The organism is Pseudomonas sp. 3A(2025), assembly GCF_054589175.1.
Genome location: NZ_BAAILM010000117.1, coordinates 1 through 56286 on the forward strand (window position 1 = coordinate 1; position 56286 = coordinate 56286).

The 56286-nt window shown below is 61.9% G+C and carries 54 protein-coding genes (1 of these 54 only partly in view); 19 read left to right on the plus strand and 35 right to left on the minus strand.

Features of this window, described 5'->3' with window-relative positions; all coding sequences use genetic code 11:
• Position 1 precedes the first annotated feature (1 nt).
• Entirely contained in the window at positions 2–964 is a 963-nt protein-coding gene (locus ACYP2A_RS31725) for an IS30 family transposase (RefSeq protein WP_459749892.1), read from the plus strand.
• A 65-nt stretch (positions 965–1029) separates the two neighbouring features.
• On the opposite strand, the gene ACYP2A_RS31730 is transcribed toward ACYP2A_RS31725, so the two are convergent.
• Positions 1030–2049 (minus strand): AraC family transcriptional regulator, encoded by a 1020-nt coding sequence (locus tag ACYP2A_RS31730; RefSeq protein ID WP_459749893.1) that lies wholly within the window; start codon positions 2047–2049, stop codon positions 1030–1032.
• Positions 2050–2383: 334 nt separating this feature from the next.
• Between ACYP2A_RS31730 and ACYP2A_RS31735 the strand changes: the two genes are divergently transcribed.
• Positions 2384–2617 (plus strand): hypothetical protein, encoded by a 234-nt coding sequence (locus tag ACYP2A_RS31735; protein ID WP_459749894.1) that lies wholly within the window; start codon positions 2384–2386, stop codon positions 2615–2617.
• 112 nt (positions 2618–2729) lie between these two features.
• Here ACYP2A_RS31735 and ACYP2A_RS31740 read toward each other — a convergent pair whose 3' ends face one another.
• The 11 genes from ACYP2A_RS31740 to ACYP2A_RS31790 all read right to left on the minus strand — a co-directional run bounded on the left by ACYP2A_RS31740 (position 2730) and on the right by ACYP2A_RS31790 (position 16019).
• The gene (locus tag ACYP2A_RS31740; RefSeq protein WP_459749895.1) at positions 2730–3425 is read right to left on the minus strand and encodes a DUF6933 domain-containing protein; all 696 of its coding nucleotides are present in this window, start codon (positions 3423–3425) and stop codon (positions 2730–2732) included.
• Between the two features lie 76 nt (positions 3426–3501).
• Positions 3502–4701 (minus strand): VWA domain-containing protein, encoded by a 1200-nt coding sequence (locus tag ACYP2A_RS31745; RefSeq protein WP_459749896.1) that lies wholly within the window; start codon positions 4699–4701, stop codon positions 3502–3504.
• Positions 4698–7004 (minus strand): DUF5682 family protein, encoded by a 2307-nt coding sequence (locus ACYP2A_RS31750; protein WP_459749897.1) that lies wholly within the window; start codon positions 7002–7004, stop codon positions 4698–4700. The genes ACYP2A_RS31745 and ACYP2A_RS31750 overlap by 4 nt, the downstream gene beginning before the upstream one ends.
• Positions 7005–7011: 7 nt before the next feature.
• On the minus strand, positions 7012–8094 hold the full coding sequence (locus ACYP2A_RS31755) for an ATP-binding protein (RefSeq protein ID WP_459749898.1): 1083 nt from the start codon (positions 8092–8094) through the stop codon (positions 7012–7014).
• A 13-nt stretch (positions 8095–8107) separates the two neighbouring features.
• Positions 8108–9715, minus strand: coding sequence for a DUF5691 domain-containing protein (locus ACYP2A_RS31760; protein ID WP_459749899.1), 1608 nt, complete (start codon positions 9713–9715; stop codon positions 8108–8110).
• Positions 9715–11076 (minus strand): SWIM zinc finger family protein, encoded by a 1362-nt coding sequence (locus tag ACYP2A_RS31765; protein ID WP_459749900.1) that lies wholly within the window; start codon positions 11074–11076, stop codon positions 9715–9717. Before ACYP2A_RS31765 ends, ACYP2A_RS31760 begins: the two co-directional genes overlap by 1 nt.
• 151 nt (positions 11077–11227) lie before the next feature.
• Complete coding sequence (locus tag ACYP2A_RS31770) at positions 11228–12508, minus strand: MFS transporter (RefSeq protein WP_459749901.1); 1281 nt, start codon at positions 12506–12508, stop codon at positions 11228–11230.
• Positions 12509–12729: 221 nt separating this feature from the next.
• Positions 12730–13359, minus strand: a complete 630-nt coding sequence (locus ACYP2A_RS31775) for a DUF3841 domain-containing protein (protein WP_459749902.1) — start codon at positions 13357–13359, stop codon at positions 12730–12732.
• 150 nt (positions 13360–13509) lie between these two features.
• The gene (locus ACYP2A_RS31780) at positions 13510–15183 is read right to left on the minus strand and encodes a phosphoethanolamine transferase (RefSeq protein WP_459749903.1); all 1674 of its coding nucleotides are present in this window, start codon (positions 15181–15183) and stop codon (positions 13510–13512) included.
• 21 nt (positions 15184–15204) lie between these two features.
• Positions 15205–15741: a cytochrome b/b6 domain-containing protein gene (locus tag ACYP2A_RS31785; RefSeq protein ID WP_459749904.1), complete on the minus strand. Its 537-nt coding sequence runs from the start codon at positions 15739–15741 to the stop codon at positions 15205–15207.
• Positions 15741–16019, minus strand: coding sequence for a PepSY domain-containing protein (locus ACYP2A_RS31790; RefSeq protein ID WP_459749905.1), 279 nt, complete (start codon positions 16017–16019; stop codon positions 15741–15743). The genes ACYP2A_RS31785 and ACYP2A_RS31790 overlap by 1 nt, the downstream gene beginning before the upstream one ends.
• A 145-nt stretch (positions 16020–16164) precedes the next feature.
• On the opposite strand from ACYP2A_RS31790, the gene ACYP2A_RS31795 reads away from it, so the two are divergent.
• Entirely contained in the window at positions 16165–16830 is a 666-nt protein-coding gene (locus ACYP2A_RS31795; protein ID WP_459749906.1) for a response regulator, read from the plus strand.
• On the plus strand, positions 16827–18188 hold the full coding sequence (locus ACYP2A_RS31800) for an ATP-binding protein (protein WP_459749907.1): 1362 nt from the start codon (positions 16827–16829) through the stop codon (positions 18186–18188). The genes ACYP2A_RS31795 and ACYP2A_RS31800 overlap by 4 nt, the downstream gene beginning before the upstream one ends.
• Before the next feature lie 9 nt (positions 18189–18197).
• On the opposite strand, the gene ACYP2A_RS31805 is transcribed toward ACYP2A_RS31800, so the two are convergent.
• Positions 18198–18557 (minus strand): gamma-glutamylcyclotransferase family protein, encoded by a 360-nt coding sequence (locus ACYP2A_RS31805; protein ID WP_459749908.1) that lies wholly within the window; start codon positions 18555–18557, stop codon positions 18198–18200.
• A gap of 45 nt (positions 18558–18602) precedes the next feature.
• Entirely contained in the window at positions 18603–18854 is a 252-nt protein-coding gene (locus ACYP2A_RS31810; RefSeq protein WP_459749909.1) for a helix-turn-helix transcriptional regulator, read from the minus strand.
• Positions 18855–19067: 213 nt separating this feature from the next.
• On the opposite strand from ACYP2A_RS31810, the gene ACYP2A_RS31815 reads away from it, so the two are divergent.
• Entirely contained in the window at positions 19068–20171 is a 1104-nt protein-coding gene (locus ACYP2A_RS31815; protein WP_459749910.1) for a hypothetical protein, read from the plus strand.
• Positions 20172–20197: 26 nt separating this feature from the next.
• Here the strand turns inward: ACYP2A_RS31815 and ACYP2A_RS31820 are convergent, their stop codons facing one another.
• Positions 20198–21391: an MFS transporter gene (locus ACYP2A_RS31820; protein WP_459749911.1), complete on the minus strand. Its 1194-nt coding sequence runs from the start codon at positions 21389–21391 to the stop codon at positions 20198–20200.
• A 138-nt stretch (positions 21392–21529) separates the two neighbouring features.
• Here ACYP2A_RS31820 and ACYP2A_RS31825 point away from each other — a divergent pair, with 138 nt between their 5' ends.
• Complete coding sequence (locus tag ACYP2A_RS31825) at positions 21530–22870, plus strand: aminotransferase-like domain-containing protein (protein ID WP_459749912.1); 1341 nt, start codon at positions 21530–21532, stop codon at positions 22868–22870.
• Positions 22871–22882: 12 nt separating this feature from the next.
• Here ACYP2A_RS31825 and ACYP2A_RS31830 read toward each other — a convergent pair whose 3' ends face one another.
• The 6 genes from ACYP2A_RS31830 to ACYP2A_RS31855 form a co-directional block, all read right to left on the minus strand.
• On the minus strand, positions 22883–23224 hold the full coding sequence (locus ACYP2A_RS31830; RefSeq protein WP_459749913.1) for a DUF5713 family protein: 342 nt from the start codon (positions 23222–23224) through the stop codon (positions 22883–22885).
• Between the two features lie 20 nt (positions 23225–23244).
• Entirely contained in the window at positions 23245–24180 is a 936-nt protein-coding gene (locus tag ACYP2A_RS31835; protein WP_459749914.1) for an ankyrin repeat domain-containing protein, read from the minus strand.
• Positions 24181–24197: 17 nt separating this feature from the next.
• Positions 24198–24560, minus strand: a complete 363-nt coding sequence (locus ACYP2A_RS31840; protein ID WP_459749915.1) for an SMI1/KNR4 family protein — start codon at positions 24558–24560, stop codon at positions 24198–24200.
• A 117-nt stretch (positions 24561–24677) separates the two neighbouring features.
• Positions 24678–27032, minus strand: a complete 2355-nt coding sequence (locus ACYP2A_RS31845) for a TonB-dependent siderophore receptor (RefSeq protein ID WP_459749916.1) — start codon at positions 27030–27032, stop codon at positions 24678–24680.
• Between the two features lie 103 nt (positions 27033–27135).
• Positions 27136–28104, minus strand: a complete 969-nt coding sequence (locus ACYP2A_RS31850; protein ID WP_459749917.1) for a FecR domain-containing protein — start codon at positions 28102–28104, stop codon at positions 27136–27138.
• Positions 28101–28631 carry a sigma-70 family RNA polymerase sigma factor gene (locus tag ACYP2A_RS31855; protein ID WP_459749918.1) on the minus strand — a complete coding sequence of 177 codons (531 nt, stop codon included), beginning with the start codon at positions 28629–28631 and terminating at the stop codon, positions 28101–28103. Before ACYP2A_RS31855 ends, ACYP2A_RS31850 begins: the two co-directional genes overlap by 4 nt.
• A 149-nt stretch (positions 28632–28780) precedes the next feature.
• Between ACYP2A_RS31855 and ACYP2A_RS31860 the strand changes: the two genes are divergently transcribed.
• Complete coding sequence (locus ACYP2A_RS31860; RefSeq protein WP_459749919.1) at positions 28781–29317, plus strand: hypothetical protein; 537 nt, start codon at positions 28781–28783, stop codon at positions 29315–29317.
• 2 nt (positions 29318–29319) lie between these two features.
• Here ACYP2A_RS31860 and ACYP2A_RS31865 read toward each other — a convergent pair whose 3' ends face one another.
• The 3 genes from ACYP2A_RS31865 to ACYP2A_RS31875 form a co-directional block, all read right to left on the minus strand.
• Positions 29320–30279, minus strand: a complete 960-nt coding sequence (locus ACYP2A_RS31865) for a quinone oxidoreductase family protein (RefSeq protein ID WP_459749920.1) — start codon at positions 30277–30279, stop codon at positions 29320–29322.
• 30 nt (positions 30280–30309) lie between these two features.
• Positions 30310–30483 carry a DUF1427 family protein gene (locus ACYP2A_RS31870; RefSeq protein ID WP_459749921.1) on the minus strand — a complete coding sequence of 58 codons (174 nt, stop codon included), beginning with the start codon at positions 30481–30483 and terminating at the stop codon, positions 30310–30312.
• 231 nt (positions 30484–30714) lie between these two features.
• A complete protein-coding gene (locus tag ACYP2A_RS31875; protein WP_459749922.1) occupies positions 30715–31494 on the minus strand; it encodes an AraC family transcriptional regulator in 780 nt (259 codons plus the stop codon).
• A gap of 196 nt (positions 31495–31690) precedes the next feature.
• Between ACYP2A_RS31875 and ycaC the strand changes: the two genes are divergently transcribed.
• Entirely contained in the window at positions 31691–32317 is a 627-nt protein-coding gene (gene ycaC, locus ACYP2A_RS31880; protein ID WP_459749923.1) for an isochorismate family cysteine hydrolase YcaC, read from the plus strand.
• Between the two features lie 146 nt (positions 32318–32463).
• Here the strand turns inward: ycaC and ACYP2A_RS31885 are convergent, their stop codons facing one another.
• The 4 genes from ACYP2A_RS31885 to ACYP2A_RS31900 all read right to left on the minus strand — a co-directional run bounded on the left by ACYP2A_RS31885 (position 32464) and on the right by ACYP2A_RS31900 (position 38545).
• Entirely contained in the window at positions 32464–33744 is a 1281-nt protein-coding gene (locus ACYP2A_RS31885; protein WP_459749924.1) for an OprD family porin, read from the minus strand.
• A gap of 227 nt (positions 33745–33971) precedes the next feature.
• The gene (locus tag ACYP2A_RS31890) at positions 33972–34172 is read right to left on the minus strand and encodes a hypothetical protein (RefSeq protein WP_459749925.1); all 201 of its coding nucleotides are present in this window, start codon (positions 34170–34172) and stop codon (positions 33972–33974) included.
• A gap of 183 nt (positions 34173–34355) precedes the next feature.
• Complete coding sequence (aguA, locus tag ACYP2A_RS31895) at positions 34356–35468, minus strand: agmatine deiminase (protein ID WP_459749926.1); 1113 nt, start codon at positions 35466–35468, stop codon at positions 34356–34358.
• A 164-nt stretch (positions 35469–35632) separates the two neighbouring features.
• The gene (locus ACYP2A_RS31900) at positions 35633–38545 is read right to left on the minus strand and encodes an aminotransferase (protein WP_459749927.1); all 2913 of its coding nucleotides are present in this window, start codon (positions 38543–38545) and stop codon (positions 35633–35635) included.
• Between the two features lie 255 nt (positions 38546–38800).
• Here ACYP2A_RS31900 and rfbB point away from each other — a divergent pair, with 255 nt between their 5' ends.
• Genes rfbB through ACYP2A_RS31925 form a run of 5 tightly spaced genes read left to right on the plus strand, consistent with a single transcriptional unit; the run spans position 38801 to position 44504 of the window.
• Positions 38801–39883 carry a dTDP-glucose 4,6-dehydratase gene (gene rfbB, locus ACYP2A_RS31905; RefSeq protein ID WP_459749928.1) on the plus strand — a complete coding sequence of 361 codons (1083 nt, stop codon included), beginning with the start codon at positions 38801–38803 and terminating at the stop codon, positions 39881–39883.
• Positions 39884–39919: 36 nt separating this feature from the next.
• Positions 39920–40795: a dTDP-4-dehydrorhamnose reductase gene (gene rfbD / locus ACYP2A_RS31910; RefSeq protein ID WP_459749929.1), complete on the plus strand. Its 876-nt coding sequence runs from the start codon at positions 39920–39922 to the stop codon at positions 40793–40795.
• A 57-nt stretch (positions 40796–40852) separates the two neighbouring features.
• Positions 40853–42667 carry a sensor histidine kinase gene (locus ACYP2A_RS31915; RefSeq protein WP_459749930.1) on the plus strand — a complete coding sequence of 605 codons (1815 nt, stop codon included), beginning with the start codon at positions 40853–40855 and terminating at the stop codon, positions 42665–42667.
• Entirely contained in the window at positions 42664–44049 is a 1386-nt protein-coding gene (locus ACYP2A_RS31920; protein WP_459749931.1) for a sigma-54-dependent transcriptional regulator, read from the plus strand. The genes ACYP2A_RS31915 and ACYP2A_RS31920 overlap by 4 nt, the downstream gene beginning before the upstream one ends.
• A complete protein-coding gene (locus tag ACYP2A_RS31925) occupies positions 44046–44504 on the plus strand; it encodes a thioesterase domain-containing protein (RefSeq protein ID WP_459749932.1) in 459 nt (152 codons plus the stop codon). The genes ACYP2A_RS31920 and ACYP2A_RS31925 overlap by 4 nt, the downstream gene beginning before the upstream one ends.
• A 455-nt stretch (positions 44505–44959) precedes the next feature.
• Here the strand turns inward: ACYP2A_RS31925 and cysQ are convergent, their stop codons facing one another.
• Complete coding sequence (cysQ, locus tag ACYP2A_RS31930) at positions 44960–45796, minus strand: 3'(2'),5'-bisphosphate nucleotidase CysQ (RefSeq protein WP_459749933.1); 837 nt, start codon at positions 45794–45796, stop codon at positions 44960–44962.
• The gene (gene nudE, locus ACYP2A_RS31935) at positions 45793–46359 is read right to left on the minus strand and encodes an ADP compounds hydrolase NudE (RefSeq protein WP_459749934.1); all 567 of its coding nucleotides are present in this window, start codon (positions 46357–46359) and stop codon (positions 45793–45795) included. Before nudE ends, cysQ begins: the two co-directional genes overlap by 4 nt.
• A gap of 91 nt (positions 46360–46450) precedes the next feature.
• Between nudE and yrfG the strand changes: the two genes are divergently transcribed.
• Positions 46451–47113 (plus strand): GMP/IMP nucleotidase, encoded by a 663-nt coding sequence (gene yrfG / locus ACYP2A_RS31940; RefSeq protein WP_459749935.1) that lies wholly within the window; start codon positions 46451–46453, stop codon positions 47111–47113.
• 17 nt (positions 47114–47130) lie between these two features.
• Here the strand turns inward: yrfG and ACYP2A_RS31945 are convergent, their stop codons facing one another.
• From ACYP2A_RS31945 to lysM, 3 genes are all read right to left on the minus strand, one after another.
• A complete protein-coding gene (locus tag ACYP2A_RS31945; protein ID WP_459749936.1) occupies positions 47131–47418 on the minus strand; it encodes a type II toxin-antitoxin system RelE family toxin in 288 nt (95 codons plus the stop codon).
• Positions 47408–47647, minus strand: a complete 240-nt coding sequence (locus ACYP2A_RS31950; RefSeq protein ID WP_459749937.1) for a type II toxin-antitoxin system RelB/DinJ family antitoxin — start codon at positions 47645–47647, stop codon at positions 47408–47410. Before ACYP2A_RS31950 ends, ACYP2A_RS31945 begins: the two co-directional genes overlap by 11 nt.
• 111 nt (positions 47648–47758) lie before the next feature.
• Positions 47759–48202 carry a peptidoglycan-binding protein LysM gene (gene lysM / locus ACYP2A_RS31955; RefSeq protein ID WP_459749938.1) on the minus strand — a complete coding sequence of 148 codons (444 nt, stop codon included), beginning with the start codon at positions 48200–48202 and terminating at the stop codon, positions 47759–47761.
• A 130-nt stretch (positions 48203–48332) separates the two neighbouring features.
• Here lysM and ACYP2A_RS31960 point away from each other — a divergent pair, with 130 nt between their 5' ends.
• From ACYP2A_RS31960 to ACYP2A_RS31975, 4 genes are all read left to right on the plus strand, one after another.
• On the plus strand, positions 48333–49232 hold the full coding sequence (locus tag ACYP2A_RS31960) for a LysR family transcriptional regulator (protein WP_459749939.1): 900 nt from the start codon (positions 48333–48335) through the stop codon (positions 49230–49232).
• Positions 49233–49288: 56 nt separating this feature from the next.
• Positions 49289–50128 carry a formate dehydrogenase accessory sulfurtransferase FdhD gene (gene fdhD, locus ACYP2A_RS31965; RefSeq protein ID WP_459749940.1) on the plus strand — a complete coding sequence of 280 codons (840 nt, stop codon included), beginning with the start codon at positions 49289–49291 and terminating at the stop codon, positions 50126–50128.
• Positions 50125–52458, plus strand: coding sequence for an FdhF/YdeP family oxidoreductase (locus ACYP2A_RS31970; protein ID WP_459749941.1), 2334 nt, complete (start codon positions 50125–50127; stop codon positions 52456–52458). Before fdhD ends, ACYP2A_RS31970 begins: the two co-directional genes overlap by 4 nt.
• Before the next feature lie 205 nt (positions 52459–52663).
• Positions 52664–53152, plus strand: a complete 489-nt coding sequence (locus ACYP2A_RS31975) for a YMGG-like glycine zipper-containing protein (RefSeq protein WP_459749942.1) — start codon at positions 52664–52666, stop codon at positions 53150–53152.
• 45 nt (positions 53153–53197) lie between these two features.
• Here the strand turns inward: ACYP2A_RS31975 and ACYP2A_RS31980 are convergent, their stop codons facing one another.
• A complete protein-coding gene (locus ACYP2A_RS31980; protein ID WP_459749943.1) occupies positions 53198–53626 on the minus strand; it encodes an acyl-CoA thioesterase in 429 nt (142 codons plus the stop codon).
• 64 nt (positions 53627–53690) lie between these two features.
• Between ACYP2A_RS31980 and ACYP2A_RS31985 the strand changes: the two genes are divergently transcribed.
• Entirely contained in the window at positions 53691–53954 is a 264-nt protein-coding gene (locus ACYP2A_RS31985; protein WP_459749944.1) for a hypothetical protein, read from the plus strand.
• 458 nt (positions 53955–54412) lie between these two features.
• Here ACYP2A_RS31985 and ACYP2A_RS31990 read toward each other — a convergent pair whose 3' ends face one another.
• Positions 54413–56286 carry the 3' portion of a M48 family metallopeptidase gene (locus ACYP2A_RS31990; RefSeq protein WP_459749945.1) on the minus strand. The gene runs 271 nt beyond the window's last position, so the window shows 1874 of its 2145 coding nt (coding positions 272–2145); its start codon lies off the right edge, out of view; its stop codon occupies positions 54413–54415.

Here is a 56286-nt window from a genome sequence, read left to right on the forward strand (position 1 = left end):
GATAGACTTTTTCGACTTTGGCGTCGGGACGCATCATGAGCGGCTGGCTCCTGAGAGGTTTCGGGAGCTCAGCATCGGGGATCAGGTTGGGGCTTGGAATGTGGGGTTGGTGAGGCGGTTACAAGCTTTTACTCGTGAACGTCGAAAAGTCTGCTGTCCCGCTAGAAAGCTGGTGCCGGGCAATGAGCGATTCGAGCTGATTGTCTACTTGCTTCGAGAAGGCTTTTCTCCCGAGCAAATCGCGGGCAAGCTGCGTCGCATGAAAATCAATTTTGAAGAAGCTTACGTCTGCCGTGAAACCATCTACAACGCCATTTACGCACTGCCTGTGGGCGAGTTGCGTAAGGAGTTGATCATGTGTCTGCGCCAAGGCAAAAGCACCCGCAGACCGCGCAGTGGCGGTGTTGACCGACGCGGCCAGATTCCGGATATGGTGAGCATTCACGTGCGTCCGCCCGAGATCGAAGACCGGCAAATGCCCGGTCACTGGGAAGGCGATCTGATCAAGGGCAAGGACAACGCCTCGGCGGTGGGCACTCTTGTTGAGCGCACCAGTGGTTATTTGATCCTGGTCAAAATGCGCGACGCCACCGCGACCTCGGCGGTCGAAGGCTTCAGTGCGGCGTTGAACAGCATGCCGCTGGACGTGCGTAAAAGCATGACGTATGACCGGGGCCGTGAGATGGCCAAACACGCCGAACTGACCCAGAAAACGGGCGTGGCGATTTACTTTTGCGATCCGCACAGCCCGTGGCAGCGCGGCAGTAACGAGAACATCAACGGTTTGATTCGCCAGTACCTGCCCAAGGGTACGGACTTGTCGAAGCACAGCCAGGAACAGCTGGACGCCATTTCGTATCGACTGAACATTCGGCCTCGTAAACGCTTCGATTTCAGATGTCCGATTGAAGTGATTACCGAGGTGATGGGTATGTATCATGAGCCCCCCACTTCAATTCAATGACCGTGTTGCACTCGGTTCCTGCAACCGCCCGCTTTGAAATCATGAATTTTCAGCGGCGGTGCTGATTACTCCGAAATAAACCGGGTCTTCGCGGCATGCTGCCGGTAGCGCAACGGCGTGACCTGATGCCAACTCTTGAACGCTCTGGAGAATGCGCTTTGCTCGGCATAGCCCAACAGCTGTGCAATTTCACGCAGCTGTAAATTCGGATTGGCGAGGTAATCCAGCGCCAGGTTCAGACGAATCTGGTTAAGTATTGCCTTGAAGGTCATGCCCCGCTCTTGCAAGTGGCGATACACCGAACGTGAAGAGATGCCCATCTTCTGACAGATGCGTTCAAACTTCGGCTCCCCTTCCTGCAAGGCAAGCACGATTGCAGTTTTAAGCGAGGACAGTATCTCATCCGGCTGTGGCAGTACCCGCGCCATGCTTTCAGCGCGCTGTTCCATCAATCGCATCAAGTACGTGTCATGGGTATTGATCGGCAGTGCCAACACCGATAAAGGAATGACAATCGACACTGCCGATTGTTCAAAACTGACAGGACAGCCCAGCCACTTTTCGCACACACGCGCATAGTCATCCGATGCACTATTGGTAAATCTGACGCCATTAAATTGTACATCGGCACGCCCGGTCAAAGAACGCGCAAGTGCCAATAAGCTGGCGACAAGAACTTCATCGGATGCCTGGGTCGATAGACCATACGCCGAATCCCAACTTACATTAAGTCCGCCCGCTTCCTGCCTGACTATCATGGGGGTCTGGTTATGCAAGATGACCTGGTAACGCTGAAACAGCATCAGTGCTTGTAAAACAGTCTGGCACGACATGGCCAGATACCCCAGAACGCCGGCGTGATGAGGGCGAATCATAAAGCCGATTTCCAGCCCCAGCGCTTCACGGGGTTGCTCTTGATACACCTTGTCCAGCAGGCGCCACCAGACCTCCATGGGTAGACGTTCAAGCTTTAAAAGCCTGGACAGTTCGGCGCGTAGTTGAGGTGCTTGTAGCGCATGCTCGTCCAGATAACCGAGTAACAAACCTGACAGGGATCCCGCGACGTAGACATCTGTCTCACTCATGGACCGACCTCTGAAATGCGGAATATTGGCGGAATATGTCAAAAAAAAATGCAGCGCGTCAATACACTACTTTTCATGTAATCCATAATGGCCGGCGACACCCCGCGTCTCTAAGTACCCCCGGCTCCACCGTCGCCTGACGCCCATAATTTCAATAATGAGCCCGGCACTTCAGAACGTTAGCGTGCGCCATGAGACGCACGTACATAATTACGGTCCAGGTTTAAAAGAATCGTTACTCCAGGCCCCACTCTTTACCGCGTGAGGGTCACGGTTTTTTATTGCCTACGCATTGCCTGGACCCGGACCAGCTCAAAGCTTCACGAGGTATTTTATGGATGATGATGATGCCCTCTACTGCCTGCAAAAGTTTTGCGAGCCTGTCTTTCAGCACTTCATGAATGAACAGCGCGGTACTTTTCTTCTGGATTGTTCACACCAAAGCGATCACCGCAGAAGAATGATCGATGTGTATGTGCAGTACACTCTGCGCGATCTGCTGCACGGTTATAACAGTGTGCGCACTGATTGGCTGGCGGCAAAAACACTCGTTGTGAATGTCCACTGACGCCCTGAAAGAACAGCGATAACACTCACACCTATCAAGCTACCCTGTTCTCATGCGAGCGATGCCATGGCGGCATGCGCTCGCTTTTGCTTTTACCCAGGCCAGGGTCCTGTCACACCTCGCTGTCCGGCTGATCGCGCTTCAACAGCTTGAACCGCAACTGCGCCTCTTGCGACGAGGCGCGGTCCAGGTGCCCGACCCGCTCCCACCAGTACGCAAGCATGGCTTCGTCCGGGCAGAAATAACCGGTTTCCTTGGGCCCGATCTTGCGCAGCATGCGGTTGGCCTGTGCATCGAAACCGGCGGCCTCATGGGTGTTGGCGGGCAATGCACGCGCCTCTTCAAGCAGCAGGTCAAACTGAAACAGCACCTGATTGATATGCGACTGCACGCTGCGGTCGCTGCGGGCGAAGATCTGAAACTGGTCATGCGACTGAATGAAGCCTTCCGCTACTTCGGCTTGTTCGGCCTCGCTGAGCAGCCCGAGCATGATGCCCAGCGTCATCATCTGATTGAGCCAGCGCTCGACGAACGCCAGGAGAAAGCCGCCCAGGTCGCCGCGCTTGATATCGGTAAAGACCATGGCATAGCGCGTGGTCATGTGCATGGCCAGCAGCACCGGCTTGCGTTTGCGGGTAACGCAATGCACTTGCCATTGATCGAGCGACAAGGGGCGAGCGTCTGCATCGTTGAAGACGTCGGCCTGCCACTGTCTGGAGGGCGCAGGCTGCACAGGCGTGACGGTCGAGCCCTTGACCTTGCGGGTGAAAAAATCACAGGCAGCCTGTGTGCAGTTGAATACGAGCATAGCGTCCTGGCGCTCCACGGTGTAAGTAACCGGCTCAGGATGCCTGAAAACGCCATGCTCGGGTAGGCTCGTGCGCCTACCGGGCCGCCGCGCGCGCCGTGGCGATGCCCTGCTGCGATGCCCACAGCCCGATGTCTTCCTTGCGGATCGCCGCCGCCATCAGCGCCGGGAACTGGTCCGGGCTGCAGGCAAACGACGGCACGCCAAGGGCTGCCAGTTTGGCCGCCAGTTCGGCATCGTAGAACGGACGTCCTTCGTCGCTTAGCGCCAGCAAGGTAATCACCTGCACGCCGGAGGCCACCAGCTCGGCGGCGCGTTGCAGCAGGTTCTTTTCCACGCCGCCTTCATAGAGGTCGGAGATCAGCACCATGATGGTGTTGCGCGGCTCACGAATCAGGCTCTGGCAATAGCCGACGGCGCGGTTGATGTCGGTGCCGCCGCCCAGTTGCACACCGAACAGCAGGTCGACCGGGTCATCGAGCTGCTCGGTCATGTCGACTACCGCCGTGTCGAACACCACCAGGTGCGTGGTGACGGCCGGCAGCGAGGCCATGACTGCGCCGAAGATGCTGGAATAAACCACCGAGGCGGCCATCGAACCGCTCTGGTCGATGCACAGGATGATGTCGCGCTGGCTGCGCTGGGCCTTGCGGCCGTAGCCGATCAGGGTCTGCGGGACGATGGTTTTGTAGTCTTCCTGCCAGTGGCGCAGGTTGGCGCGAATGGTGCGGTTCCAGTCGATTTCCGAATGACGCGGGCGGGTGTTGCGCACCGCGCGGTTGAGCGCGCCGCTGACCGCGCTGCGCATCGGCTCTTCGAGGCGTTTGGTCAGTTCGTCGACGACCTTGCGCACCACCATGCGCGCGGTCTCTTTGGTTTCTGCCGGAATCACCCCGGACAGCGACACCAGCGAAGCGACCAGATGCACGTCGGGCTGCACCGATTCGAGCATCTCCGGTTGCAGCAACATGCTCTTGAGGTTCAGGCGCTCCAGGGCGTCCTTTTGCATCACCTGCACGACCTGAGTGGGGAAGTACTTACGAATATCCCCCAGCCAGCGCGCAACCTTGGGCGCGGATTTGCCGCTGCCGCCACGGCGCAGGCCACCGGCGCCGTCAGGGTCGTACAGCGCGGTCAACGCCGCATCGATGTTCATCTGCGTGCTGTCCAGGCCGCAGTCGCCCAGGCTCGGGGCGGCGGCTTCGCCGAGTACCAGGCGCCAGCGTTGCAGGCGAGCTTGCTCCTCGCTGGGCGAGAGTGAATGGTCGTCGTTCACGAAGGCGCTCCGTCGTTGGTCAGGCCCAGCAGCCGGCCGAGCAATGGCACCGGCCGCGCGGCGCGGGATGCATCGATGCGTGCGGCCACAGGCACAGGTGCCGCGTCCTGAACCGGCCGCCGGGCGCGCTCGCCCAGTTCGCGGCGTTCGGCTGAAGAGAAGGTGCTGAAGGTGCGGCGCAGCAGCGCCACGATGCGTTCGAAGTGATCAGGGCTGAGTGATGCCAGCCAGCCGTCGACCATGGTCCACAAGCGCGGGTCGTGCATCAGGATCAGTGCGCTCTGGTCGAGAAAGCCTTCCAGCCAGCCGGCCGCATCGGCCGGCTCGACGCTGCGCGACAAGGCCAGGGTCATGCGCGAGGCGCTGGCGTCGACGTCATCGACACCTGCATCGAACAGCAAGCGCGCCGCCTGGCCGCTGAGCAAACCATGGCTGGCACCGAACACCGCCAGGCGGCCGAGCGCCTGTTGCCATTCCTGGCTGCGCGCCGGGTCGTCGAGCAAACGAATGGCGGCATCGGTCTTGCCGATACGTTCGCGCATGGCGGCGGCAGCGTCATCGTCCAGCGAGGCGCACGCCGCCGACAAGCCGATGGCGGCGCGGGTGATCAGGCCGTCGAGCACATGGCGGACCATGCCGGTGTCGGTCTGGCGCACGTTGCCGTAGCGGGCAATGCGCGTCAGCGCCGGCACCGCATCGAGCAACTGGGCGACGTCGGTGGCCACCGAAGCGAGGTCTTCCAGCGCATGGGTGACCGGCTCGACCGCTTGCGGCAGGTTGGCCAGCAGCACGGTGTCGACCAGCGTCGACAACTCCGGCAGCGATCGGGCGTCTTTGGCCTTGGCAATCGCCCGGGCGCTGGCAGCGTCTTCAACGGTGCTGCCCCATTGGCTGGCCTCGATCATCGCCACGGCGAGTTCGGGCTGCCATTGCAGGCTCCAGATTTCGTGGAAGGTGCCTTTGGCCGACACACCGTTACGCGCCAGTTCGCCCCAGCCGATGTTCAGCACCGCCAGGCGATGCAGCAGATGACTGCGCGCCAAGTCGCCGGTTTCACGCAGGTCCAGGTCGAGGGTTTTCTGTGCGGCCTGCGGCTTCATGCGCAGGCTTTTTTGCAACTGTTCCAGGTCGCGCTGCAGCGGCACCGCCGGTACTTCGGGCGGCACGCTGCCGAGCCGGTCACCGACGATCAGCCGGTCCTGAATCAGCTTCATCGGTGCGGCGTCGCCCATGCATACCGTGGTTTGCAAGGCTTCGAAAAGCTCATCCAGGCCGGCAGCGGGACGTTCGCGCAATGCCGCCAGGCTCTCGGCCAGGCGCGTGGCTTCGATGATGTGTGCCGACGAACAATCCAGGCCGTCTTCACGAAACAGCCGGGCGGCGCGAGCCAGCCAGGTCACCGCCCGCTGGCTGCTGTCGCCTTCGCGCCACAGGTGCGCGTACCACGCCGGCGCATCGACACCGGCGCCATAACCGCTGGCGCTGCTCAGGTTGCGGTAGGTCCACGGCGCCCAGGTGGCGGCGACTTTGATTTTGGGCAGGCCTTTAAGCAGGTCATTGTCGAATTTGGCGGCCGGCATCGTCGCCAGCGCCGGCACGTGCCAGGCGCCACAGACCACGGCGATGCGCTCATAACCGTCCTTGACCGCCTGACGCAGGCACTTGCGCATGTGCGCTTCACGCAGCGCTTCGCGGCGCACGTAATACGCCGAGCGCTCGGCCGGCGCTTGTTCGCGCAGTGCGTGCATGGCCTCGGCGATGGCGGCGAACAGTTGCTCGCCGTCGCAGCGCTCTTCGACCATGTGGTTCCACCAGCTCTCGCCATCGGCGTAGCCGGCCGCGCGGCCCAGCCAGCCCAGCGGATCGTGGATCAGCTCGGCGTCGGCGGCATCGACCGCAGGCTCCTGTTGTGGCTCAGCAGGCTCTTCGCTGACAGCCGTCTCGGCCTCGGCCTGCGCCTCTTCGCGCCAGACTTTTTCCAGCGCAAATTGATGCGTGGCCGGCAGGTCGATAAAGCGTGTGGCAATGCCTTGGCCCAAGGCATAGCGCAGCGCCTGCCACTCCGGGGAGAACTCGGCGAACGGGTAGAACGCCGACTGGCGCGGGTCGCCTTCGGCGTGCACCAGCAAGGCCACGGGCGGCTGCATCGCCTCGCTGAGCACAAACGGCAGTACCGCCTCGGCGTCGGGCGGGCCTTCGATCAGCAGGCAGTCGGGTTGCAGGCTTTGCAGCGCCTGCAACAGGCTGCGCGCACAACCGGGACCGTGGTGGCGGATACCGAACAGATGGATCGCGTCGGACATGGCGCGATCACTCGATCTCGCGGCAAGCGCGGTACAGGTCTTTCCAGTCGCTACGCTCTTTGACCACGGTCTCCAGGTACTCGCGCCATACCACAGCGTCTTGTACCGGGTCCTTGATCACCGCACCCACCAGGCTGGCCGCCACGTCGTTGGCGTGCAAGGTGCCGTCGCCGAAATACGCTGACAGGGCCATGCCGTTGTTGATCACCGAAATCGCTTCGGCGGTCGACAGCGTGCCGCTGGGCGACTTGAGCTTGGCCTTGCCGTCTTCGGTCAGGCCGTTGCGCAGCTCGCGGAAGATCTGCACCACGCGACGCACCTCGGCCAGTGCCGGCGGCTGTGCGGGCAGTTCCAGCGAACGGCCCATTTCCGCCACACGCTTGGTAACAATGGAGACCTCTTCGGCCTCGCTGGACGGCACCGGCAGAATCACTGTGTTGAAGCGGCGCTTGAGCGCCGACGACAGCTCGTTGACGCCCTTGTCGCGGTTGTTGGCCGTGGCAATGACGTTGAAGCCGCGCACGGCCTGGACCTCGCTGTTCAGCTCCGGAATCGGCAGGCTTTTCTCCGACAAAAGCGTAATCAGCGTGTCCTGCACATCAGCCGGAATACGGGTCAATTCTTCGATGCGCGCAGTCTTGCCGCGCTCCATCGCGCGCACCAGCGGGCTTTCGACCAGCGCCTCGCGGGATGGCCCCTTGGCCAGCAATTGTGCGTAGTTCCAGCCGTAGCGCATCTGCTCTTCGCTGGTGCCGGCGGTGCCCTGCACGATCAGCGTCGAGTCGTTGCTGATCGCCGCTGCCAGGTGCTCGGAGACCCACGATTTGGCGGTGCCGGGTACGCCGTACAGCAACAGGGCGCGGTCGGTGGCCAGGGTGGCGACGGCAGTTTCCATCAGCCGGCGGCTACCGATGTACTTGGCGCTGACCTCGAAACCGTTGTCCAGTTTGCCGCCCAGCAGGTAGGTGATCACCGCCCAGGGCGACATTTCCCAATTGGTCGGGCGTTGGCGGGTGTCCTGTTTGCGCAGTTCGTGAAGTTCTTCGGCGAATTGCTGTTCGGCGTGCTGGCGCAGTACTGGGCTGTTCATGATCAGGTCCGTTTCAGTCAATAAGGGTCTGTAAGTGTTCGCGCAGGGTCAGGGTGTTTCGCCAGTCGTTGAGGGCCTCGGCCTGATGACGATGATTCAGGGTCTCTTCCTCAGGCCAGCCTTGGCGCGCTTGCGCAAAGGTTTCAGGCGGCAGCAACGTGGCGAAATCGCGCAGGGTCGTGCGCAGGTTGTAGTCGTAAACGCTGCGCGCATGAGCGATGCCGGTGCGCAGGTGTGGCAGCAATTGCTGACAGAACTCCACGCTGGGCCGGCCCTGCGCCGGGATCGCGGCCAGGATCTGGTCAAGCAGTTCGGACAGGCTCAGCGAGCTGCGGTCGTTGACGTTGGCGGCGATGTGCAGCCAGTACCGCTCGCGCTCGGCCACCGGCAGCAGCACGATCAACGGCTGACTGTCGAGGTAGCTGCGCGCCAGATGCGTGCCGTTGGCAGACACCCGCTCCAGTAGCGCGGCAGCCCATTCGGCGTTGCCTTCACGCAGCGTGGCTTGATACCAGCCACGCACCAGGGCTTCGTCCCAGTCGGTCTGTTTCGCGGCGGCGATCCATTCGGTCGGGGTCAGCTCGCGCCAGAACTGCAGCGGCGCGGCGGCAACCACCTGATACAGCCACCAGGCGCGCTGGCCGAGGCCTTCGCCGCTGGGCACGGCCTCTTCGATCTGGTCGTCTTTGGCGTTTTCAAAAAAACTCTGTGGCGGCTCGATCTGCACGCTGGGTGCATTGGAAGCTGAATGAGTCAGGCGCTTGAACAAGCCTTTCAGGCCGACGGGCTCGGCCGCGGCGGGCGTCACGGTGACGCATTGGGACAGGCGCTCGACCATGCGTTGCCGATACGCCGAGGTGGGCAACAGCACCAGCAGTTCGACTGCGGCACGGCGCACGTCCTTGCTGCGGTCGCGGCACAACTCGTCCAGCAGCGGTTCATCGTCGGCACTCAGGCCGGTGTCCAGGGCGCGTACAAAGGCGGCGCGCTCACGGGCATCGAAGCCTTTGCGCCCGGCGATCAGGCGCTCGCGCGCGCCGACAGGATCTCGCTCGCGCAACGCACGCAGGTACGCCTCGCGTTGTTCCAGGCTGCCGATGTCCCAGATTTCGTCGTTAAGTGCCACGCGGGTGTCGACCGCCTGCACCTGCCAGGCCGGGTTGCGCTCGGCCAGCCAGCGACCGCGCTCGCCCAGCACCGGCGCCAGCAGGCCGCGCAAGGTGTCGTCGCGGCGGGCTTTTTCCAGCAGGTCGGGCAACAGCGGCGGCGGCAGGCGCAGTTGGCGGTTAGCCAGATGCAGCAAGGTCACCTGGCCGAGGCGCTCATGGCCTTCGGTAAAGATCCGGGTCAGCAACGCCAGGCTCTGCTCCGGCGGCAGCGCCTGGGTGTCGTGCGGTGCGGGCGCGATGGCCGCCGTCGTCGCATCGGGGGCGACCCAACCGGCGTGCTGACACAGGTCGAGCACGGCGGCAGTGCGCAGTAATTTCGTTTCAGTGCTGGCGGTGTCGCGAACGATGGCATCGAGCAATACGCCAATCGGGCCTTCGACGGTCAACGGCGCAGGTGTCTGCTTGCGCGTGCCGAGCAAGGCGCTGACCGCCAGAGGATCAAGCAGGCTCATCAAATCGTCTCCCGTGAACACCAGACCAGTGCTTCACCTTGCCAGGCGCTCAGCGGCCGCAAATAACAACCGTCGACGCCCTGATGCCATTCACTGAACAGGCGCAGCGGATAGCCGCCGGCCACCGCGCACAGCTCCCAGCCATCGCGTTTGTCGAGGTACAGCGGCACGCGGCTGTCGACGTCGGCGCCGGCAATGCGCAGCACCCAGCCCGACTGCGCATCGAACTCGGGCATGCCGTCGTCGATGCACATCGGCTGTGGACTTTGCCAAGGGTTGGCAGCCACCGCAGAGGCCAGACCGTCGAAGGCGGCCTGCGCCGGCAAGCGTGGCGACTCGATGGTGCGCTCCAGCAAGGTCGGCGCAGCGTTGAGTACCGCGCGCAGCGGATGGGCGCCGGGGTAGAACGTCAGGTCGGCGCCGATCACCGAACCGCTCAAGAAAATCTGCTCGAACTGCCGCGAGCCGTGGGCATAGTCCTGCAACAGCGCCACCCTGCCGGTAGTCAAGCCACGCAGCCAGACACGGCGCGCCAGCAAGCGGTCCTCTTCCTCGACGCACTGCCCTTGCACGTGCCATTCGTCAGTGCACGCCTCGCCCAGCGCCTGCACGTCTTCCTTGCTCAACGGCAAGCCGAGCGCTTGCGACAGGTCAGCACGTTCGCTGGCCGGCAGGCTGTCGAGACGGCGGAAACCGTCGATCAACAATTGCAGACGGCCAAACGCACCGAGCAGCCGCAACGGCCAGTCGACACCCTCGACGACACCGCTGCCCGGCACACCGGCCAGCGGCCGCAAGCGATAGGCAACACCGGGCAATTGCGCATCGACCATGCGTGCGGCCAATTGCTCGAACGCACCTTCGTTGCCGATCAGCGTGGCCAGGCCTTGTGCGACCTGATCCTGCAACCAGCGCTCCAGCTCATCAAGGCCTGCGCCCATGCGTTGCAGACGCTTGGCAGACACCGCAGCATCGTCGCCGGGACGTTTGGCCGCAGGCGCTTCGGCCTTTTTCTGTTCCTGTTTTTCAGCGCGCTGCTGACGGCCTTGCAGCCACTCGCCGACCCAGGCCGGTAGCTCGGTGTCGGTGAATGCCGTGCTTTGTTCGGCGCGGATCAACGCCAGCGCCAGACCATGCTTGCAGGGGAATTTACGGCTGGGGCAACTGCACTTGAAGGCCAGCGCTTCGAGGTCGATCTGCACCTGGTACGGCTTGCTGCCGCTGCCTTTGCACTCGCCCCAGACGGCGCGCTCGTTGACGCCAAGGCTCTGCCATTTGCCGACATTGAGCAGTCCCTGCGCCGCCTTGGCGGACGCTGCATCGGGGGCCTGCTGAAGAATGAGTTCGCGGGAAAACTGCATGGAGGGCTTACTTGAGTCCGTTCGGGTAAGAGCGCCGATAGTGGCACAAACCTGTATTGAAGAACCCCTTGGATGTCAGGAATGCGGATTTGTTCGCAAACAGCGCGCACAAAAAAGGCACCTGCAGAAGGTGCCTTTTTCCAAACGATCTTTACCGTGCCGGTTCTGCCGCCATCTCTTCCAGATGCTCACGCTCCAGCGTGGCCTGCACCAGTTCATCGGTCACGCGGATCTGGGCACCCACTGGCGACATCTGCGTCGCCGCCTCAAACGGTGCAGTCGGGGTCGAGGCCGGGTGGACCTTGCGGCGCCAGAGGAAGAACACCGCCATGAAGACATTCAGCACCACAAACGACCAGAAAAAGCCGCTGTCGCCGACATGCTTCATGGTTGGCGAGATGATCAGCGGGCTGATCGCCGAGCCGACCGAGTTGATCAGCAGCATGCCCTGGATCACCCGCACCAGTTCACCGGCCGCGACGTTGTCGGTCGCGTGGCTGACCGCGACCGGATAAAGCGCAAAGACCCCGCCACCGAGCAGAAACAGCAGCACGGCCAACAGCATCATCGAGTCCGGCAACACCAGAATCAGCAACGACAACACAGCACAAAATACGCTCAGGCCGATCAACACCACCTGCCGGTCCTGACGGTCGGACCAGCGCCCCACCGGGTATTGCAGCAACATCGCGCCCAGGATCACGCAGGCCATCAGGTAACCCACCTGAGTGATGTCCATCCCCACCCGTTGCAAATAAATCGGCAGCAGCGCGTACATGCCGGCAATGGCGATACCCGAGCCAAAGGTGCCGAGTACGCCAGTGGGCGTGATACGCAGCAGGTCTTGCGGCAGCAGCGGTTCGATGTCGCCGACCTCCGGCGACACGCGCGGCAGGATCACCATCGGCAGCACCGACAGCGAGGCCAGCATGCCGGCAATCATGAACGGCGCCGTCTCGCCCCAGGCGTTGATCACGCCCAGTTGCAGTTGGCCGAGCATGCCCGCGCCGTACAGCGCGATCATGTAGATCGCCAGCAGCCGGCCGCGCATTTTCGGGTCGCCGGACAACAGCAACCAGCTTTCCACCACCAGGAAAATGCCGACAATGGCCAGGCCGTTGATTAACCGAAAAAAGAACCACGCCCACGGATCGAAGATCAACCCTTGCAGCAAAAAGGTCACCGCCGTCAGTGACGCAAAGCTGCTGTAGGCACGAATATGACCGATGCTTTTGATCAGCCGGTCACCAAACATCGCGCCCAGCGCCAGGCCGACAAAGTAGGACGAGGACACGAAACCAATCATCGTGTCCGACACCCCGGCGGTGTCGAGCCGCAACGAGGTCAAAGAAGAAATGAACCCATTCCCCAGGCTGACAATGAACAGCCCGATCAACGGCCCCAACACCAACGCCAACAGTTTTCGCGACACGACACCCTCGGTTTTCAAACAGCACAAATCGATGCATGCAATTGTTTGATAGAGGCAGTCGGAGGGAGGTCTTTCTGTCGACGATCTGGCAATTTCGCACCTGGAAATCGGGCGCGGATTCTACGGTGCAGACGGGTTAAAAGAAATCTGAAAACGACATTGAAAGCGGGCATTTTGTCGCGGGCAGATAAACGGTCGTGGCAATGGCCGTGGACTCGACTTTAGCTGCAATCCTCATCCTCAAAAAAATCGAGTGCCTCAGCCTCGATGACGTCGAGAACATCAAGCGCTTTCATTGACCAGAAGCAGCCCTGAACGGAGCGCTGCAAGGCAGGTGTTAGCTCACCCCATTGTCGATCAAGATCGAAAATCCGCACCCATGAGGCCTCCATCCATGCGGTGGCCGTGCGGCGCTGGTTGTCTGCCTTGAGACAGTCGAAGGCGTGTTCTTGCGCTTCGTTTTCATAGCAATACCAACGGTTCAGCACACAGTGCCACTGGTCATAACAGCTGAGGATGACCTGATCCGCTGGCAGCCTCAGTTTCAGCACCACCGGGTCTTTGCAGCTTTCGAGATCGTTTCGGTAAGGGGCCGGGTGATCGTCTTCTCGCTGGATCCAACACCACCACGGCGTCAGCCCGGCGGCAGGTGGTGCCATGCCCAATTGCTTCATGGTTCTGCGTAACCACCGATAGGCCGCCTTGAAATCTGGATCGGCTTTTTGCACCGGTACGGTCAACTCGTAGCGACGTAGCAAGGCTCGATAAACCGGACGCTCTACTATCATCCATGCAGTCAGCATGCCGTCTTCAGCAAAGAACTGTTGCCAGTGCCTGAGCGTGGTTTTCACAGCAGGTAGATTTACGCGGTGATCAATGACGAGAGGGTCGAGTGAAGTTTCGATCCGTGCCTCCTGGCAATACGTTTTCGATTCGGAAAAGGAGAATAACGAATCTGTCGATCATCTGATACGCAGGACTCGATCCCTCAGCCAACACTCTCACGAGCACGGCGACACCTCACCCTCCTTCAATAACATGCTCAGTTGCTGCGGCCGGTGATGCACCAGCCCCTTCGGCGATTCGCACACGCGCTGGATGAAGTTGTCGCTGAAAAGCAATTTGCCGTGCACGAAATGCTCGCCCGGCTTGCGGTTGGGGTTGTCGATGCGCGTGCCCAGCCGTTGCGCCAGCCAGGTGCCGGCTTCGTTGTGGCTGACCCAGCGCTCGCCCGCCATCTGTTGCAGCGCGCCTTTTGGTGCGTCGCCGGCGACGACGATGACCGGCACGTCGCTGACTTCAGGCACCAGGTCGTTGTGCCCCCACTTACCGTTTTCGCCCAGGCGCTGGCCGTGGTCACCGGTGATGATCAGGTAGCGCTCGCCCTCCAGCTGATCGAAGTCCTTGAGGATTTCGCCGAGCAGGCTGTCCAGGTAATGCACCGAGTTGTCGTAGGCGTTGGCCTGGCCTTGCGGGCCGCTGTCGGGCCAGGGTCGCGGGGCCGGGTCGTGGCGGTAATTCTGCGCGTAGGGCAAGTGCGCGGTGCGCAGGTTGAGCACGACGAAATTGCGCTCGGCCCAGCGCTGCTGGTCGAGGATGTCGAGCAGCGCCCGGTCCTGCTTCTGCAAGAAACGCAGCGGGTGGTCTTCGCGGGTGATCGACACATCCAGATAACGGCTGCCCAGATGTGCCAGCAATTTGGATTCCTGCGACGAGATCCAGTGGGTACGAAACCCCGCGCTCTGTGCAAAGCGAAACAGGTTGATCTGGCCGTTGCGCAGCAGGTTGTCCTGGCCCGGCTCGCGGATCGGATTAAGCAGATACGGCAGGCTCACATCGGTGGCCACGCCCGCCGACACGCCGGGGCGCACCAGCGCATTGGGATTGTTGTGCAGATAGGCTTGCAGGTTGGGCGTGGTGTTGCGGTCGTAACCGAACACACCCAGCCGGTCACTGCGCAGCGAGTCGGCCACCACCAGCCACACGTGACGCGCCGTACTCGGCACTTGCGTCAGGGTGTAGGGCGCGTAGGCCGTCTGCGGCAACGGCGGGTCCGCTCGAAATGCCAGGCGCACCGCCCAGGCTGAAAAAGCATTGAGGCTGTTGTGCAAGCCGCTGCGGCTGTCGCTGGCAACAAAGGCGTCGAGGTTGCGATAGGTCGCGCGATGCGGTTTGGACAGCAGCACCGCGGCGATCAGCACCAGTGCCCAGCGACTGGCCGGTAACGACAGGCGACCCGGCAGGCGCAGGTGCAAAAACAGCAGCAGGCCATAAGGCAGCAGCACACACAGCAGCGCCGGCCAGTGCCGGGCGAAACTGTGCAGCGCGGTCTGGCGGACCTCGGCGCCATCGGCCAGCATCGCCTGAATGTCGATGGCGTTCAGCGGCTCGCCGAAGAAGCTGATATTGGCCAGCTGCAGGACCTGCATGCCGGCGAACATCGTCAGGATCGCGGCAGCCAGCCAGCGCAGGTTGCACAGCCACAACGCCAGGCTGAACAGCCACAGGGCTGCCACATAAGACAGCTCCAGCTCGGCACGGTTATTGGTGGTGTACAGCTGTTGCAGAAAATCGTCGCTCAGCAGCAAGGCACAGCTCAGGGTGGCCAGCGCCAGCAGCGTCAGCCACGGGCGTGCGCCGCGCTGCACAGGGGCGCGCAACAGGGTCAACAGCATGATGAAATCCTGATGGTTCAATTATTCGTCTGGGCGGGCACGACGGCGTCCGGTGAGCATCGACAGCGGCAGGTTTTCGCGCAGGCGCAGGCTTTCTATCACTGCCGCACAGACATGCAGACCGACCAGCGCGGCCAGCCCGTTGGCAATCCAGCGGTGCAGGTCTTCGGGCCAGTCGGCGCCCCACAAGGCATCGACTTCCTGCATCAGAAAGCCGGTCAGCGCCAGCGCCGCCATGGCGGTCATCATCAACACCATGACCAGCGCGCCCAGCGGTGAATGGCCCAGGCGATGAAAGTCCCGGCCATGGCGCAAGGCGCTCAGGTGTGCATGCAGCCGCGCAGGCGTCGGCCAGAAGTCTGCCCAACGCGCGCTTTGCGGACCGATAAAGCCCCAGGCCAGACGCACGGTCAGCCAGCCGGCGGCGTAATAACCCAGCCAGGTGTGCCAGTCATCGCCGGCTTCGTTGAAAAAGTAATTGGCGACGAACACCCCCGCCACCGACAGGTGGAACAGGCGCACCAGCGGGTCCCAGAGGCGTATCGTCGCCGCCTTCATCAGCCTTTTATCTCGGTCTTCACCGCCTTGCCGCTGACCGGGTCGTGGTAGATCTCGACCTTGCGCTTGTCCTTGTCGAAGCCATAGATTTCGTAGCAGTTGCCGTCGGTGACCTTGAACTTGCTGATCTCGTAACCGGCTTCACGCAGCTTGGCCTGGAAGGCTTCAGGGTCTTGCCAGGTGGCACGCTCGGCGGTGGTGCATTGCGGGCCGGCATAAGCGCCGACACTGGCCAGCAACAGGGTCGGAAACAGGGCAAAGCGCAGCAGGCGGGACATGGTGGGGGCTCTCCTTTGTTTGGGAGCCCTAAAGTGCGGCGCCAAGCTTAATGAAGTCTTAATGAGTAACGCGCGGTAACATTTGCTTACTGGCGGACGGCAGCCGAATCGCCATGATTGCGGGCTGTAGACAGAGGTCACACGCATGCGCGTACTGCTGGTGGAAGATGATCGTGCTCTCGCGCAAGGCATTCGGGTTGCATTGCGCGGCGAAGGCTATGTGCTGGACTGGGTCGCCGATGGCCTGGAGGCCGAGCACGCCTTGCGCTGCGAGCATTTCGACCTGGTGCTGCTCGACCTGGGCCTGCCACGTCGCGACGGCATTACACTGTTACGCGGTATTCGCGGCCAGGCCGAAGGCAACGTGCCGGTATTGATCCTCACCGCCCGCGACGCCGTGGCCGACCGTATTCAGGGGCTGGATGCCGGCGCCGACGATTATCTGGTCAAGCCGGTCGACCTCGATGAACTCAAGGCGCGCATTCGCGCCCTGTTGCGCCGCAGCCAGGGCCGCGCCCAGCCGCGTCTGGAGCATGCCGGCGTCAGCCTCGACCCGGCCACGCAAGAGGTGTTCTATCAAGGCGTCAATGTGGTCATGACGCCAATGGAATATCAGTTGCTGCACCAGTTGCTGACCCGTCCCGGCGTGGTGGTCACCCGCGAGCGCCTGAGCAGCACGTTGTACGGCTGGCAGGAAAGCGGCCCCGGCAACACGCTGGAGGTGCTGATTCATAACCTGCGCAAAAAGCTGTTTTCCGGGCTGATCCGCACCGTGCGCGGCGTCGGTTATCTGGTGGAGCGCAGCCAGTGATTTCCATCCGTACGCGCATTCTGGCGCCGACCCTGGTGCTGATGATCATCGGCAGCCTGGCCCTGGTGTTGCTGGCCCTGCGCGACAGCCACCGGGAAATCGAAAACGTCTACGACGCACAACTGGTGCAAGCCGCCCGGCTGATGCAGGGCGTGCTGCAGCAATCGCCCGCCGGGCGCGATTGGCAGGCGCTGGAGGGCGAGTTGAACCACGCGCTCAACCGCTCTGTGCCGGGCATTGTTGCCCACCCGTATGAAATGAATGTCGCGTTCCAGATCTGGTCCGCCGACGGCCGCCTGCTGCTGCGCTCCGAAAACGCCCCGGCGCTGGCCGAGGTTCCCGCGCCCGGCCTGCATGACCTGATGTACGAAGGCCAGGACTGGTGCGGCGTGCTGCTCGAAGACCAGGCGCTGGGCATCCGCATCTGGGCCGGCGAGCGTGACGATTTGCGCCAGGACCTGATCCAGAAAATCGTCCATCACGCGCTGTTGCCGACACTGGTTGGCCTGCCGCTGTTGACCCTGCTGATCTGGCTGTTGCTCGGCTGGGGCCTGCGTCCGTTGCAGCGCCTGGCCAGGCAACTGCGCAATCGCCCGCACGACAGTCTGGAGCCGCTGCCGGCCCAGACCCTGCCACCGGAGCTGGAGCCGATGCGCTCGGCGCTGGATCATGTGCTTGACCAGTTGCGTACCCTGCTCGACCGCGAACGCCGCTTCATCGCCGATGCCGCCCACGAACTGCGCACGCCCCTGGCGGTGCTCGATATTCATGTACGCAACGCCCAGGCCGCCAGCGACCCGCACGAGCGGGCCGAAGCGCTGGCGTTTCTGCAACAGGGCGTGGGCCGCATGACCCGCATCGCCAGCCAGCTGCTGACCATGGCGCGGCTGGAACCGGCGGTTCTGCCCAGCCAACCGCTGAACCTGACCGAACTGATGCGCGAAGAACTGGCAGAGCTGACGCCACTGGCATTGCGCAAGGACGTCGAGCTGGTGCTGGACAGCGAAGAGGACTGCCTGCTGCTCAGCGAGCCGGCGGCACTGACGATCATGGCGCAGAACCTGATCAGCAATGCCCTGGCCTTCTCGCCTGCCGGCAGCGAAGTGCGCCTGCACCTGAGCCGCCATGCCGACAATAACCAGATGCGCCTGCAAGTGCTGGATGAAGGCCCGGGTGTCAGCGAGGCGGCACTGGCGCGTTTGTGCGACCGCTTTTACAGCGCCGGCAACCCCGAAGGCGCAGGCCTTGGTCTGGCCATCGTCGACATGATCTGCCGCCGGCTAGGCCTGACGCTGCGGTTTTCCAACCGGGCGCAGGGCGGGCTGTGCGTGGAGGTGTTGATTCCGTTGACGGCTTGATCGCAGGCGTCAATCCTGGCGTTTTACATACACCCAGGCTTCGGCGCCCGAGGCCAGCACCACGGCCACGCGCTGGTAATCCGAAACCTCATAGGCATCTGCGGCCGCCAGTTCCGCCGGGGTGATTTCAAACACGCTGCCGGGCACGCGATCGTCAGCCACGCCACTGTGGCTGACGATGGGGTGATGGGTCTTGCCGCTGGTGGCCAGCACCGCAGGGTCGGTGATTTCTACCCAGTCCTGACGAAAGCCCACCAGAGCATCGGCACGACCGCTGAGTTCACGGCCGAAACTGGCCAGTTGCACAGCCTTGTCTTGCAGGGTGCCGTAGGAGAACAGCAAGACTGTGGTTTCGACTTCTTTGCTCATTACAGCGTCCTTCTCAAGATTTTTTGGTAATGCAGATTGCACGCTTCAATCAAATAACCCCTGCACTTCTTCCAGCGTGGGATAGCGTGCGGGCACCACATTCAGTTCGCAATCCAGCGCGGCCAGTGCATGAGCATAAGCGCACAGGCTGACCGACAGGCTGCCTTGCTCGATGGCGATGATTTTCTGCCGGGTCAGGCGCGACAATGCCGCAAGGCTGGCCTGGGTATAGCCGCGATTAAGACGTTTTTCGCGTATCTGCCGGCCCAGACGGGTGGCGATGAGCTCGTGGTCCATGTCATGAATACGTGACAATTCAAGAGAGATGTAACGTATACGCAACCTCGATAAAAATCAAAGCGGGCTGGTGAAACAGTTGAACGGTCAGGTGTTTTCAGGCCTTTTCCGACATGCCTTTGAGAAGTGCCTTATTTACTCAGGGCTGCACTTGCGTCGAGACTCAGCCTGCGAATATCTGCACGCACTCTGAATGCTCAAGGAAGGTAAACCATGGGATCCACATTAACGTGGTGCATCCTGATGCTCCCCAGGCTGCTACAACTGTCAATAATGACAACGGCTGTTGTGATCAGCATTTTCATACTCGACGATCCCCTACCGGATGTGCTGAAGCCTTTACCTGCCTTTCTCTCAGCCTTGGGCCTGAATTTTCTTGCCATCTGCATTCACGAAGGCGGCCATTATCTGGGCGCCAAATGGGCCAGGATGACCGTCTTGTTCGTACGCCTCATGGCCATCGAGATCACACCACTAAAGCGAGGCTGGCGTTTGCGCTGGGCTCCTGCACCCAAAGGATGTTCTTTCGCCGGTTACGTGATGATGGCAGCCAACCCCCGCCACCCTTTTCGCGAGGCATACATGCTGTGCATCGCCATGGGCCCACTGATGAATCTAGCGGTTGGCGGGTTATCGCTGGCTTTAACGCTGTTACTGGATGGGCCCAGCGGCTCGGTTGCGCTGTGCTTTGCAATACTGAACATAGCGCATGGTCTGGCTAACCTGCTGCCGACCTATCTGGGCAGTGTCAGCGATGGCGCGCAGCTTCTGGCCTGGTGGTGCAGGCCTGATGAACAAGGCGAGCGACTTGCTGGCGCCCGTCTATTGTCGATGACGATTGCCGGTGCAACGTCTCTGCAATTGCCGGCCGCCGATATTGAACACCTCAATAATCAAGCTCTGCGCGAAAGGCTGCTCGCCTTGCGCTACCGGCTCGATGCTTTGCAGTTGCAAGGACACTGGGGGTGCGCAGTGTCCTTGAGTGAAACGCTTGATCAGATACTGCATGATCGCCCGCATGAACAGGCTCATAACGCCGGACTGGTTTCCATCTTGCGCAAGGAGCTGGAGTTTTGTCGTGCCTTGCGCTTCTCCAACGCACAAGAACTGCATGAAGGCTTGTACAACAAAGACATCGACTGGTATGCGCCAACGCTCATGCTTCGTTGTCAGGCATTGAGGGCTGCGCTGAAGGGGGAACGGGCCCGCTGTGATGATTACCTGCAACAGGTCGCCGGGATTGCTGACAACGCCATGGACCTGTCGCTCGCCAAAAGAGAGCAAGTGCTGGCTGGCTACATAACGGCACTGAGCTAATCCCCCTGCACGTCTTGCTGCGGAGTTCAGAGCGCTGAAACAGCTGAGCGAGTGGGCGCCTTCAACACTTTCACAGCCGCCACCAGCACCAACAGCGCCAGCCCCACACACAGCCAGTTACTGCCTTGCCAACCCATGCTGCTCAACAAAAGTGCCGGAGCAAAGGCGCCAAGGGTCGCGCAGATGGCGATGGCCAGGTCGTTCTGGCCTTGCACCTTGAAGGCCTGTACCTGGCCGTCGAGTTGCTGCGCGAGCAAGGCGCCGCTGCCGACGTAGGTCAGGTTCCAGCCCAGGCCCAGCAGAATCAGCGCGGCGCTGACGGCCACATAATTGCTGGAGGCGATATTGACCGCCGCGCTGGCGATCAGCAGCCACAGCCCCAGGCACAAGGTGGTTTTCAGCCCGAGCCGCTCGATGATCCAGCCGGTGAAGAACGACGGAGCGAACATGGCAATCACATGCCATTGAATCGCCAGGCGCATGGCGCTGAAGTCCTCGTGCATGTGCTGCATGTGCATCGAGGCCTGGATCATCAGCAAATGCATGATGAAGTAACCCAGCGCCGCGACCGCCATGGCCAGCAGGATCGGCGGCGTCAGGGGCGAGCGCTCGCTGCCGGGTTGCGCTGCGCTGTGCGGCCGGACAGCCACAGCGCCGTCGTTTGGCAGGCAAAGGGTCACCAGTGTCGCCAGCGCAGCCAGGCCGATGAACGTGACATAGCACAGGGCAAAGGCCTCATACGCGCCCACATCGCGCAGCCATTCGGTCAGCGTCGGCCCGACCACGGCGGCGATCACGCCACCGGCGACCACCAGCGAAATGGCCTTGGGCTTGAGGTGCGCCGCCAGATTGTCAGTGGCGGCAAAGCGGTTGAAGTTGGCAAACGCGACATACACACCCAGCGCCGAATGGCACACCACCAGCAGCAAAAAGCTGTGCTGAACGACGGCCTGATAGCCGCTGATGCCAGCCATGGCCAAGGCGCAATTGCCGAGCAGAAAGGTGCGTTTACGGCCCCAGCGGCCCATCAACCAGGCCACCGGGTATGTCGCCAGCATCAGCCACAAAAACTGAAAACCATACGGCACCGTCGACAGCACAGGCGTGGGTGCCAGGGCTGCGCCCACGGTGGCGGCCATGGTCACCGACATGACCGCGCAGGTCAGATTGATCGATTGGGCCGCGAAATACAGCCAGGTTCGGTGCGGAAGTGTACGCATGGGGAGTGCTCATCCAGTGGTCTGGTGTAGAACCGAAAACCCGATAGTGCCGTGTCCGCAGGTACAGCAGGCTCACAGTCGACATCGTTTGCAATGAACTGTTAGGCTGTTTTTCCTAACAATAATCCGGGGTCAGCCATGCCCAGCCAGCCTTTCCATGCCCAGCTCAAGGCACGACTACAAGCCGGCGAATGGACCGTAGGCCAGCGCCTGCCGTCGATTCGCCGCTTCGTGGCCGACACCGATGCGACCTACCATCAGGTGGTCTCTGCCTGCGCCCGGCTGGTCAGTGAAGGCATGCTGGAAGCCCACGCAGGCAGTGGTTATTTCGTTGCCATCGGCGCCCGCCCACACCCCGGCGAGCCGGAACCCGAGTGCATGGCCGGTGACCCGCTGTTCAATTTTCTGCAAGGCGGGCCGCACTACACCAAGCTCGGCTGCGGCTGGTTGCCCGCAGGCTGGACCGACACCGACCTGTTGACCAAGTCGATTCGCCGCACGGCGCGCCTGGAGCAAAATTCGCTGGTCGAGTACGGCGATATCTCCGGCTATTTGCCGTTGCGCAAACAACTGTGCGTGCACATCAAGCGCCTGACCCGCATCGACACCCGTCCGAGTCAGATCCTCACCACAATGGGTGCGACCCACGCGCTGGATTTGATCGCCCGGCTGCTGATCAAACCCGGTGATACGGTACTGGTCGATGAACCGTGCAACGGCAACCTGGTGCGCCTGTTGCAACTGAACGGCGCGCAGGTGATCGGCATTCGGCGCACGGCTGAAGGCCCCGACATTGCCGAACTGGAAAGCCTGCTGGCGCGCCAGCCGGTCAGGGCGTTTTTCTGCAACAGCACCTTCCACAACCCCACCGGCGGCACGATCACGGCGAACAATGCATTCAATGTGCTGCGCCTGGCGGTCAAACATGACTTTCTCATCGTCGAGGACGACGTCTACGGCGACTTCAGCCCCACCGCCCGGCAGACCTTCGCCGAGCTGGATAACCTGGAGCGGGTGATCTACGTCGGCAGTTTTTCCAAGTGCCTGTCAGCGTCCTTGCGGGTCGGCTATATCGCCTGCCCGCCGGCGCTGGTCGAGCCGCTGACGCGCCTGAAACTGCTGACCTGCGTGGCGGTGCCGGCGTTCTGCGAGCGCTTCGTCAACACCATCCTCGCCGACGGCACCTATGCCGGGCACATGAAGCAACTGCGGCAGAAACTGATCGAGCAGCAGAACAAGACCCAGCGAGTGCTGAAAAACCGTGGCTGGCAGTTCGAGATCGCCCCTGAAAGCGGCATGTTCATCTGGGCGCAACACCCTGATATTGCCGACCAACAGGGGTTTATCCGCAGGCTTGAACAGCACGACATCCTGTTGCTGCCAGGCTCGGTATTTTCAGTGAGCCGTAACTACCAGGCGTTTCTACGGATCAACTGCACGCACTTCTCCAAGGGTGTGGAAAAGCACTTCGTAGTCTGAAAACGACCGCGCTTACCACTCCCGTGGCGCAGTCAGTTCTTCCAGGTCAGCCTCGGCAAAACCATAGGCCGTGGCGATCCAGGCAAAGTCCTCGGCCAGCGCATCGCGGGCGGTGCTTTCGATTTCGCTGCCGTGTTCTTCGAAGGTTTCCTGCAGGCCGTTAAGCCGCTCGGTGGCGGCATGGCTCAGCACGTACAGCGCTTCAAGGTCGGCCGGCTTTTGCTGCTCGATCTGTCGGCACAGGTCGATCAGCACGTCTTTGCACAGGTCGACCACTTCGTCGGGAAAGTAGTCGTCGGCGTACATGCCTTGCAGGAAAACGTGGTCGCCCATAGCCGGATTATCGATGCTCATGAAAGCTCCTTGATCGTGATTTAAAGAATGCCTTTGTCCCAGTTCAGCGTGCCCCAGGGCCGGGTCTTTTTACTGTCCAGCCGCCAGGTGTCGCCCGTGCGCACAGCGGTGTAAAGCGCCTCATAGCGCATCGGGCCATCAGGCGCCTGGCGGGTCATCAGCGTGGCACGCCGGCCCTTGTTGTCGATACTGACCAGCGCTTCACCGGGGGTGTAATCGGGCGGCCAGCCGATGCTGTTGCCGCGACCCTGCGGGCGTGGCTTAAGGGTGCAGAACCGCTCGAAAACACCTGCGAGCCCCTGACGGATGAAGTCCCAGTCCAGATCGCGGACGCCGACCTGTTCGCTGTGCTCATGGCATTCGGTCTCCCAGCGATTCATCGCCAGAATATAACCACGCAGTACGCTGGCAGGATCGCTGTGGTCGACATCGGCCGGCCACGGCAGATAAACCTCTTCGAGCGGCACCGGCGGCCGGGCGCCATGCTTGAGCAACAATGCCACGACCTCGGCATGCCCTCGCTCCTGCGCCATCGATAACGCATTGCGACCATTACGGGTCTGCATCTGCACATCGGCCCCGGCCGCCAGCAACGCCGCAACGATCTCGACACGCCCTTGCAGTGCCGCGACCATCAGCGGCGAATGCAGATAATCGTTACCGGTCGCATCCACCGCCGCCCCGGCATCGAGCAGCCGCTCAAGAATGTGCAGGTCACCGGAATGCGCCGCCCAGCCCAAGGCCGTGAAGCCCATAGTGAGGTCGTGCTGATCGAGGTTCGCACCCTTGTCGTTCAGCAAACACAGCGTCTCGATGTGCCCCGCAATCGCCGCCTCGATCAACGCCGTGCGGCCGGGCATCTTATCGGCAAAATCAATGTTCGCCCCATCGTCCAGCAACGCTTGCAAGCGCTCGTTCTGCCCCGCAGCAGCGGCCTTCAACAATGCTGTACTCATAAGATTTCTCTTGTTTGTCAGTCGTCCGACAGCGGGCAACCCTGATCGACCCACGCCAGCAACTCATCGGCCACAACGTGAAAATCCTCGCGGGCCATGCTGCCGTGATCGACCAGAAACACCGTTGCCGGTTTCAAGCCGGGCGCCACCATCACCGCCCTGCCCCCGCCATCGTCACCAATGGTTAACCAGCCTGGGCAGTAAGACTGCACTTCATAGGTTTTGTTACGTTCAAGCAGTTCATCGGCGGCGTAAAAGCGGACGTAGTCGCCATATTCGGCACCGTTGGCGTATTTCAGGTGCTCACGTAATGGCGCGGCCAGGGGCTGGCCGAGCCAGTGTTCGAGGGCGTGAAAGTGGTCTTCGTGGGGGCAGGACATACAGGGAAGTCTTGTGGGGAAAGAGCAGGCGAGCATAGCGCGATCGGACGGTGCGCAAGATACAAAGCAAAAGCGGTGACGCACCTGAAAATCAGATGCGTCAGTGAGCAGTAAAAGTCAGAAGTTGTATTTGAGCGAGGTCATGAAATTACGGGGCGCACCATAAACACCCAGATAGCCATTGATAGCCACCAGGTATTTTTCGTTAAGCACGTTGTTGACGTTTATCGAGGCCGATAAATGTTTGCTGATGTCGTAGCGACCCAGCAGATTGAATACAGCATAACTGTCCTGCGTATACGTCTTCAGGTCGCTGCCGGTCTTGCTTTCCCAGTTGAATCCACCGCCCACCGTGAACTTGTCCAGAGTCCCCGGCAGACGGTAGGTGGTAAAGGTTTTCAGGCTGTGCCGGGGGGCAGCAGTGAGAATACGCTCACCTTCAGCATCGCGGGTGACGCTATAGACATAGCCACTACTGAGGTTCCATCCTTCTGCAAGTTCCCCCCCAAGATCAAGCTCGACGCCCTCAGTCTCCGTGCCATTGGCCAGCGTGTAAGTACGGGTCGCCGCATCCCAGATGGGCAGGCTTTCCTGTTCAGTCTTGAACACCGACAGGCTTGCGTTCAGGCGGCCCTCATTAAGACTGGCCTTGATACCGGCTTCATAGCTACTGCCCTCTTCAGGCGGCAGAGCTTGATCATTGGCGTCCCTGACGTAATACAGCTGTGGGTTGAAGATTTTGGTATAGCTGGCATACAGCGACCAGGTGTCATCCAGTTCATGAGTAAGTCCCATGTAAGGAACGAATACTCCGCTTTCCCGACTGCGGGTCTTGGTGGTCGTACCGGACGTATAGGAGGCGGCATCGCGATTCTGTTTCCAGTCAGTGATGCGGCTGCCAACAATCAGCCGGGTGGCATCGGTCAGGTGCAGGCGCGCACTCAGGTATGCACTGTACTGGTATTCATGCGTCTCTGTTTTGCCTGTCCTGTTGTAACTCGGAACCGGGGTATTTTTAGCCCATTCAAATATCTCGGGAATCCAGTAGGTTCCGGTCGTCTGGGTGTACTCCGGGCTATACCCTTCAAGCTGCGAGAGCGTGGCACCTGCAATCAACTCGTGCTCGCGCCCCAGCAATGCAAACGGTCCTGTTACGTAAGAGTCCAGGCTGTTCTGCGTGACAGTGGCCGCATAGTGATTGGACAACACTCGACCGCCAGCCCCCGTGTCCTGATTGACCTGCCCCAGAAAGGCAGCAATCAAGGCGTCATAGTGGTATTGCGTGTGGTTCAGCTCGCTTTTGAAACTCCAGCCAGAATCGAATTGATGCTCGATAGAGGCAAACACACTATTGAGCTGATGGTCGTAGTAAGACCAGTCCGGCGAGTCATTATCGCCAGCCTTTGTACTGATTTTCTGCCCGTTGCTATAGGCCACGGGAAATACCCGGGTTTGAGAGTCGGTGTGTCTTTTCAGATGATTGAACCCCAGCGCCAGCAAGGTGGTATCGCTCAGATCAATCTCAGTGATGCCGTAAACCGCAGCGTTTTCCTGCTCATAGTTATCCGTCCATGCGTGCTGACTTTTGTAGTCGGCGGCCAGGCGTCCGCGAACATTGCCGCTCTCGGTCAAGGGGCCGGAGACATCCAGCCCTGTACCGTAACGGTCCCAGGAACCGGCTTCGGCGCTAACGGACACCTGCGGATCGAAGGTCGGGCGCTTGCGAATCATGTTGATGGTCGCCGAGGGACTGCCCATCCCGCTCATCATGCCGGTAGCACCGCGTACCACCTCGATGCGGTCATAAGCGGTAGTACTTTGCAGGTAATTGGCGAGGGATGCAGAAGACGGCACGCCATCAATCTGGAAGTTGTTGATGACCGAACCTCGCGCCCACATTTGCGGGGCATCGGCACCCATGGAGTAGGGCTTTACAATAATGCCCGTCGTCGCATCCAGCGCATCGATCAGGTTATCCAGATTCTGATCTTCCATCCGCTGGCGGGTCAGCACAGTAATCGACTGTGGCGTTTCCCGTAGCGACAGATTCAACCGCGTCGAGCTACTGGTCGACCCTGTTGTATACGACCCCGTCCCCTCAGTAATCGACCCCGGCGCCTTGCCGGAAATCGTTACTGACGATAACTCCAGCGCCTGCTGCGCGCTGACACTTGGCACTACCGTGACATTGCCGCTGCCGGTCACCAGCACATCCAGCCCACTGCCGGCCACGGCCTGTTGCAATGCCTGGCTGGCGGTCATTTCGCCGTGGATGGCCGGTGCCTGTTTGCCGCTGACCAGTGCCGGGTCCAGCGACAGGATCAGGCCGCCCTGGCTGGCGATGCGGTTGAGGGTGTCGGCCAGCCCACCGGCAGGCAGGTTGAAGGTCTGGGTGCTTTGCGCCATGACCGGGGCGCTGATGGCGGCGACGGCGAGGGCCAGCGCAAGGGCGGGGAACCAAGGGTTGTGCACAGCGTGCTCCTGATGGTGTTTTTAATTGGCTTCAGGAGATAGGTGGGACGAGAAATGAAAACCGGACACGAATGAGAAATATTTTCAAAATACTGTGCAGACCTCAACGTGCCCCGATTAACGTCACCCACGGCGTATAGCGCTCGACCCTGATCGGCAGGGTTTCGGCCAGCGCCTGCAAGGTGCGTTGTGGGTCGTCGAGCGGAAAAACGCCCTGTACACGCAAGCCCTGGACCTCGGGTGCCAGGTGCAGGATGCCGTTGGAGTACGGGCGCAGGGCGTCGATCACTTCGCTCAACGGTTCGTTGAGCACATTGAGGCGACCGTCGAGCCAGGCGGTTCGGCGCATCTGGTCGTTGCCCAGTGCGTCGATGCGCCCGGCGCTCATCAGCACGGCCTGGCCTTCACCGATATCGCGCTCGCTGCCGTCGAGCAGGCGGGCGCGAACGCTGTGTTCCAGCACCACCAGACGGGTGGCGTCGCGCTCCTGGCCGACCATGAAACGGGTGCCCAGCGCGCGGGCTTCGCCTTGGGCGCTGCGTACGCGCAATGGCCGTTGCGGGTCGGCGGCCACCTGGATGATCAGCTCGCCACGACGCAGGATGATCAACCGTTGGCTGGCACTGAAATCCAGGTCCACGGCGCTGTCGGCATTCAGGCTCAGGCGGCTGCCATCGGCGAGTTCGACAGTGCGCCGCTCGCCGGTACCGGTGTGCAGGTCGGCCATCAGCGCCCGCCCGGTACTGCTGCGTGCCGCCAGCCACAGGCCACCGCCCAGCAGGCCGATGGCGGCCAGGCCGCGTAGCACATCGCGGCGCGAGGTCGAGGACGTAAGCAACAGGCGCCGGGCTTCGTCGGCCTGACCGGGCGTGCGTCGCTCCAGCGAACGCACCACGTTGAACGAGCCGCCAATGCGATCCTGCAGGCGTTGCCAGGCTTGCGCATGGGCCGGGTCATGCTGCAACCAGGCGTCGAACTCGGCCTGCAGGCCGGGTTCGTGATGGCCGGCGCTGAGGCGCACCATCCAGTCGACGGCCTGCTCGCCCAACGGGTCGATCAGTGGCCGGCTCACGGCTGCGCGTCCGCCAGATAGCACTGGCACAGCGCTTGTTTCATGTAGCGGCTCACCGTGCGTTCGCTCAGGTTCAGCTTGCCGGCGATGTCGACATAGCTCAGGCCGTCGAGCTGGCTGTAGAGGAACACGCTCTTGACGATCATCGGCAAGCCGTCGAGAACACGGTCGATGGTCAGCAACGCCTCGATCAGCAGATGCTGTTCTTCCGGCGACGGCGCCACCCGCTCAGGCAACAGGGCCAGGCGCTCCAGATAGGCGTTTTCCAGTTGTCGGCGCCGGTGGCGATCGAGCATCAAGCGCCGGGCGATGGTCGACAGGTAGGCGCGCGGCTGTTGAATGCTGTCGGGGTCGACGTTGGCCGCAAGCATCTGGCAAAACGCTTCAGCCGCCGTGTCTTCGGCGTCGGCGCGATTACCGGCATGGCTGCGCAGCCGCCGCTGGATGTGCTGCAGCAGCCAGCGATGATGATCGCTGAAGAAAAAACCCAGCTTGCGAGTCGAGGAAATGCCTGAGGACGTAGACACCGTGAGCGATTCCGGTTTTGAAAATCGTTCTCATCTTACGGTGCCATCAGAACGCCTGCAATGCTGTCGTCCGATGCTCGTCGCCGCCATCGAACCGCACGACCCGCCAGCAGTCTACCGGGCTGATCGTTCATTGCAGGTTCAACCGCGTGCCCAGAATCATTACCGACGAAACGCCAGAAGACGTGGTGAAAGACAAGAGCACCCGGCTGTTTGGTACGCCCAAGGAGCGCCTGGACTTTTACCGGCGCGAGATCCAGTACGAAACCACCAACCTGTCCAACCGCACCAACGCCTACCTCACGGCGCAGTCGTTTCTGGTGATTGCCTACGCATCCTCAATGGCCAACATGAACCCGGACTGGGGCATGATTTTCACCCTGGTGATTCCGCCGATGCTCGCCCTGCTCGGCCTGCTCAATACCCTGAGTGCCTGGCCAGGCATCCGGGCGGCCTGCGAGATCATTCAGCACTGGCATCACAAGCAGGCGCAGTTGCTGAGCAGCGAGCCGGTCATTGGCCTGACTTATGACGACTCGCCGCTGTTCAGCGACTGGGAGTCCAGCGAAACAGGGCCGAAAAAATCCCTGTTGTTCTCCAAGCGGGCGCCTTGGCTATTCAGCATCTTCTGGGTATTTTTCGGCTTTTTCGCTCTGTTTTTGCAGATTTTGACCCTTGACAGCTAGGGTCAGGGAATCAGGATAATTTTCTCGCTGCGGCCCTCGTTGACCTCGGCATAGCGCGCCAGGCCTTCGCTCAGCGGCGATTCAATCAGGCCGCCTGGCAAGGCCAGTTGGCCTTCATCGAAGAAGCGTCCGAACTGGTCGAGCATGCTGGCGCAGGCCTGGCAGTCGTAGAGCAGCGAGTTGATACCCACCACCGAACCGCCTTTGCGATACAGGGCCAGCGACGGCAATTGCACCTGGCCGTCGACCGGGGCGGCAATGATCGCGATGCGGCCCCAAGTGGCCAGTGCCGCCACTGAAGCGGTCAGCCAGAAGCCGGTGGTGTCGAAGATCACATCGGCGCCGCCCTTGAAGTGTTCATTCACCTGCCCGGCCAACGCCTCCGGCTCGCCCAGCACAATCGACTCGAAACCCTCGGCGGCTAGCGCCTGTTGCTGGTCGGGGCGTCGCACCGCGCCCAGTACCTGTGCACCGAGCACCTTGCCCAGCGCCAGTGCCGCGCTGCCTACTGCGCCATTGCCGCCGATCACCAGTAAGCGTGTTTGCGCATTGACCTGGCTGCGCTGCAACGCATCCCACGCGGTAGTGTACGGCACGCCGAGGCTGGCGGCCTGGGCAAAGCTCAGTGCCTCGGGCTTGAGCGCGACGCCGCTGGCCGGCAGGGTCAGCCACTGGGCATGCGAGCCGTTGCGAAAGAAACCCGGCTCCTTGCCGGTGCCCCACACGGCTTTGCCCACCAAGGCTGGCGGGCCTTCGACCACGACACCGGCAAAGTCGCGACCCGGTACACGCGGCAAGGTGGTGTACGGAAAACGCCCGAGCACGTTTTTCACATCACTGGGGTTCAGGCCGGCGGCTTTCACCTCGATCAGCACCTCGCCTTCGGCAGGCACAGGGGTGGGCAGCTCGACGTACTCCAGGGCCGCAAGGTCGCCGGTACGGGAAAATTGCAGTGCGTTCATCGTTGACTCCAATCGCAAGGGAAGAAAGATTCAGGACAGCCACTGGCTCAGCAACTGCTTGCCCAGAGGCCAGGCCTTTTCGCCGAGCTGCATGCCCAGCAAGCCGACCAGCGCCACGGCAGGCGGCGCAGGCGAGCGAAAATCCAGGACGCCGTAGAGCACGCCGACGGCGATACCAATGGCAAGAGAGATGACAAAACTCATGATGAGCTCCGGGCAATCAGGGAATGCCCGCAGTCTAGGGAGATGGCGGCCGGGCTACCGGCCAAGGACTTCTGGCTATCGGTCAGGTTGGTGGGAGACTCACGATTACCGTAGCAGCAACCGGACGGCGATCCACGTAGGACCGGCTTTAGCCGGGAAGGCCGCAACGCGGTATCGGTACCATTCGTCGGTATGCCGCCCAGGCTAAAGCCGCTCCTACGGGTACGGTGTTTACTCGGGCGCTTGCGCAGCGCTGTACTGAGAGGGCGCCACCCCTAACTCCCGGCGGAACATGTCGCTGAAGCTGCTCGGCGAGTAGCCCAGCGTGCGGGCGATCGCGCTGACCGGCTGGCCCTGGATCAGCCGGGCCACGGCGGTGGCCAGTTGTACCTGGCGGCGCCATTCGGCGAAGCCCATGCCCAGGCGGGTCTGGAACAGCCGGGCCAGGGTGCGCACGCTGGCGCCGGCGGTGTCGGCGTGCTGTTCAAAGGCGATGGCCAGCGACGGTTCGTCGATGACTGCCTGGCACAGGTTCATCAGGCGCCGGTCGGCGCCGTCGGGCATCGGGATGCGGATCAATGAACGGCGGGCGCGTTGCAGTTCCAGCAGGGCCAGGTTGACCAGCGCGTCGTAGTAGTCCGCCTCGCCTTCGCGGCCCTGCGCCACCAGGTTGATGATCAGTTCGCGCAGCAGGCCGCCGACTTCGAGCACTTGCACGGTGTTTTCCAGCGTGCTGGCAATGGCCGGGCGCAGGTAGATGTTGCGCATCTCCAGGTCCGACACCACGCGAATGCCGTGGTCGACGCCGGGCGGCAGCCACACGGCGCGCTGTGGCGGCACCACCAATGCTTCGCCGGGCGTTTCGACCCACATCACGCCCGACACGGCATACAGCACCTGGCCCCAGAAATGCTGGTGCGGCTCGATGTAAAGCCCGCGCGGATAGGTGCGCGCCAGCGGTTGCACGGGAACGGCGGTGTCGGTGAGGTCGGGTGGAGCGGCCAGGGCCATAAAGGGTCATCGCAGCCAGTGGGTGATGGCGCATGGTAACGCCGAATAAAACGCACGGTTAATTGTCACCTTTGGGTTGACAGTAAAACGCCTTTCAGCCGATTTATCCGTTCATGGCGAATCATTAATCTGTACCCATGTTGAGCGACACCACTGATTAACGAACTTCAAACCTCTCAGATAAAGGACCTACGCCATGACCGCACCGACCTACAACCGCCTGAACAAAGATGACGCCATCGTACTGCTGGTCGACCATCAAACCGGTCTGATCTCGCTGGTACAGGACTTCTCGCCCAACGAGTTCAAGAACAACGTGCTGGCCCTCGCTGATCTGGCAAAGTTCTTCGAGCTGCCGACCATCCTTACTACCAGCTTCGAACAAGGCCCCAACGGCCCGCTGGTGCCGGAGCTGAAAGCCATGTTCCCGGACGCGCCTTACATTGCCCGCCCTGGCCAGATCAATGCCTGGGACAACGAAGACTTCGTCAAGGCGATCAAGGCCACTGGCCGCAAGCAGATCATCATTGCCGGCGTGGTCACCGATGTCTGCGTAGCGTTCCCGACGCTGTCGGCACTGGCCGAAGGGTTTGAAGTGTTCGTGGTGACCGATGCGTCGGGCACGTTCAACGAGACCGTGCAGCAGGCGGCCTGGAACCGCATGAGCCAGGCCGGTGCGCAACTGATGAACTGGTTCTCGGTGGCCTGTGAGCTGCACCGCGACTGGCGCAACGATATCGAAGGCCTGGGTAACCTGCTGTCGCAGCGCATCCCCAACTACCGCAACCTGATGAATGGCTATGCCGCGTTGACCGCGCGGTAATAGCGTTTCGTGGCATTCGCGGCTAAAGCCGCTCCTACGACAGCCGGCGCTATCTCGTAGGAGCGGCTTCAGCCGCGAAAGCCTCTACAAAAACCAAGGCCCGCATTATGCGGGCCTTGGCTGTATCGCAGCGAAACTACGTTCGATCAGAACACGTTGATCGGGTAGTCGATGAAGATACGGGTTTCGTTGCCTTCGCTGTTGTAAGCGCTGGCGTTGTCCGACACACGCAGGAACGAGTTGCGCAGGCGCAGCGACAGGTCTTTGGCCGGGCCGCTCTGAACCACGTAGGTCAACTGGCTGAAGATTTCACGCTCGGTGCCATTGCCGCGGTTGGTACCGTCGTCAATGTTGGTGCCGCGCACGTAGGCCGCCTTGTAGCTCAGGCCAGGCAATACCAGGCCGCCCAGGTCGACGCCGTAGCCCACTTGCCACGAACGCTCGTCCTTGGCATTGAAGTCCGACCAGAAGGAGTTGGCCAGGTAGATGGAGTTGCCGCCATCGCCGTATGCGCCAGCATTCTGGTAGAAGCCGTAGTTGTAGCCGGTGTCACCGGTGCTGCGCTGGTGCGCCAGGGTGAAGCTGTGGATGCCCACGGCCCAGGTAGCGGCCAGGCTCCAGATTTTGTTGTCGCGCTCGCCAGCGGCAGCGTCGGCCGAGAAGTCACGGTCCAGCTTGGTCTTGTAGCCGTTGAAGTCGAACGTCAGCGACTGCTCGGAAGGCAGGGCCAGGATGTAGTTCAGGTTGACGTACTGCTTCTTGAATACGTCTTCGTTATCGGAAGCGTAGGCCGAAGCGCTGAATGCATCGCTGAACTTGTAGCTGGCACCGTAAACGTTGATGCTTTTCAGGCCGCCGCTGTCGTGGCCAGTGGCGCTCTTGCGCACCTGGCTGGTGAAGCGACCGGCAACCACTTCAAGGTTTTCGATTTCTTTGGAGCTGATGTAGGTACCGGTGAAGCTCTCTGGCAGCAGACGGCCGTTGTCGTAGCTCAGCACCGGCAGTTGCGGCATCTGATCACCGTACTTGATCACGGTGTTGGAGATGCGCGCCTTGACGGCACCGCCTACGCGGGACAGGTCGTCGGCCGCTTCGCCGCTGTCGCCCTGCTTGAAGAAGTCGATGCCGCCGGCACCGCTTTTGCCACGGCCGCCGTCCAGACGCACGCCGTACAGCGCGAAGGCGTCAACGCCGACACCGACGGTGCCCTGAGTGAAACCGGAGGTGAAGGTACCGGAGAACGCCTGGCCCCATTCGGCCTTGTCCTGGTTACCGTTCTTGTAGTCGCGGCTGATGTAAGCATTGCGCGCGTTGAGGGTCAGGTGGCTGTCTTCGACAAAGCCCTGGGATTCGGCCTGGCTTTGCGCCATGGCTTGAGTGGCGCTGAGTACGCCCAGCGCGAGAACGCCCATACGTTTGTTAAGCATTTTGTTTTCCTTTGACGAATGATTAACGCGCTGTGACCCGCAACTCTAGGGGTCGCACACAGGGCTTTATGCGAGGCATAAAGGCCGAACGAAATCATCGCAGTGGTCTACTGATGCACGTACGCGGCGCGTGGCCACAGGCGTTGGGGGCGAATCCTAGTCGCGCCCTTGAGGGGTGTCAAACGGGCAAAAGCTTATTCCAGAGCCTTTTCAGGATGGCATAAGGCTTAACTCTCGATCATGGTGACCAGTGCCTGAAGTTCTGCCTCGCTGAAAAGTCCGCGCGGGTAACGCTGGATCAGCATCGCCCGGGTGTCGGGGCGCGGCTTTGGAAAGCGGGTGCTGCGCAGCCAGGCGGCAATGACTGTGCGGGCCTCGCTACTGACGGACAGACCCCGGGAAGCGTGTGGGGTAATACCTGCGTTCATAAGGAACAACCTCTTTTTCATGAGCAAGCCCACTGTACCGATACCGTGTGACAGGTACGCTAAACAATCGACTGATGACCCAAAGATGGATGTCCCGATTTAGTGCTACAAAGCGTTACTCGGAAAAAAACCCATCGATAGATGGGCTTTTGCCAGCAAGAACAGGACCAACCTGAGCAACACTCAGTCTTGAGCGACCTGTGGGGCAGGCTGTTGCTGGGTCAGGCAGTGAATATTGCCCCCGCCCAACAGCAATTCACGGCCCGGCACCATGACCACCAAGTGTTCCGGGAATACCCGCTGCAGGATTTGCCGTGCCGTTTCGTCCAGCGGGTCGTCGAAGGACGGTGCGATGATGCCGCCATTGACGATCAGAAAGTTCACATAAGAGCCGGCCAGACGCACAGAAGGGTCGCGCTCCTGGCTGCCGTGCACCTTGTCGACGCCTGCACATTCCTCGGCCGTTGCGTAAAGCGGACCGGGAATCGGCATCTTGTGCACGATAAACGCACGGCCTTGTGCATCCTTGGTGCTTTCCAGCACCTGCAAGGCCGCGTGGCAGCGCGAGTAGTTGGGGTCTTGCGGGTCGTCGGTCCAGGCCAGTAACACTTCGCCGGGGCGTACGTAGCAGCAAAAGTTATCCACATGCCCGTCGGTTTCGTCGTTGAACAGGCCATCGGGCAGCCAGATGATTTTATCCACCGCCAGGTTATCGCTGAGCACCGCTTCGATCTGCTCGCGGTTCAGGTGCGGGTTACGGTTGCGATTGAGCAGGCATTCTTCGGTGGTGATCAGCGTGCCTTCGCCGTCGACATGGATCGAGCCGCCTTCGAGTACAAAGCCCGGCGTGGCGTAGCGCGGGCTGCGCTCGATGCCAAGGATCTTGCCTGTCACCTGGGTGTCACGGTTCCAGGGCCAGTACAGGCCGCCATCGAAACCGCCCCAGGCGTTGAAGTCCCAGTCGACACCGCGCACCTGGCCATGGTCGTCGATAACGAAGGTCGGACCGGTGTCACGCACCCAGGCGTCGTCGTTACTGATCTCTACTACACGGATATTCGGCGCGTCCAGGCTGGCCAGTGCGTTGTCGTACTGCGCAGCTGACACCCCGACCGTCACCGGCTCGAAGCGGGCGATGGCCTTGGCCAGCTCCGCATGCGCTGCCTGCACAGGCTTGGCGCCCAGACGCCAGTTGTCCGGGCGCTCGGGCCAGAGCATCCAGACCTGGGTTTGTGGCGCCCATTCGGCCGGCATATGAAAGCCGTCGGCGCGCGGTGTGCTGGTGAGGGTGGTCATGGCTGTCAGGACTCCGTGAGCGGTCGAGAAAGGTGAATCACCATAGCAAACAGGCCATGACGATTTGAGCGGTCCTTTATAGGCGATAAAAATCGGCATTCAAAGCAAAAAATAAATCAGCAGTCATATCTTTTGAAAAAAACGCAGATATTAATCGGCAATAATCACTCCAGCTCTCGTAACACCTTCGACACGCTGTCGACAAAAAAGTCCACGCTCTGCAGCGTCGTGCACATCGGCGGCTTGATCTTGAGGATGTTCAGGTAATCGCCGGTCGGTTGCATGAAAATGCCCAGTTCGCGCAGGCGCTCACACAGGTAAGCAGTTTCTTCGGTAGCAGGCTCAAGGCTCTGGCGGTCGCGCACCAATTCTACGCCCAGATAGAAGCCCAGGCCGTGCACGGCGCCCACCAACGGATGTTTATCGGCCAACGCTTGCAGACGCGCCTTGAAGTGGCCGCCGACCGTGCGGGCGTTGTCCCACAGGCGCTCCTGTTCCATGACGTCGAGCACCGCCAGGCCGATGCGGCAACTGACCGGGCTGCCGCCGGAAGACGAAAAGAAATAGCCCTCGGCCTCCAGCGCTTCGGCGATTTCGCGGCGGGTGATCACCGCGCCCAGCGGGTGGCCGTTGCCCATGCCCTTGGCCAGGGTGATGATGTCCGGCACCACGCCCTGCTCTTCGAAGCCCCAGAAGTACTCGCCCAGCCGGCCATAACCGACCTGCACTTCATCGGCAATGCACACCCCGCCGCGTGCACGAACCTTGGCGTAGACCTGTTGCAGATAACCCGGCGGCAAGGAAATACCGCCGGCGTTGCCGTACACCGGCTCGCAGATGAAACCGGCCACTTGCCGGTCCTGGGCGTCCAGCGTGGCCAGGGTCTGGTCGACGTGTCGCACGTAATCGGCAGTGCTGTCCGGGCCACGGAACGGCCCGCGATAGGTGTTGGGCGCGGTCACCGGATGCACCCAGACGGGCCGGGTGGTCAACGCCTGCGGGTTGTCGGCGATGGACGTCGAGATCGCATCGGTGGCCACCGACCAGCCGTGGTAGGCCTCCAGTACGCTGAGCATGTCGCGCCCGCCGCTATAGGCCCACGCCAGGCGGATCGCCAGGTCATTGGCCTCGGTGCCGCTGTTGACCAGAAACACCCGGTCCATGCCGGCCGGCGCCAGCGCCAGCAGGCGTTCGGAAAATTCGGCAATCGCGGCGTAGTGAAAACGTGAGTTGGTGTTCAGCAACGACCACTGGCGTCCGGCTTCACGGGCCATGCGTGGATGGCCATGACCGAGCACCGCGACGTTGTTGAGCATGTCGAGGTACGAGCGGCCCTGCATGTCGATCAGGTGATTGCGCCAGCCGCGCTCGATCTGTGGCGGCGCCTGGTAGTAGTGCTTTTGCGAACGGGCGAAACTGGCGTCACGTCGCGCCAGTAATGCGGCCGGGTCCTGCAAGGCCGGAGCATCGCAATCGAAACCCAGCAACAGCGCAGGTGATGGCGCGATATGGCGCCAGGCCGGCGCCCAGGACGGGGTGGTGAACAGCGGTGGCGTCAGCCCCGGCTCGCTGCACAATTGCAGCAGCACCACGCCATCGGTGACGCCCAGTATCTGGCCGGCCGCCAGCGGGCAACCCGACGGCAACTCGCAGGCCACGCCCCACAGCCGCAGGCTGAAGGTTTCGCCGACCAGCAGCAGCGCCGCATCGGCGGTCTGGCGCAGAGTGGCGGTAAACGGCACATGCACCACGGTGTCGGGCGGCAGGTGCAGCTCGACGTGCAAGGCACAGGTGTCGGGCTCGCGGCTGCAGTCGGGCAAGGTCCGCGACAGGCGATATTCACCGTAGCGGCTGGCGGCCAGCCCGGTCTGCCGGGCGGTCTGCGCCAGCAGGCGTTCGTCGATGCCGTCCTGCTCCCAGTTGCCAGCTTCGAAATGCTCGCTGAGCACACCCAGGTCGACCGTGCAGAAGCCGCGCCCGGCCAGGTCCGGCAGCAGCGGACGCCAGGCTGGCTGGGCCGCAGGCTCGGCATCGAGGCCGACCGCATGCAGAATCGCCGCCTCCATCAGCGCCATCGGCACCGAGGTGGCAACATCGAAGATCGACCATTCGCTGTCCAGATTGGCCTGGATATAGGCATTGCCCGGCTCGACGCTGACCTGCTGCTCGCTGCTGAGCACCAGCACCGTGGCGCGGGCGACGACCAGCGGCCACAGTGCCTTGAGTTCTTCGAGGCGCAGCGGATTGAGTGCGTGATAAGCGCTGATCGCCGGCAGGATGTACAGCGGGTCGCCGCCGGCATGGTGCAGCAAGGCGGCGCAGGTCACCGACAGATCAGCCACCCGCCAGGTGGTCAGCAAGTCGCCGAAGTCGATCAGCCCTTGCAGTTGCCATTGCTTTAATGGGTTGCGGGCCCAGACCACGTTGTGCTCGGTGATGTCCAGGTGCACGGCCTGCAACGGCAACGCGGGGATCAACGGCACCAGGCGCTGGCGGGCCTGCTCGACGGCTTCGTGCAGGCAGGCGCGCTCATCGGTGTCATCGATCACTGGCAGCAGGTGCCGGGCCAGCGCATTGGCGTGGCGCGGGTCCCATTGCAGCACCCGCTCAAGGCCCGGATGGTTAAAGTCGTGCAGCGCCGCGTCGACCCGCGCGCATAGCTCGCCCAGCGCGACCACCACCTCATGGCCCAGGTAGCCACTGTGGCCCAGCGACTCGCCCTCGATGAATTCCAGCAGGCGGGCATGCACCGCTTGGCCGTCGAGGTTCAGCGACAGCAGTTTTTCGCCATCAAGGGCGCCGATCACCCCGGGTACGCGAATGCCCGGCTGGCCCGCCAGGTGTTGCAGGGCCGCGTGCTGGGCGTCCAGCTCCAGCGGGCTGTAGTCGCCGTGGCAGACTTTCAGCACATAGCGGTGCGTGCCGGTGTCGAGCAACAGGTTGCAGTCTTGCTGGCTGCCCAGCACCTTGAGCGTGCCGTTCAAACCATAATGCTGCGCCAGAAGCGATCGGGCCTGATCGAGACTTACGTGCGGGCAAGGCAGGCTGGATCGGCGAATCAGGGTGGCAAGCGGCATGGAAGACCTCAGGTAATGGTTTCTGGAGCAGACCGGCATGACAATGCAATCCGGCACTATAGGACGCTACAGGCGCATCGCCCAGATCGACACGGTTTGGCGACGACGGATTACTGGCACTCAGCGCCTGTACCATCGAATAATTTCATCACCACCGCCCGTCGTCCTGGCTGATCCTGCTTGCTCGCAGGGGATCGCGCTATGCTGTAACAACTTGACGATTCTCCCTACTCTTTACAAGGAAAAGGCTCACTCATGCGAATTCTTGTCACCGGCGGCGCAGGCTTTATCGGTTCTGCATTGATCCGTCACCTGATCCAGAACACGGACCATGAAGTGCTGAACCTCGACAAGCTGACCTACGCCGGCAACCTTGAGTCGCTGACCAGCATCGCCAGCGATAGCCGCTACGAGTTCGTGCAGGCCGACATCGCCGATCAGACTGCGGTCAGTGCCGTGCTGGCGCGCTTTGCGCCGCACGCGATCATGCACCTGGCCGCCGAATCCCACGTCGACCGCTCCATCGACGGCCCGGCCGAGTTCATTCACACCAATATCGTCGGCACCTACAGCCTGCTGGAAGCCACGCGCGGCTATTGGCTGACACTGGCACCGGCCGAACGCGAGGCGTTTCGCTTCCACCACATTTCCACCGACGAGGTGTATGGCGACCTGCATGGCGTCGATGACCTGTTTACCGAAACCACGTCCTATGCGCCCAGCTCGCCTTACTCGGCCAGCAAGGCGGCATCGGACCACCTGGTGCGCGCCTGGCAGCGCACGTACGGGCTGCCGGTGATCGTCACCAACTGCTCGAACAACTACGGGCCGTTTCATTTTCCGGAAAAGCTGATCCCGCTGATCATCCTCAACGCCCTGGCAGGCAAGCCGCTACCGGTCTACGGCGACGGTCTGCAAGTGCGTGACTGGCTGTATGTCGAGGACCATGCGCGGGCGCTGTTCAAGGTGGTTACCGAAGGCGCGGTGGGCGAGACCTACAACATCGGCGGCCACAACGAGCAGAAGAACATCGACGTGGTGCGTGGTATCTGCGCGCTGCTCGAAGAACTGGCGCCCCAGCACCCGGCCGGGGTGGCGCGCTACAGCGACCTGATCACCCACGTACGGGATCGTCCGGGCCACGACCAGCGTTACGCCATCGATGCCGGCAAGATAGAACGCGAACTGGGCTGGACGCCTGAAGAAACCTTCGAAACCGGCCTGCGCAAGACCGTGCAGTGGTATCTGGACAACCTGGAGTGGTGCCGCCGCGTTCAGGACGGCAGCTACCAGGGCCAGCGCCTGGGCTTTACTGAACCCAGGGATCTGATTGCCTGACACCCACAACTGCCTGAACGAGGCTGATTCAATCGTATGAAAATTCTTGTCATCGGCCAGCACGGCCAGGTTTCACAGCATCTGCAACGCAGTCTCGCCGATCTGGGCGAGTTGCAGGTGCTGGGCCGCGAGCAACTGGACCTGAGCCATTCCCACGCGATCATTCAGACCGTGCAGGCAGCGCAGCCGGACCTGATCATCAATGCGGCCGCGCACACGGCCGTCGACCAGGCCGAGAAAGAACCGGGCCTGGCCCGCGCGATCAACGCCACCGCGCCTGGTCTGCTGGCCGAAGCGGCGGCGGGGCTGGGCGTGCCGCTGATTCACTATTCCACCGACTATGTGTTCGACGGCCGCAAGCCTGCGCCCTATACCGAACAGGACGCGCCGCATCCGCTGGGCGTCTACGGCAGCAGCAAGCTGGCGGGGGAGCAGGCGATAAAGGCCGTCGGTGGCCAGCACCTGATTCTGCGCACCAGTTGGGTGTATTCGCTGCACGGGCGCAACTTTCTGCTGACCATGCAGAAGTTGCTGCAAGAGCGTGAATCGCTGAGCGTGGTCGCCGACCAGATTGGCGCGCCGACCTGGGCCGGCAGCATCGCCCACAGCACCCGGCAACTGATCGAACGCTGGCGCGACGGCACCCCCGGCGCCTGGGGCGTGTATCACCTGACCAACAGCGGCGAGACGTCCTGGTACGGCTTTGCCCAGGCGATCGGCAAGCAGTTGCTGGCCGAGGGTAAACCCTGCGCCACGCTGGCGCCGATTGCTGCCAGCGCCTACCCGACGCCGGCCGCCAGGCCGCTCAATTCGCGCCTCGATTGCAGCCTGCTGGCCCACCAATGGGGCGTGACCCAGCCCGACTGGCAGCACGCATTACTGGAGTGCCTGGCCGGCCAGCGGCAGGCATAATACCGGCCTGATGCCCGGCAGCCGATGCCGGGCAGTAACCTTCAGGCCTTGTGATCGATGAACCCACCTGCCGCCCCTGCGCGCCGTCCCCGCTGGCGCAGCCTGGCCCTGCTGGCGCTGTGCCTGGCACCGTTGCTGTGGCCGCTGGAGCATCTGGCCGAGCGTTATTACCACAGCGAACTGACCAGCCAGAACCGCCAGACCCTGGACCTGTACGTCGCCAACCTGCTCGGCACCCTGCACCGCTACGAGTCCTTGCCGCTGATTCTCGGCGACCTGCCGGCGCTGCGCACGGCTCTGGCGACGCCAGCCGACCTGAATGTGATCGAGGGCGCCAACCAGGCACTGCGCGAAGTCACCCAACAAACCGGCGCCGACGTCATTTACCTGATGAACAAAGAAGGCCGCACGCTGGCCGCGTCCAATTTCGATCAGCACGACAGCTTCGTAGGGCGCAATTTCTCGTTCCGGCCGTATTTCAACGATGCCATTGCCGGCAAACTAGGGCGCTTTTTCGGCCTGGGCACCACCTCGGTCAAGCGCGGTTACTTTTTTGCAGCGCCGGTGCGCGATGGCGATCAGGTGATCGGCGTGCTGGTGATCAAGATCGACCTGGACTACACCGAAACCCTGTGGGGCAAAACCCCGGTGCAGCTGCTGCTGACCGATCAGAACGGCGTGGTAATCCTGACCTCCAACCCGGCCTGGCGCTTTCATGCCACCCGCGAATTGAGCGAGGAAGAAAAGAAAGCCATCGTCGCCATTCAGCCCTACCCGACTCGCGACCCGCGACCGCTCAAGCTCGACGAGCGTGCCTGGCTGACCCAGACCCGGACCATCGAAGAAACCGGCTGGACGGTCAATGCCCTTGCCCCGCGTGTGCTGATCGACCGCCCGGTGCGCACCGTGGTCGCGGTCGGCGGTGCGGCGCTGTTGGTGCTCATGCTGCTGCTCAGCCTGGTGATGCAGCGCCGCCGCCATTATCTGGAGCGCATTGCCTTCGAGGGCAAGACCCGCCGCGAACTGGAACGCCGGGTGATGGAGCGCACCAGCGACCTTGAGGGCCTCAACAGCCGCCTGCGTCAGGAAGTGCTGGAGCGCGAGCAGGCCCAACAGGAACTGGTGCGTGCCCAGGACGAACTGGTGCAGGCCGGCAAACTGTCAGCGCTGGGCACCATGTCGGCAAGCATCAGCCATGAGCTGAACCAGCCGCTGGCGGCGATCCGCACCTATGCGGAAAACGCCGAAATCCTGCTCGACCATCAACGCACCGACGAAGCCCGCGGCAACCTCAAGCTGATCGGCGAACTGACCGGACGCATGGCCTCGATCATCGCCCACCTGCGCGCCTTCGCCCGCCGTGATGCGCATGCGCCGGAAAGCGTGGCCCTGCAACCGGCACTCGAAGACGCCCTGGCGCTGCTGGCCAAGCGCCGCCGGGCCATGGAGGTCGAGCTGATTCGCGACCTGCCCGCCGCCACCTTGTGGGTGCAGGCCGGTGAAACCCGCCTGCGTCAGGTGCTGGGCAACCTGCTGGCCAATGCGCTGGACGCGCTGACCGAAAAAGGCCCGCCGCGTAAATTGTGGATCAGTGCCGAAGCCACCCCTGAAGGCGTCAACCTGTACATCCGCGACAACGGCCCGGGCTTTTCACAAGAAGCCATGGCCCGCGCCCGCGAGCCGTTCTTCACCACCAAGACCCGTACCCAGGGCCTGGGCCTGGGGCTGGCGATCTGCGATACGCTGATGCGCGCCCTGGGCGGCGAGCTGTTGTTCGCCAACCACACCAGCGGCGGCGCGCTGATTACCCTGCGCCTGCGCGCCGGTTTGTCCGGGGCCAACCTTCAACCTCCCGAGGATCTTTCTGCATGAGTTCCGATACCGCCATCGACAGCCAGGTTCAAGTGGTGCTGATCGACGACGACTCGCTGCTACGCCAGGCCCTGAAACAGACCCTGGACCTCGCTGGCCTGAACGTCCTGAGCCTGCCGGAAGCCAACGGCCTGGCCCGGCGCATCGGTCGCGACTGGCCGGGTGTGGTGATCAGCGATATCCGCATGAGCGGTATGGACGGCATGGAGCTGCTGGCCCAGTTGCATGAGCAGGACCCGGAGCTGCCGGTGCTGCTGATTACCGGCCACGGTGATGTGCCGCTGGCGGTCAAGGCAATGCGTGCCGGCGCCTATGACTTTCTCGAAAAGCCCTTCCCCAGCGATGCCATGCTCGACAGCGTGCGCCGTGCCCTGGCCCTGCGCCGGCTGGTGCTGGACAACCGCAGCCTGCGCCTGGCACTGAGCGACCGCCAGCAATTGAGCACCCGGCTGGTGGGCCAGTCGGCACCGATGCTGCGCCTGCGCGAGCAGATCGGCGCGCTGGCCGGCACCCGCGCCGACGTGCTGATTCTGGGCGAAACCGGTGCCGGCAAAGAAGTGGTCGCCCGCGCCCTGCATGACTTGTCGGCACGCCGTAACGGGCCGTTCGTGGCCATCAATGCCGGCGCGCTGGCTGAATCGGTGGTCGAGAGCGAGCTGTTCGGCCACGAACCGGGCGCCTTTACCGGCGCGCAGAAGCGCCGCATCGGCAAGTTCGAATTCGCCAACGGCGGCACGTTGTTTCTCGATGAAATCGAAAGCATGAGCCTCGATGTGCAGGTCAAACTGCTGCGTTTGCTGCAAGAGCGGGCGGTCGAGCGGATGGGCAGTAATCAGCTGATTCCGCTGGATATCCGCGTGATCGCCGCGACCAAGGAAGACCTGCGCCAGAGCGCCGACCAGGGCCGTTTCCGTGCTGACTTGTATTACCGCCTCAATGTCGCCTCGTTACGTATTCCGCCGTTGCGCGAGCGCGGTGAAGACGCGCTGATGCTGTTCGAGCATTACAGCGATGCCGCCAGCCAGCGGCACGGCATCCCCAAACGCGAACTGACACCGGGCCAGCGCGCCCTGCTGCTGCGGCATAACTGGCCGGGCAATGTGCGTGAGCTGCAAAACGCTGCCGAGCGCTTTGCTCTCGGTCTGGAGCTGGAACTGGAAGGCATGACCGCCACGCCTGAACTGCTGAGCAGCGGCGGCCTCAGTGAGCAGGTCGAGCACTTCGAGCGCACCCTGATCGCCGCTGAACTGACCCGGCCGCACACCTCGGTGCGCAGCCTGGCCGAAGCACTGGGCCTGCCGCGCAAGACCCTGCACGACAAGCTGCGCAAGCACGGCCTGAGTTTCGGCGACCACAGCACTCACCCGGACGACAGCGAATGAACCGCCAACCTGCCGAGGACCTGGAGCAACTGCTGCACCACGATATTCCGCTGACCGTTGATATGGGCGTCAAGGTCATCGACTGGCAGAACCAGACGCTGCGCCTGCACCTGCCGTTGGCGCCCAACGTCAATCACAAGAGCACCCTGTTCGGCGGCAGCCTGTACTGCGGTGCGGTGCTGGCCGGCTGGGGCTGGCTGCACTTGCGCCTGCGCGAAGCGGGTATTAGCGAAGGGCACATCGTGATTCAGGACGGCCAGATCAGCTACCCGCTGCCGGTGCGCGGCGACGCGGTGGCGCTGTGCGAGCCGCCGTTACCGGCGTCGTGGGATCGGTTTGTCACTACCTACAACCGCCGCGGCCGCGCCCGGCTGGAGCTGCATACGCAGATCTTCTCGCCGGACAGCAGTGACGCGGCAGTGCGGTTTGTTGGGCAGTTTGTAGTGCACCGGTAACGGGAATGTCATGGCCCGCAGGACGACTCGCAGGAGCGAGCGCAGCTCGCGAATGCAGCCGCACCATCACTACAAATGTGTTGGCTTTACTGGCCCTTTCGCGAGCTGCCGCTCCCTCTCATCAAACACAAAATAAGTTATTGATTTTATTGAATTAAAAACACAAATTTGTAGGAGGCAGCTCTGCTGGCGATTGAGCGCGAAGCGCTCACAGAAATCGTCAAAACGCCGCAAATCTACGACTGCTGCGCAGCCGATCGCGATGGTCCGGCATTCCGGCAGAGCTCCCTCCTACATCCAATGTTTGCTGCGCGACAGCGCGGCGCCAAGGCGGCGGGTAATCTCTCATCAAACATAAAATAACTTATTTATTTTATTGAATTTCCTACATCCAATGTTTGCTGCGCGACAGCACGGCGCCGTGGCGCCGGGTGATCTCCTACAGAAATGGTGCGCTAGGTGTTGGCCAGTTCCAGCAGCCGGGTGCGCCACGCGGCGTTGGCCGGCAAGGCCAAAAAGAACGGGTTGAGCAGCGATTCGCGCGGCGGGTAGCTGAACGGCTGGCCATCGAGTTGCAACACCACTCCGCCGGCGCCTTCGAGCACGCCCTGGGCGGCAGCGGTGTCCCATTGCGAGGTCGGGGCCAGGCGCGGGTAGCAGTCGGCGCTGCCTTCGGCCAGCAGGCAGAATTTCAGCGAGCTGCCGATATTCGCCAGTTGCAATTCACCCAGCCCTTCGGCCAGACCGCTCAGCAGGCGTTCCTGTTCAGGGCTGGTATGGCGGCGGCTGGCGACCACGGTAAAGTTTTCGGCAGGCGTTTCCCGCACGCTGATCGATGCTCCCGAACCATCGGCCTCGCGGCGCCAGGCGCCCAGGCCCGCGCCGCCGAACCAGCAGCGGCCATTGGTGGGCATCGAGACCACGCCGAACACCACCTGACCGCGCTCGATCAGCGCGACATTGACGGTGAACTCTTCGCTGCCGGCGATGAATTCCTTGGTGCCGTCCAGCGGGTCGACCAGCCACCAGCGCTCCCACGTGGCGCGCTCGGCCTGGGGAATATTGGCGTCTTCTTCGGACAGCACATGAATGCTCGGGTCCAGCGCCTGCAAGCCGGCAACCAGTACATGGTGGGCGGCCAGGTCGGCGGCGGTGACCGGCGAATCGTCGGCCTTGGACGTCACCGCCACGCCGTTACGCCAGAACGGCAAAATGGCCTCGCCGGCGCGCAGGGCCAGTTCGACGACGGGCGCCAGCAGTGGATGGGGCAGGTTATCGAGCAGGTCGGTCATGGCAAAAACGATCCACGTTGGGTCAGCAGGTCACGGGCCAGATACAGCGCGGCCAGGGCACGGCCCTCGCTGAATTGGGGGTTTTGCGCCAGAGCCGCCAGATCGCGCAGGTTGACCTTGTCGACACGGATCGGCTCGGGCTCGTCGCCCTCCAGACGCTCTTCGTACAAATCAGTGGCCAGCACCACCTGGATTTTCTGGCTCATGTAGCCCGGCGACAGCGACAGCTCGGTCAGGTGTTCCAACTGACGGGCGCCGAAGCCGGCTTCTTCCTTGAGCTCGCGGTTGGCGGCGGCCAGCACGTCTTCGCCCGGCTCGACCAGCCCTTTGGGCAAGGACAACTCGTAGTCTTCGGTGCCGCCACAGTATTCTTCGATCAGGATGGCGTGATCGGCATCGAGCATGGCGACGATCATCACCGCGCCATACCCGGTGCCTCGCCCGACCAGCCGCTCGTAGGTGCGCTCGACACCGTTGGCAAAGCGCAATTGCACCGCTTCGACACGGAACAAACGGCTGCTGGCGACGATTTCACGGTCAAGTACAGTGGGTTTCTGACGCATGACAAACTCCTTGGCTTGAGCGCGGTACTATACGTGGCTTTTTCTGCGATTTACCGCCGATATATTCCTGTCACCTTGAAGAGAGCGCCGTATGCCCTGCCTGCCCTGGAGCGAGATCGACACCGTCCTGCTGGACATGGACGGCACGTTGCTCGACCTGCATTTCGACGAACATTTCTGGCTGCATCACCTGCCACAGCGTTATGCCGATCTGCACGGCATCAGCCTGGCGATGGCGTGGCTGGAGATTAAACCGCTGTTCGTCGACCACGCCGGCACGCTGAACTGGTACTGCCTGGATTTCTGGAGCCGCGAACTCAAGCTGCCGATCCGCGAGCTAAAGCAGGAAGTCGCCCACCTGATCGCCCTGCGCCCCGACGCGCAGACGTTCCTGGCCGCGATCCAGCGCGCCGGCAAGCGGGTGATCATGATCACCAACGCCCACCGCGATTCGCTGTCGCTGAAGCTTGAGCGCATTGAACTGGCGCCCTACTTCGAGCGCCTGATCAGCTCGCACGACTATGGCTTTCCCAAGGAAAACCAGCAGTTCTGGGACGCTTTGCACGCCGACACCGCGTTCGACCCGGCCCGCAGCCTGTTTATCGACGACACCCTGCCGATCCTGCGCAGCGCCCGCACTTACGGCGTCGCGCACTTGCTGGCGGTCAGCGAACCGGACAGCAGCAAAGGCCCGAAGGACACCGAAGAGTTTGTGGCGGTGGGGGATTATCGGGAGTTGATCGAGGGGTTGTAAGACGGCATATACTGCAACTATTTCAACCGTACGGAGGCTTTACGATAGGCCTCTTCGCCCTCGCGCTTATCAATTGCCACGACGAAAACCACAATGGCGTGATCGATCACCTGATAAACCAATCGATATCCGCTGCTGCGCAATTTGATCTTGTAGCAGTCGGGTAATGTATGCAGACGATTGGCTTCGACACGAGGGTTGAGCAACACCTGCGCCAGCTTTTTCTTCAATTGCTCTCTGATCGTATCGCCCAGCTTGCGCCACTCTTTCAATGCCCGCTCATCAAACTCGAGGCTATAGATCATCCAGCGAAACCTTGACCCGTTGCGGTGCTGCTAGCCGTTCACGCACAGTCGCCAAAAGGGTTTCATCGTCCTCGGTCATGAGGACAGGACGAAACGGCAACTGACCCCGTTCGGCTACATATTGCAGCGTCTGACGCATGAGCTCTGATGGCGTGACGCCCAGCTTTTCTAGCTCTTGGTAGGCTCGAATCTTGAGATCATCGTCGATCCTGATATTGATAGAAGCCATAGCGACCACCTGTAATGACATTTGTCTTTACGGTGGCAGTGTCAGTCATCTTTGGCAAGGGTGCGTGGACAAATGGTCAGGCCCGGCGTCCACCGGACCGATCATCTTCTATCACTCCGGGATGCGCAGCACCTGCCCCGGATAGATCTTGTTCACGTCCTTGAGCATGGGTTTGTTGGCGTCGAAGATCTTCTGGTATTTGTTCGGGTCGCCATAGACCCGCTTGGAAATGGCGCTCAGGGTGTCGCCACTTTTCACCTCCTCAAAGCGCGAAGCGGTGGCCCCCGGTGCACTGGCGGCGACGGTGATCTGGTCGTCGACCTTGTCGACGCCTGCGATATTGCCCAGGGCGAGTACGATTTTTTCTTTCTCTTCCTGGCTGGCTACTTCCCCCGTCACGATCACCGTGCTGCCTTGCACGGAGGTCTGGACATTGGGATTGCCCAGGCCAACCCTGGCAATGTGATCTTTCAGGGAGTCGGCCTGGGCGTCGCCCGGCGTCAGCAAATCAATGATCTTTTCTCCGGCGTCTTTCAGGAAACTGAAAATACTCATTGTTGTTTCTCCTGCGGCTCGAAAAGTCCGCACCCACAACCATAGCCCGCGACAGCCGGCCCGAGCGCCGGCCCGACAAACGTCAACGGGAGTGCGTAGAATCGGCCGACCGCCCAACCCCGGAGTGCCCATGGACATCAAGCAGCTGAAATTCCTGATTGCCCTCGACGAAACCCGGCATTTCGGACAAGCGGCGGCGCGTTGCAATATCACTCAGCCCACCTTGTCGATGCGCCTGCGCAGCCTTGAGCAGGAACTTGGGCTGGAGCTGGTCACGCGCGGGCAGCGTTTCGAAGGGTTTACCGCGCCGGGCGAGCGGGTACTGGCCTGGGCGCGCACGGTGCTGGCCGCCTATGACGGTTTGCAGGCAGAAGCGGCCGCCTGTCGGGGCCATCTGGTCGGGACGTTGCGACTGGGCGTGGTGCCGCTGTCGAGTTTCGACCCGCTGCCCTTGCTGCAACGCCTGCATCAGTTGCATCCCAACTTGCGTTTCGAGCTGTCATCGCTCAGTTCAGAGCAGATTCTGGAAAAGCTGGCGAGTAACCGCATCGATCTGGGCGTCTCGTACTTCGAGCGTCTCGACACCAGCCGCTTCGAAGCCCTGCCGCTGGGCGAAACGCGCATGGGCCTGTTGTATGACACTCGGCACTTTCAGTTCGGCGAGCAACCACTGAGCTGGAGCGACGTGACCGAACTGCCGCTGGGCCTGCTGACCGGCAGCATGCATTTTCGCCAGTCCATCGATTACAACTTCCACAGCCGGGGCCTGCAACCGCAGCCACTGTTGCAGACCGATGCGGTGTATCAGTTGATGCAGGCGGTTCAGGGCGGGCTGTGTTGCGCAATCATGCCGCTGCAAGGTGGCCTGGAAACGCTCGGCGACAGCCTGCGTTTGCACCCGATAGCCGACGCCCGCACCTTGTCCGGCCTGGGGCTGATCATGCGCAGCACGGCGCCGCGCTCGGCGCTGGCCGAGGTGTGTTTCGGCTTGATCGATATCGTCTATCACGGCATCGGAACTAGCGATTAGACGGATACCGGCAAGCGGCCTAGGCTTAAGACTGTCAATCTGCCGGTATTCCAGCCATGCATGCCAAGCGCACAGCCAGCACGGCGGCGGTCCTGGATGCGTCCGTGCCTGTCGCCAGCCAGTCCTACCAGTACGCCAACCTTGACGGCTCGCAAACCGGCGAAACCGCGCTGGCCGAAGAAGTCGCGCTGGCCATCGCCTATAACGGCATCAGCCAGGCGGTCATGCTGGTCAGCCCCACCGACCTTGAGGATTTCATCGTCGGCTTCAGTCTGGGCAGCGGCATCATTGCTTCGCCCGACGAAATCTATGACTTCAAACTCAGCGGTTGTGGCTCGGCCATGCAGGCCGAGGTCGACATCGCCAGCCGTGCGTTCTGGGCACTCAAGGAGCACCGCCGCCAGTTGACCGGCACCACCGGCTGCGGCCTGTGCGGTGTCGAGGCGGTCGAACAGGCGCTGCCGAAACTGGCGGTCTTGCCCGGCGCGCCCTTGCCGCCGGTCGAGTGGCTGGACGGCCTGCGCCAGCGCATCAGCGCGTTTCAACCGCTGGGCCGGCACAGCGGCGCGGTGCATGCCGCGTTGTTCATGGACGCTCAGGGCGAGTTGCTGATGGGCCGCGAAGACATCGGCCGGCACAACGCCCTGGACAAACTGATCGGCGCGCTGATCCGCCAGGGCATTCCCCTGGCGGGCGGCGTGGCCGTCGTCACCAGTCGCTGCAGCCTGGAACTCATCCAGAAGGCCTTGCGTGCCGGCATCCAGACTCTGGTCAGTCTGTCGTCGCCCACCGGTCTTGCCCTGCAATGGGCGCGCAGCCATAACCTCAACCTGATTCACCTGCCGCAGCACAGTGCGCCGCGGGTTTACAGCCCTGCGATGGAGAACCGACCGTGACTCATCATCAAGCCGACAAGACCCCGACACCCCGCTACAAACCCTACAAAGGGCCGGCAGGCGGCTGGGGCGCACTGATCAGCGTGACCCAGGCGTGGCTGGGCAGCGACAACGCGCTGAAAAACCTGCGCGCCATGCTCAAGACCAACCAGAACGGCGGCTTCGACTGTCCGGGCTGCGCCTGGGGCGACTCGCCGGAAAGCGGCATGGTCAAGTTTTGCGAAAACGGCGCCAAGGCGGTCAACTGGGAAGCCACCAAGCGCCGCGTCGACCCGGCGTTTTTTCAGCGCTACAGCGTCAGCCAGTTGCTGGAGCAGAGCGATTACTGGCTCGAATACCAGGGCCGCCTGACCGCACCGATGGTGTATGACCCGCAGACCGACCGCTACAAGCCCATCGAATGGGACGACGCCTTCGCGCTGATCGCCAGACACCTCAACGCCCTGCCCGACCCCAATATGGCCGAGTTCTACACCTCGGGCCGTGCCAGCAACGAAGCGGCATACCTGTACCAGCTGTTCGTGCGCGCCTACGGCACCAATAACTTCCCTGACTGCTCGAACATGTGCCACGAGGCTAGCGGTGTGGCCTTGTCGCAGAGCGTGGGGGTCGGCAAGGGCACGGTGACGTTCGATGACTTCGAGCACGCCGACGCGATTTTCGTGCTGGGCCAGAACCCCGGCACCAACCACCCGCGCATGCTCGACCCGCTGCGTGATGCGGTGAAACGCGGCGCCCAGGTGGTCTGCGTCAACCCGCTCAAAGAGCGCGGTCTTGAACGCTTCCAGCACCCCCAGCACCCGCTGGAAATGCTCACCAACAGCGACAAGCCGACCAACACCGCGTACTTCCGCCCGGCACTGGGCGGCGACATGGCGCTGCTGCGCGGCATGGCCAAACTGCTGCTGCAATGGGAGCGCGAAGCCCAAGCCAGCAACAGCGAGCCGGTGTTCGACCACGCCTTCCTCAACGAACACACCCACGGCCTGCTCGATTATCTGGCGGCGGTCGACGACACGCCGTGGGAAACGATTCTTGAGCAGTCCGGCCTGCCCATCGCCGACATCGAGCGCGCGGCGCGAATGTACGTCAAAGGCAAGAACGTCATCATGTGCTGGGCAATGGGCATCACCCAGCACCGCCATTCGGTGGCGACCATCCAGGAAATCGCCAGCCTGATGATGCTGCGCGGCAACATCGGCAAGCCGGGCGCCGGCCTGTGCCCGGTGCGCGGCCACAGCAACGTGCAGGGCGACCGCACCATGGGCATCAACGAACGCCCGCCGGTGTTCCTGCTCGACGCGCTGGAGCAGCGCTTCGGCTTCAAGGTGCCGCGCGTCAACGGCCATAACGTGGTCGAGGCCATTCATGCCATGGCCGAGGGCCGCTCCAAGGTGTTTATCGCCCTGGGCGGCAACTTTGCCCAGGCCACACCCGACAGCCCGCGCACCGCCGCCGCCTTGCAGAACTGCGACCTGACGGTACAGATCAGCACCAAGCTCAACCGCAGCCACTTGTTCCATGGCAAAGAAGCGCTGATTCTGCCGTGCTTCGGCCGCACCGATATCGACCAGCAAGCCGGCGGCCCGCAAGCCGTCACCGTCGAAGACTCGTTCAGCATGGTTCACGCCTCCAATGGCCAGTTACAGCCGTTGTCGAAGCAGATGCGCTCGGAACCTGCGATTCTGGCCGGCATCGCCAACGCGACGCTGGGCAAAAAACCGGTGGACTGGTTGTGGCTCACCGAAGATTACAGCCGCATTCGCGACCTGATCGCCGACACCATTCCGGGCTTCAAGGACTTCAATCAACGAGTCGCCAACCCCGGCGGCTTCTACCTGGGCAACTCGGCAGGCGCACGGCGCTGGAATACCCCGACCACCCGCGCCAACTTCAAGCCCAACAAGTTGCCGGGCAGCCTGATCGACGAGCGGGTGCTTGCAACGGGTCAGACACCTGACCTGATCATGCAGTCGATGCGCTCGCACGATCAGTACAACACCACGATTTACGGGCTGGATGACCGCTATCGCGGGGTCAAGGGCCAGCGTGACGTGGTGTTTGCCAACGAAGCGGACATTATTCGCCTGGGTTACCAGCCGGGTCAGAAAGTCGACCTGATTTCGATCTGGGGCGACGCGCACGAACGCCGGGTCAAGGGCTTCACCTTGCTGGCGTTCGATATTCCGGCCGGGCAAGCAGCGGCTTACTATCCCGAGGTCAACCCGCTGGTGCCACTGGAAAGCGTCGGCGACGGCAGCCACACGCCAACCTCGAAGTTCGTGGCCATTCGCCTGGAGCGTTCCGGCGAGTCGGCGCGCATTCTCTGACAAGTAAAGCGCCCATAAAAAAGGCCTGTTTCGCAATGAAACAGGCCTTGGTTAAGTAAGCTAAGACTGTCCAAATACAATTAAGTTCCCTATTAAAAACAACAACTTAGAACTTTGAGTAACAGTCGTGTTATTCGTCGGATTTGCATTGCATGAAGCATTTGTTAATTGCAGGATCGCGGCGTCATCAATCCGAGATTCCTCTATGAAACTCTCCTCGATTCTGCTGTTGTCTCTTTCTCTCGTGACCGGTTCTGCCATGGCTGGCGGAAACCTGGAAGCGGGCGTTGGTGGTGCATTGGGCGGGGTACTGGGTTCAGTCGTCGGTCAACAGATCGGCGGCAGTACAGGCTCTGCCATCGGTGCAGGCCTGGGCGGCGCGGCCGGTGGTGCGGTCGGCGCAGACCGTCGTAACCGTACCGAAGCCGCCATCGGCGGTGGCCTGGGCGCTGCCGGCGGCAACGTCGTTGGCCGCAGCGTAGGCGGCAACACCGGCAGCCTGATCGGCGCAGCCGCCGGCGGTGGCGCCGGTGGCGCGCTGGGTAACTACATGGGCAACGAAAGCCGCGAAGACGATCGCCGCTACCGTGGCGGCGATGACCGCCGCGAATACCGCGGTGGCCGTGGCCATCCAGGCAAGCACTACGGCCACCGCAAGCATGGCAAGCACGACCGCAACTGGCGTCATCGCTAAAACAACCACTGGCCGCTTACGAGCGGCCAGTTTGTTTTCAGGCGTTCAGCTCAGTGCCTGCAACGCTTCACGTAACAGCTCGGGAATCGGCGCCGGCTGATTGGACACCCGATCGACAAACACCTGCACAAAGCGCCCCGCTGCACAGGGTTCTTCTTCGCCGACTCTGAACACCGCCAGCTCGTATTGCACCGAGCTGCCGCCGAAGCGCGCCACCCGCAGCCCGACTTCGATCAGCTCCGGGTAGGCGATGGACGCAAAATAGTCGCACGACGAGCTCACCACCAGCCCCGCCACCTTGCCGTCATGAATATCCAGCCCGCCGCGCTCGATCAACCAGGCATTCACTGCACTGTCGAAAAAACTGTAATAGGTCACGTTATTGATATGGCCGTAGATATCGTTGTCTTGCCAGCGCGTGGTAATCGGCTGGAAGTGACGATAGTGGGAGCGCTTCAGTATCTCTTCAGACATGGTTTATGCTCTTGAAAAACGATAAAACAGTTCGACACGTTACAGGGGTCATGCAAGGAGCAACATGGATTCCAACAAAGAACCGGATGACGACGGCATCATCCGCATCAAACGCCTGGAACCGGGCCATGTCGACATCGTGCTGGGGGCGCACCCCAACAAGAATGTCCTTCCCCGCCCTGCGCCACGCCGCGCTTACGGGCTGATTATCCTCTGCACGCTATTGGCCATCCTCAGCGTGTTCCTGCTGGTGTCGCAATTCAAACGTCACAGTACCGAGTTGTTTCCCGTCGCCGCAAAGCCTGCCGCCAATACGCCACGCCACTGAGCGCCATTAGCACGCTATAGCCAAAGGCTTACACGTAATAGAGAGAAACTGCCATTTGCAGCCCCTCACGACAGGCCTATATTTGGATCCAACCACTGGTGAGCAGGAAGCCCGCCAGGATCAAGGACGATCGACCATGCCCGGATGCTGCTGACAGGGAGTTGGAATGGTCTTGGAACACAAACCCGCTTCGGCGGGTTTTTTATTGCCTGCGACAAAGTAAATGCGAATGATGCTTATCAGCATATATAGCCAAAGGCTTACATGGATTTAGGACAATCGCCCTTTCATGGCAGCTAAAAAAGCAATACATTGGATCCAATCCACTGACGAGCAGGAAGCTGGTCAGGATCAAGGACGATCAACCATTGCCTGGATGCTACCGACAGGGAGTTGGAATGGTTTTGGACACAAACCCGCTTCGGCGGGTTTTTTATTGCCTGCAATATGACGGGGTATCAAACCTGTCCGGCGCGCTGCTGCAACGCATGTCGGGCATGGCCGGCGTGCAGATAGTCGCCCACCAGAGTGACCAGTTCATCGGGGTTCAGCGACCGTCCGTTGTGACAGAAGCGCGTAAGCCTGAGGCGTATGAGGCGGTTCTTTTTATCCACCGACACGCCTGACTTGAAATGCGAGCGGGGGCTTGCCTGGGGTAGCGGTGCATCGTCTTCCAGCACAAAGACCAGGTACATGCCCTGGGCGATGTTCAGGCTGAACTCGGCAATGTTCACGATGGGCACCGGCTCTTTTATCCTGGCAAACACCAAGTGATCGGGTGTCAGCAACAGGGCGGTTTCGCCGGCACGACGGATCATGATCACCGAAGCAGGCAGCAAGCTGGCAATCGATGCCGCTATCACTACCCCGATAATGATGATCGGCTCTTTGACATCCCAGGCATCCTGCGTGAACAGCAAAGGTATGGCGATTGCCGCCACGCCGGCCAAGCCCACCAGGCCGAATAAAATACTCGTGATCCAGCCCTGAACATGCGCACCTTCATGAAAACGAACCTCGCCCGAGACCTGGCCGGCCACCTCGTGTAACTGCTGCACCAGTTCGGCGTCCTGAGCGGCGTAATGCTCGAGAAAATCCTGGCCGATCACTGCGCACAACGCCGGGGCATCGGCTAAGTAACCCTGCCAGTTGGCACACGCCTGCGTCGCCACGACGGGGCGCAGGCCGTGCGCGACCGCATCGTCGGCATCGACCTGCAAGGCGGCAAAACGCTCGCCGTTCGACGGGTGGCTATCGGACGGATGCGGTAACTGTACGGCCAGGTGTTCGGCAGGCAGCGCCAGCGTCTTTTGCGCCAGTTCTTCGAGCAGGCTGGCCGGCAGGTCGGCCGGCTGCGGGTCGTCATGCGGGTCGATGCGCGCTTGCAAAGCGTCCAGCAGCAGAGGTTCGATGGCGCTGATCCTGACCAGTGCCGACGCCGCCGCCAGATGACCGCCCAGCTTTGCGCCCGCCGCATCGGCCGCCAGCTCGCGCAGGCGGCTCCAGTGGCTGACCGAGTGATCGAAACACTCCAGAAAATACACGCCCAGCATGAATGCCGGACGCAAGAGCGTGCGCCGGAGCAGGCCGCCCTCGATCATCAAGCCGCCGATAACCCCCAGGCTGCGACCGATACCGTCGTAGACCGGCAAAAAACGCAGGCTGTACTCGGTGTCATCACCGACGAAATGTCCCAGCTCGTGGCCAATCACGGCACTGAGTTCAGCGGTGTCGAGCACGCCCAGATAAATGACCGGCACATGCAGCGTGCGGCCGGACAACGTGCTTTGGCACGGCAACAGCTCGATGTCGCTGGAGGTGACATAAAACCCTTCATGCAAGCCCACGACGATGTGCTCTGGCGCCAGCGCGCCAAGCCGGTCGGCCAGTGCGTTGACGAACGCCCATAATCCAGGTGCCTGCTCATGGCTCACCGGCCGGCCATGCACCGACAGCGCCACGGGTTCGAACATGTGCAGCATGACGCGCAGTTGCCTGACGACATGCCAGAGCGAATACAGGCACAGCAGCATGATGATCGCCGCCACGGCCATGACCTTCACCTCACCGGACGACAGCTTCCCGGCATGCCAGACACCCAGGCCTTCGAAGCCCAGCATCGCCACCACCGCCGCGCCCATCACCAGAATGTGGCCCACCAGCCCATAGGGCAGCACTTTGCTGGCCCGGGTAAAGATGCGCAGCAGGTGCTCGCGCGAACGTAACGCACGCGCGGCAGCGGACGAAAGGCCGATCAGGGCAGCCAGGCCAATGACGGTTGCCAGCAGGCTCAGGGCGATGACTGCGATGGCCAGCACCTGCCGGCTGCGGT

Bases quoted from the DNA above. Each gene is read 5' to 3' on its own strand.
- ACYP2A_RS31975 (WP_459749942.1), top strand. From the start codon at position 52,664: ATGAAACTCTCCTCGATTCTGCTGTTGTCTCTTTCTCTCGTGACCGGT.
- ycaC (WP_459749923.1), top strand. From the start codon at position 31,691: ATGACCGCACCGACCTACAACCGCCTGAACAAAGATGACGCCATCGTA.
- ACYP2A_RS31870 (WP_459749921.1), bottom strand. From the start codon at position 30,483: ATGAGTTTTGTCATCTCTCTTGCCATTGGTATCGCCGTCGGCGTGCTC.
- ACYP2A_RS31890 (WP_459749925.1), bottom strand. From the start codon at position 34,172: ATGAACGCAGGTATTACCCCACACGCTTCCCGGGGTCTGTCCGTCAGT.
- ACYP2A_RS31750 (WP_459749897.1), bottom strand. From the start codon at position 7,004: ATGTCCGACGCGATCCATCTGTTCGGTATCCGCCACCACGGTCCCGGT.
- rfbD (WP_459749929.1), top strand. From the start codon at position 39,920: ATGAAAATTCTTGTCATCGGCCAGCACGGCCAGGTTTCACAGCATCTG.
- ACYP2A_RS31900 (WP_459749927.1), bottom strand. From the start codon at position 38,545: ATGCCGCTTGCCACCCTGATTCGCCGATCCAGCCTGCCTTGCCCGCAC.
- nudE (WP_459749934.1), bottom strand. From the start codon at position 46,359: ATGCGTCAGAAACCCACTGTACTTGACCGTGAAATCGTCGCCAGCAGC.
- ACYP2A_RS31950 (WP_459749937.1), bottom strand. From the start codon at position 47,647: ATGGCTTCTATCAATATCAGGATCGACGATGATCTCAAGATTCGAGCC.
- ACYP2A_RS31925 (WP_459749932.1), top strand. From the start codon at position 44,046: ATGAACCGCCAACCTGCCGAGGACCTGGAGCAACTGCTGCACCACGAT.
- ACYP2A_RS31920 (WP_459749931.1), top strand. From the start codon at position 42,664: ATGAGTTCCGATACCGCCATCGACAGCCAGGTTCAAGTGGTGCTGATC.
- aguA (WP_459749926.1), bottom strand. From the start codon at position 35,468: ATGACCACCCTCACCAGCACACCGCGCGCCGACGGCTTTCATATGCCG.
- ACYP2A_RS31915 (WP_459749930.1), top strand. From the start codon at position 40,853: ATGAACCCACCTGCCGCCCCTGCGCGCCGTCCCCGCTGGCGCAGCCTG.
- ACYP2A_RS31985 (WP_459749944.1), top strand. From the start codon at position 53,691: ATGGATTCCAACAAAGAACCGGATGACGACGGCATCATCCGCATCAAA.
- ACYP2A_RS31760 (WP_459749899.1), bottom strand. From the start codon at position 9,715: ATGAGCCTGCTTGATCCTCTGGCGGTCAGCGCCTTGCTCGGCACGCGC.
- ACYP2A_RS31755 (WP_459749898.1), bottom strand. From the start codon at position 8,094: ATGAACAGCCCAGTACTGCGCCAGCACGCCGAACAGCAATTCGCCGAA.
- ACYP2A_RS31795 (WP_459749906.1), top strand. From the start codon at position 16,165: ATGCGCGTACTGCTGGTGGAAGATGATCGTGCTCTCGCGCAAGGCATT.
- ACYP2A_RS31945 (WP_459749936.1), bottom strand. From the start codon at position 47,418: ATGATCTATAGCCTCGAGTTTGATGAGCGGGCATTGAAAGAGTGGCGC.
- lysM (WP_459749938.1), bottom strand. From the start codon at position 48,202: ATGAGTATTTTCAGTTTCCTGAAAGACGCCGGAGAAAAGATCATTGAT.
- ACYP2A_RS31820 (WP_459749911.1), bottom strand. From the start codon at position 21,391: ATGCGTACACTTCCGCACCGAACCTGGCTGTATTTCGCGGCCCAATCG.
- ACYP2A_RS31835 (WP_459749914.1), bottom strand. From the start codon at position 24,180: ATGAGTACAGCATTGTTGAAGGCCGCTGCTGCGGGGCAGAACGAGCGC.
- ACYP2A_RS31980 (WP_459749943.1), bottom strand. From the start codon at position 53,626: ATGTCTGAAGAGATACTGAAGCGCTCCCACTATCGTCACTTCCAGCCG.
- rfbB (WP_459749928.1), top strand. From the start codon at position 38,801: ATGCGAATTCTTGTCACCGGCGGCGCAGGCTTTATCGGTTCTGCATTG.
- ACYP2A_RS31885 (WP_459749924.1), bottom strand. From the start codon at position 33,744: ATGCTTAACAAACGTATGGGCGTTCTCGCGCTGGGCGTACTCAGCGCC.
- ACYP2A_RS31780 (WP_459749903.1), bottom strand. From the start codon at position 15,183: ATGCTGTTGACCCTGTTGCGCGCCCCTGTGCAGCGCGGCGCACGCCCG.
- ACYP2A_RS31805 (WP_459749908.1), bottom strand. From the start codon at position 18,557: ATGAGCAAAGAAGTCGAAACCACAGTCTTGCTGTTCTCCTACGGCACC.
- ACYP2A_RS31815 (WP_459749910.1), top strand. From the start codon at position 19,068: ATGGGATCCACATTAACGTGGTGCATCCTGATGCTCCCCAGGCTGCTA.
- ACYP2A_RS31840 (WP_459749915.1), bottom strand. From the start codon at position 24,560: ATGTCCTGCCCCCACGAAGACCACTTTCACGCCCTCGAACACTGGCTC.
- fdhD (WP_459749940.1), top strand. From the start codon at position 49,289: ATGCATGCCAAGCGCACAGCCAGCACGGCGGCGGTCCTGGATGCGTCC.
- ACYP2A_RS31740 (WP_459749895.1), bottom strand. From the start codon at position 3,425: ATGCTCGTATTCAACTGCACACAGGCTGCCTGTGATTTTTTCACCCGC.
- ACYP2A_RS31735 (WP_459749894.1), top strand. From the start codon at position 2,384: ATGGATGATGATGATGCCCTCTACTGCCTGCAAAAGTTTTGCGAGCCT.
- ACYP2A_RS31765 (WP_459749900.1), bottom strand. From the start codon at position 11,076: ATGCAGTTTTCCCGCGAACTCATTCTTCAGCAGGCCCCCGATGCAGCG.
- ACYP2A_RS31810 (WP_459749909.1), bottom strand. From the start codon at position 18,854: ATGGACCACGAGCTCATCGCCACCCGTCTGGGCCGGCAGATACGCGAA.
- ACYP2A_RS31785 (WP_459749904.1), bottom strand. From the start codon at position 15,741: ATGAAGGCGGCGACGATACGCCTCTGGGACCCGCTGGTGCGCCTGTTC.
- ACYP2A_RS31730 (WP_459749893.1), bottom strand. From the start codon at position 2,049: ATGAGTGAGACAGATGTCTACGTCGCGGGATCCCTGTCAGGTTTGTTA.
- ACYP2A_RS31790 (WP_459749905.1), bottom strand. From the start codon at position 16,019: ATGTCCCGCCTGCTGCGCTTTGCCCTGTTTCCGACCCTGTTGCTGGCC.
- cysQ (WP_459749933.1), bottom strand. From the start codon at position 45,796: ATGACCGACCTGCTCGATAACCTGCCCCATCCACTGCTGGCGCCCGTC.
- ACYP2A_RS31875 (WP_459749922.1), bottom strand. From the start codon at position 31,494: ATGGCCCTGGCCGCTCCACCCGACCTCACCGACACCGCCGTTCCCGTG.
- ACYP2A_RS31825 (WP_459749912.1), top strand. From the start codon at position 21,530: ATGCCCAGCCAGCCTTTCCATGCCCAGCTCAAGGCACGACTACAAGCC.
- ACYP2A_RS31960 (WP_459749939.1), top strand. From the start codon at position 48,333: ATGGACATCAAGCAGCTGAAATTCCTGATTGCCCTCGACGAAACCCGG.
- ACYP2A_RS31830 (WP_459749913.1), bottom strand. From the start codon at position 23,224: ATGAGCATCGATAATCCGGCTATGGGCGACCACGTTTTCCTGCAAGGC.
- ACYP2A_RS31865 (WP_459749920.1), bottom strand. From the start codon at position 30,279: ATGAACGCACTGCAATTTTCCCGTACCGGCGACCTTGCGGCCCTGGAG.
- yrfG (WP_459749935.1), top strand. From the start codon at position 46,451: ATGCCCTGCCTGCCCTGGAGCGAGATCGACACCGTCCTGCTGGACATG.